The sequence below is a fragment of the Pseudomonas sp. Nvir genome, from assembly GCF_963778085.1.
Classification (GTDB): Bacteria; Pseudomonadota; Gammaproteobacteria; order Pseudomonadales; family Pseudomonadaceae; genus Aquipseudomonas; species Aquipseudomonas juntendi.
Window position 1 is genome coordinate 457,052 of the sequence record NZ_OY970405.1, and the last position, 56,815, is coordinate 513,866.

The following is a 56,815-nucleotide window of genomic DNA, read 5'->3' on the forward strand; positions in this document are numbered from 1 at the left end:
GCTCGACGAAGTCGGCTTCCAGCGCGATGCACAGCTCGATGATGCGGTCGATCTTGTCGATGTTGTGCCGGTGGGTGACGAAGTTGAGCACCATCGGGTAGCCGTGGGCCTTCACTGCGCGGGCCATTTCCAGCTTTTGCGCAAAGGCCTTCTTCGAGCCGGCCAGCAGGTTGTTGACCTGCTCGTCGCTGGCCTGGAAGCTGATCTGGATATGGTCCAGGCCGGCCTCCTTGAATTCGGCGATGCGCGCCTCGTTCAGGCCAATGCCGGAGGTGATCAGGTTGGTGTAGTAACCCAGCCGACGGGCCTCGCCAATCAGCTCGGCCAGGTCCTGGCGCACCAGCGGCTCACCACCGGAAAAGCCGATTTGCGCGGCGCCCATCTGGCGTGCCTCGGCCATGACCTTGAACCACTGTTCGGTGTTCAGCTCCTGGCCCTGGGCGGCAAAGTCCAGCGGGTTGGAGCAGTACGGGCACTGCAGCGGGCAACGGTAGGTCAGCTCGGCCAGCAGCCACAGCGGCAAGCCCACAGCGGGCGTGGGCGGCAACTCAGGCGAGGACGATCCAGTGTTCGGCACGGGCTACCTCCATGAACTGCTCGATGTCCTCGGCTACCTGGGGCACGCCGGGAAATTGCTGTTCGAGTTCGTTGATGATCGCTGCTACGTCGCGCTGGCCATCGATCAGCCCACCGATCAGGCTGGCGCTGTCATTGAGCTTGATCATGCCTTCAGGGTAGAGCAGCACATGGCCTTTCTGCGCCGGTTCGTACTGGAAGCGGTAGCCGGGGCGCCAGTTCGGCACTTGGTTACGGTCGAAACTCATAGGGTGATCCCCTTGTGCCACACCCGGTCCTGGGTGACGGAGTGATAGGGCGGGCGGTTCAGCTCGTAGGCCATGCTCATGGCGTCGAGCATGCTCCAGAGGATATCCAGCTTGAACTGCAGTATTTCCAGCATACGCTCCTGGCCTGCGCGGGTGGTGTAATGCTGCAGGGTAATGGCCAGGCCGTGCTCCACGTCACGCCGGGCCTGGCCCAGGCGGGTACGGAAGTATTCGTAGCCGGCCGGGTCGATCCACGGGTAGTGTTGCGGCCAGCTGTCCAGGCGCGACTGGTGGATTTGCGGGGCGAACAGTTCGGTCAGCGAGCTGCTGGCCGCTTCCTGCCAGCTGGCGCGGCGGGCGAAGTTGACGTAGGCGTCTACGGCAAAGCGCACGCCGGGCAGTACCAGCTCTTGCGAGCGCAACTGGTCGGGGTCCAGCCCCACCGCCTGGCCCAGGCGCAGCCAGGCCTCGATACCGCCGTCTTCGCCTGGGGCACCGTCGTGGTCGAGCAGGCGCTGTATCCACTCGCGGCGTACTTCGCGGTCAGGGCAGTTGGCCAGGATCGCGGCATCCTTCATGGGGATGTTGACCTGATAGTAGAAGCGGTTCGCGACCCAGCCCTGGATCTGCTCGCGGCTGGCCCGGCCCTGGTACATCGCCACATGATAGGGGTGATGGATATGGTAAAAGGCGCCCTTGGCGCGCAGGGCCTGCTCGAACTCGGCAGGGGACATCGGCAGTGCATCGCTCATTCGGCTGGCTCCTGTAAAACGCTTGACTGGCCTGGCAACTCACCCCTGTGGGAGCGGGCATGCCCGCGAACACCGGCCAAGCCGGTGCCATGAACTGTATTGGCTGCTTCGCGGGCATGCCCGCTCCCACAGGGTTTCAGTGTCGTCTGGCCGTCTGTATTTACAACTCGATACTCATGCCGTCGAAGGCCACTTCCACGCCCCGGCGCAGTACTTCGGCGCGTTCGGGCGATGCTTCATCAAGTATCGGGTTGGTGTTGTTGATGTGGATAAGCACTTTGCGCTGGCGCGGGAAGCCATCGAGCACTTCCAGCATGCCGCCGGGGCCGTTCTGCGCCAGGTGGCCCATCTCGCGCCCGGTGCGGGTACCAACGCCACGGCGCTGCATTTCATCGTCTTCCCACAAGGTGCCGTCGACCAGCAGGCAGTCGGCGCCGTGCATCATCGCCAGCAGCTTGTCATCGACCTGGCCCAGGCCAGGGGCGTAGAACAGCTTGCCGCCGGTACGGGTATCTTCGACCAGCAAGCCAAGGTTGTCGCCTGGGTGGGGGTCGAAGCGGTGCGGCGAGTAGGGCGGTGCGGCGCTGCGCAGCGGGAAGGGCGTGAAGCGCAGGTTGGGGCAGGCGTCGATCACAAAGCTGCCTTCGAGCTCGATGCGGTTCCACTGCAGCCCACCGTTCCAGTGGCTGAGCATGTTGAACAGCGGGAAGCCAGTGGTCAGGTCCTGGTGGACCATGTCGGTGCACCACACCTGGTGCGGGCAGCCTTCGCGCAGGCTGAGCAGCCCGGTGGTGTGGTCGATCTGGCTGTCCAGCAGCACGATGGCGTTGATGCCGGTATCGCGCAGGGCCCGGGCTGGCTGCATGGGCGCAAAGGCTTGCAGCTGCGCGCGGATGTCGGGCGAGGCATTGCACAGTACCCAGTGCACGCCGTCGTCGGACAGGGCGATGGACGACTGGGTGCGCGCCGTTGCGCGCAGGGTGCCGTCACGGTAACCCTTGCAGTTGACGCAATTGCAGTTCCACTGCGGGAACCCGCCACCGGCGGCGGAGCCGAGAACCTGGATATACATGGCCACTCTCTATGCTGTGCGAAATCCGTATCTTGAAAACGAAAACGCCCCGGCAGGCCGAGGCGTGGAACCGTAAGCCGGGCTTAGCGGTTAGCGAAGTACATGGTGACTTCGAAGCCGATACGCAGATCAGTGTAAGCAGGTTTGGTCCACATGGAGTTACTCCTTCCGGATGGGTTTTGGTTTGCTCAGCTACTACTTGGGTACCGCCATGCGCAGGAGGTTCCCAGAACTGGGATTGCGCTATCTTACAAGAAAAATTTGTACCGAAAGGTTAATTATTCGAAAAGTGCCATTGCACTTAGCGTAACAATCATGGGCTTTCGCCCTGCCAGGAAGTGTCTGGCGCGGCAGCGTTGGCCAGGCAAAGCCAGACAGCCCCCGTATCGAGCAGGTTGCTGAGCAACTGGTCCAGATCCGTCTGCCGCGTGTTCAGGATAGACCTGCGCAGGCCATCGAGCTGGCCTGGTTGTGTAGCCAGGTGTGTCTGCCATGCCCACTCGGTGACCTCCGCGTTGGCCATGGCCGGCTCGGCAAATTGCTCGGCCAAGGCCTGGCGAACCCCGGCGTCAAGGGTAACGCCCTGGCGCAGCAGGGCCGTCAGGTGGTCAAGGACCTGAACCTGACCGGTGTGCGGAGACTGCACACCGAACAACAGGCCACCCACGCCCTCGATCTGGCGAAAGGCACTGAATACCGCGTAGCCCAGCTGCAGTTCTACCCGCAGCCTTTGGTACACCGGGCCTTGCAGTAATTGGGCGAGCAGGCGGCCGCGGGCTTCGTCTGCCGCAGGCAGTGGGCAAAACAGCAACAGGGCATGTTCACTGCCTGGGGCGCTAACGTGGTACCAGCGCTTGCTGGCCCAGCTGGGTGCCGGCGTAGGCCGCGCACCTTGGCCGGGGCACTGCTGCAAGGCAACACCCAGTGCGCCCAGCGCCCTGGCGTCGAAACCCGTGGCCAAGCCTTGCCACTGCGATTGCTGCCATAGGCTTGCGAGGTGCTGCTGCCCCAGCGAGCAATCCGGCGTTGTTTCAGGCAGGCCACCGGCTACCGCATCCGGCAGTTGCTGCAGCAACAGGCGGATGGGTATCAATGCCGGGGGCTGCGCGGCGCTGGCTTGCCAGCAGCTGGCAGGCGGTTCGCGCAGCAACCCCAAGGCCTGTTGCGTTGTGCGCAGCACCGCCGCTGGCAGCCCGCCGCAGCGCAGCTGCCAGTAAGCGCCGGCACTGGTGAATTGCAGTTGCACCGAGGCGCGTTCACAACGTTCTTGCAACGGCGCCAGGGCCTGTTCGAGCACCCGTTTCAGCGGCTGGCGTAAGGGCGAAGGCACCTGCCAGCGCAGGTACAGCGCCGCGTACTGGCGCGAGGCCGGGAGCTGGCCACTGATGGTCAGCGCCGCCGGCAGCGGCTGCGGGTTGGCATTGGGCAGTTCGGCACTGAGCAACGGGTCGGCTGGCGGCAATTGCCAATGGCCGCGCTCGGCGCAGGGCAAATCATCAAGCAGCGCATCCAGCGCGTGCAGGCCTTGGGCATCCAGTTGGGCGAACGGCCGGCCTGCGCTGTCCCGGCGGGCCAGCTCCAGTGCGCTTGCGCTGTGCGCGCGGCTGCGCTGCAACGCACCGAACTGCTGGTTCAGCGAACGGCGGTCGGCTTGGCGCATGAAACTGAACCAGCCGTGCAGCAGGTCGCGGGCTTCGTCCGGGCAGGCGTTGGCACTGAGCTTGAGGTCGAGGTGCCACAGCAACTGACCGGCGAATGCATATAGTGTTTCAGCTTTGAAACTGTGCAGCCAGCCACGCTCACGCAGGGTGCCCAGCCAGGTCCCGGGGCGGCTGTCTTCAAGGCCGGTGGTCAGCAGTTCCAGCGCCTGCTCGGCGCCGTTTGGGAGTTGCTGGTGCGTGAACACCAGCGGGTCGGCCGCTGCCGACAGGCAGGGTGGCTGCGCCTGAGCCACAGGCTGCCCCACAGCGAAAAGCCCGGCATGTTGGCGGCCGATTCGCTCCAGCTCATCCAGCGGTTGTGGGCCGCACAGGCTCAAGGTGATCTGCCCGCCCTGGTAGAAGCGCCGGTGAAAACCGCCGAGCGCTTGCTGGAAGCGCGGATCCTGCAGGGCCAGGGTGTAACGGTTGCCGGCATGGAATGCGCCCAGCGGATGGCCAGGCGCGGCCGCTTGCAGCAAGGCGAACTGCTGCTGGGCCTGCGGGTTGCGGGCCCAGGCGATGAACTCGGCGTGAATCACCTCGCGTTCGCGGCGCTGGCGCTCGCTGCCCAGGTCGGGTTCGGCAAGCATCTGGCACAGGCGCTCAAGGCCGCCGGTCAAAGCACTGGGTGGCACTTCGAAGAAAAAGTCGGTAGTACGTTCGCGGGTGCTGGCGTTGACTTGGCCGCCGAGGGTTTGCACGTAGCGCATCAAGCCATCGTTCAGCGCAAAGCGGGAGGTACCGAGGAAGAACAGGTGTTCGAGAAAGTGCGCCAGGCCGGGCCATTTGGCGGGAGCATCGTGGCTGCCCGCGTGCACCCGCAGTGCGGCCGCTGAGCGCTTCAGGCGCGGGGCGTGGCGCAGGGTCAGCTGCAGGCCGTTGGCGAGGGTCAGGTGGCGGGTGGCGTCAGGCATGGGGGGCTCCGGTTGCTCGGTTTCCATGCTAACCCATTTGTTCCCAGGCCCGGCCCCTTCGCGGGCGAGCCCGCTCCCACAGGTACTGCACAGGGCTTTAGGTTCACGCGGTCGATGTGAAAGCGGCCCCCGTCAGCCTTGACGCAGGTGCAGCTCCTGGCGCAGATCGCTCAGGTAGGGGAAGGCCGCGCGCCCCTGCACCACCCGCTCATGCTCAAGTTCGGCCAGCAACAGGCATTCATCGTGCCCGGCCATTGCCAGCAGGCTGCCGTCCGGGCCGATGATGCTGCTTTGCCCGCAATACTGAATCTGCCCTTCTGCCCCGCAGTAGTTGGCATACACCAGATAACACTGGTTCTCCTGCGCCCGCGCCCGCACGGTCACCTGGCAGGTGAAATCGTAGGGCGCCATGTTCGCCGTTGGCACCAGAATCAGCTCGGCGCCGTCCAGTGCCAGGCGCCGGGCGTTCTCCGGGAACTCGATGTCGTAGCAGATCAGCAGGCCGACCTTCCAGCCCTCCAGCTGTACCACCGGGAAGTGATCGGGGCCGGGGCTGAACATCGAACGGTCCAGTTCGCCGAACAAGTGGGTCTTGCGGTAGTTGCCCAGGCTGCGCCCATGGGCGTCGATCAACTGCACGCTGTTGTAGATCGCCCCGTCCTCGCCGCGCTCCGGGTAGCCATAGACAATGGCGATGCGGTGCGCCTGGGCGATTTCCACCACCGCCATGGCCGCCGGACCATCGGCCGCCTCGGCCAGGTGCTCCACCTGAGCCAGGCCGATGTTGTAGCCGCTGAGGAACATTTCCGGGCACACCAGCAACTGCGCGCCACGTTCAACTGCCAGCTGCGCCTGCTGGCGCAGCCGTTGCAGGTTGCCGGGTACATCCAGCGGCTGGGGATGGCCCTGGAACAGAGCAATGCGCATGTTGCCTCCTGCGTGTCAGTCGGCCAGGGCGATCGGGCCGATTTCGTCGAACACGTCGCCAGGGCCTGGGTTGTCGGGGTGGGTACGGCCACCAAAGTGGTTCATGATACCCCACACCGCATTCAGTGAAGTCTGCACCGCGCCCTCGACCCAGGCAGGTGTCCACGACACGTCGTCCCCGGCGATGAACATGCCGCGCTGTTCGGCGGGCATGTCCTCCTGCATGAAGTGCGCGTACATGCGCTGGTTGTAGCGGTAGTGGCCCGGCAATGCACCCTTGAAGGCGCCGAGGAAGTACGGGTCGGCTTCCCAGGACACGGTGATCGGGTCGCCGATGATGTGCCCGGCAATGTCGGTTTTCGGGTAGATCTTCTTCAGCGCATCCAGGGCCAGTTGCACGCGCTTTTCCACCGGGTGCGGCAGCATCTTCAGCGCATCGCTCATCCACGCGTAGGACAGGCAGATGACCCCCGGTTTGTGGTCACCGTTATCGAACAGGTAAGTGCCGCGGGTGAGGCGGTCGGTGAGGGTCATGCTCATCAGGTCGCGGCCGGTTTGCGGGTCTTTGTCCTTCCAGAACGGCCGGTCGACCATGACGAAGGTCTTCGAGGACTGCATGTAGCGGGTCCGGTCCAGGGCCATCCACATTTTTTGCGAGAACAGCGATTCCTCGCAGTCGATCTGCGTGGTCAGCAGCCAGGTCTGGCAGGTGGTGAGCACGGCACTGTAGTGGCGGGTGTCACCCCAGTTGTCGGTAACCGTCAGGCGCCCGTCGGCTGCGCGGGCGATACGTTTTACACCGGTACGCGGCGCGCCGCCGTGCAGTGCGCTAAGGCTGGTGCCCTGTGGCCAGTGCACGCAGCGCTCCGGTACATGGCGCCAGATACCTTGCGGCACCTGTTCAACGCCGCCGACTACCAGGTGCTGATGGTCGTCGCAGTTGGTCATGACCACGCGGAAAATTTCCAGCATCGAGTTGGGGAAGTCCGAGTCCCACCCGCCCGTGCCGAAGCCGACCTGGCCGAAAACCTCGCGGTGCTGGAAGCTCAGCTTGGCGAACGAGCGCGAGGTGGCGACGAAGTCATAGAAGGTGCGGTCGTCCCACAGCGGTACCAGCTTGTTCCACAGCTCTTTCAGGCGGGTGACATCTCGGTCGCGGATGGCTTGCTGAATGTCGGAGAACTGGGCACCGCTTTCCAGCGCATCGGCCCAGGCGTCGGCCACTTCATGGAACAGTTGCGGCAGGTCGGCGGCCTTCTCGGCGTAGTAGGTCTGGCCCTCCAGGTCGATCACCGTACTGCCCGACGCCGGGGTCAGCGGGTTGGGGAAAGGCTTGGTTTCCAGGCCTAGCTTGTCCACATAGTGGTAGAAGGCAGTGGACGACACCGGGAAGCGCATGCCGCCGAGTTCGGCCACGATCCCGTCGGTGCCGTTGAAGGCTTGCGAGCGCAGCCGGCCGCCAAGCTTGGAGGCCTCGTAGACCACCGGCTTGAGGCCCAGCTTCATCAGTTCGTACGCCGCCACCAGGCCGGCGATGCCCGCACCTACGATGGCCACCTCTTCACCGTGGCGTTCAGCCGGGATACTGCCAAGGCCTGCCGGGTGTTCAAGCCAGTCGTCGAAAGCGAAGGGAAAGTCCGGGCCAAAGATGGTGATCGGCTTCTTGCCGTCGGCGGGGTGGCGGTTTTTCTTGTTCATGAAGTGACCTTGCCAGAGGGGCTGCGCGGGGAGCAGAGCCTGAGTATAGGAGATGCCTGGTGGTCATTTTAGGGACAGCGGGGTTCGTAATTAAGATGCAGAGTGTTGTCTTAATGTCGTTTTCTGAGTCGAAATCTATTTCAAAAAATACATTATGACGAAGACTTGCCCGTTGTAGGAGCGGCCTTGTGTCGCGAAAGGGCCGCAAAGCGGCCCCAGCAACATCTGCTGTATGCACAAATCCTGGGGGCGCTTCGCACCCCTTTCGCGACACAAGGCCGCTCCTACAACGGGCTGTGTAGCACTTGCGATCTGGGTGATCAGATACGTCCTACACCCATGCCTTGAGATAAAGAATTACCCTACACCCGCTATAGCCCCGGTCTGGCTGCGCGGAAAATGTCTCAGGGTTAACTTCACCGGGTCGCCGTTCTAAAGGCGACTGGGTGTGAGAACCCATCATTCAACTTCGCACCAAGGCTTATGTCATGGCAGCCGTGCGCGGGCAGGCTTTGGCCTGGCCGGATTTCCAAGTTGGCCGGTTCTCACCCCGTGCATGGCTGCCACCTATTTCCCGTGAGAAGGAGTTGGTAGGCAGTTTCCTCAAGGCTCAATTTGGGAATTGCATCATGAAACAGACGGATTCTGACCGACCCGAAAAACTCAAACCCACCGCCGAAAAGCCCTTCTGCAACTGCGAAGCCAGCCACCCGCCGCTCTTCGCCATCCGCCCCGGCATCGACGCCGCCGACGCCTTGGTCCACGCCTGCCTGCTAGCCCGTGGCCTCAACCAGATTGCCTCTGACTACGCGCAACACCACGCCCCCGAGCGCAGCCGTGACATTGTCTGGTCGATGCAGCATTCTGCCGAAAGCCTGTCGGCCATCCTCGATGGCCTGCTTGACGGTCAGGAAGCCTGACCGCCAGCCCGCTCACAGCGGCTGACCGCGGTCCACCTTGCTGCTGAGGATGATCGACGTGGTGGTTTTTTCCACCCCGTCGACACTGCCGATCTGGTCAAGCAACTGGTCCAGTTGCTCGGGTGAGTCCGTGCGCAGCCAAGCCACGTAGTCGAATTCGCCGCTTACCGCGCACAACTGCTGCACTTGCCCCATGGCACTCAAACGCCGCACCACGTCCTTGCCGGAGCGCGGTTGCACCTTGATCCCCACATACGCTTGCAGCCCGCCACCGATCACGCTTTGCCCAAGGCGCACACCGTAACCGGCAATGACCTTGGTCTTCTCCAGCCGCTCCAGGCGCGAGTTGACCGTGGTACGGGCGATACCCAGCTGGCGAGCGAGGTTGGCCACGCTTTCACGGGCGTTGATCTGCAGCAGGGCGATCAGCTGGCGATCGATTTCATCCAGGGTGATAAGGCGGGCATCCGACATGGCGAGTCTCTACGGTTGGCCCGCTAGCCTAGCCAGCCAATGCCGATCAGGGCAAGGCCAGCCGCTAGCGACGCGGCCCCTGTAGGAGCTGCCTTGTGTCGCGAAAGGGCCGCAAAGCGGCCCCGGCACTGGCGGGCACCGCAAGGTTCGCTGGGCTGCAAACGGCAAAGGTAAGCGTAGTGGTGTACGAGTAATTGCTTTCTATCGCTCAAGTGGATCGCAACCATTATCCTATGGCGCGACGACGCACCAGGGGGCTGACTGGGTCGGCTCACGTGCTCAGCGTGCTATCTGGTAACGGGTGCTGCGCCCGCTACCGGGCAGCCGCTCGATGCAGCCTTTTTCCAGCAGGTCGCTCAGATGGCGGGTCGCGGTGGCTTTGGATACCTTGGCCACGGCTTGGTACTGGGCTGCGCTGATACCGTTTTCAAAACCCCGTTCGCCGCCATCAAGCAGGCGGTTAAGCACTTTGACCTGCTCCGCCGATAGGGTTTGGCTGCGGTGCGCCTGCCAGAAGCGCGCCTTGACCAGCACTCGGTCGATACGAGCAAGAGCCTGCTCCAGGCTATTGAGCAACGTCGTGAGAAACCATTGCAGCCAAGCAGTGATGTCCAGTGTGCTTTTCTGGCTGGCTTCAAGCATGCGGTAATAGCCTGCTCGGTCATCAAGGATGCTTGCGGACAGGGCATAGAAGCGGATGGCTTGATGTTCGCCCTGGGCCAAGGCCAGATCGGTGATGGCGCGGGTTAGGCGACCATTGCCGTCATCGAAGGGGTGCAGGGTAACGAACCAGAAATGGGCGATGCCAGCGCGCAGAAAGGGGTCAAGGCTGGCATCGCTTCGGCTGCTTTCAAACCAGGCGAGAAAGCCCGCCAATTGCTCTTCCAGGCCCGCGCGGGGAGGGGCCTCGAAATGTACCGTAGGGCGGTCTATGCGACCGGAAACGACCTGCATCGGCTCTTCGCCGCGCAGTGTGCCGATGTGTAGCGGTCGAGCCAGCAGTTGGTCATCGGTGGGGAATAGCCAACGGTGCCAGGTGAAAAGTCGCTGCTCGTCTAGCGCTTGTTGATACAGGCAGGTGGCATCGAGCAGCAGTTCCGCCAGGCCTTCGGAACGTGAGGTGGTGCGACCCTCTTCGCTCAGCCCCAAGCGCCGCGCCAGTGATGAACGCACCGAACCGACATTCAGTTGCTCACCCTCAATGGCTGAAGAAGTGACGATGTTTTGAAGCATGGCATCCAGGCTGCTCTGCACTTCGGTGTCACTGCCCACCGCACCGAGCATTCCGAGCAAACGCCCCTGAGCGTGATTGCAAGCGCGCAGCAGCTGGGCAAGCGTTTCGCCTCGCCAGCTAAAGTGCGGCCAGTTGGGCTGCTGCCAGATCCAGCGCGGGTCATTCATGGGAGCGTTCATCTGTGAGCCGATTAGCGAGCCTATTCGGCTCATTCAGTGAGCCGATAATGCCCAGCCCGTTTTGGGGCTTCGGCTTGCCAAGTGCCGGAAGGGGTTTTGACCATTGTTGCCATATGAAAAGGACTCCAAAGGCAGACTGGCTTACCAGTACTGTACCGATTTTGTACCTTTTGGCCATGGAGCCAATAGCGAGACCACTACCTTAGAAAGCATAAAGCCGCGCAGTGCGCGGCTTTTCAGTAGCTGGTGGGCCCACACGGACTCGAACCGTGGACCAAAGGATTATGAGTCCTCTGCTCTAACCGACTGAGCTATAGGCCCTCAGTAAGTGGCCGGATTATAACGAGGGTTTCGCAGCTGTGCCATCTGAAAGATCCGATAGTGCTATGCGAAGGAACGAAGCAGCGAATTCCTCTGGCGGCAGTGGCAGGCTGACGATGTAGCCCTGGATCTGCTCACAGCCTTCCGCTGCCAGAAAACGCTGCTGCGCCTGGTTTTCCACCCCTTCGGCAATGATGGTCAATTGCATGCTGCGGCCCAGCGCGATGATCGCCCGGGCGATGGCTGCATCGTGGGGGTCGTCAGGCAGGCCGCGGATGAACGACTTGTCGATCTTGAGGATATCCAGCGGCAGGCGCTTGAGGTAACTCAGCGATGAATAGCCCGTGCCGAAGTCGTCAATGGCCAACTGCACGCCCAGTTTCTTCAGCTGGTGGAGCACGACCAAAGCTTCTTCGGCCTGGCTCATGATGAAGTTCTCGGTAATTTCCAACTGCAGGTCGCCCGCCTTCAGGCCGTAGGTCCTGAGTAATTGCTCGATGCGCTTGGCCAGGCCGTGATGGCGCAATTGGGCGCCAGCCAGGTTGATCGAAAGCGGGCCGAACGCCTCATAGTCCCGCTTCCAGCGATGCATCTGCCGGCAGGCCTGCTCCAGTACCCAGTCACCCAACTGCAGGATGGTGCCGTTCTCTTCGGCCAGGTGGATGAAGTGCTCAGGCGGCACCTCACCGAAGGTCGGGTGGCTCCAGCGGATCAGCGCTTCGGCACCGACCAGGCTCTGGGTCTTGAGGCTGAGCTTGGGCTGGAAGCACAGGCTCATTTCATTGCGCTCCACGGCGCGGCGCAGTTCATGCTCCAGGGCAATGCGTTCGCTGGCCTGGGCGGTGAGGTCGCGGGTGTAGGCTTCGACGCGGTTGCGGCCCTTGGCCTTGGAGCGGTACATGGCGGCATCGGCGTTGCGGATCAGCGTGGCGACGTCGCTGCCGTCTTGTGGGTACAGGCTGATGCCAATGCTGGCGCTGGTGAAGAACTCGTGTTCGCCAGCCTGGAACGGTGCGTTGAAGCAAGCCAGCAGCTTGTTGGCGATGGAGCTGGCGTCGCTGGGCTTGTGCAGGCCGGGCAGCAGGATGATGAACTCGTCGCCGCCCAGGCGGGCCACGGTGTCGACGTCGCGTACCTGCTCTTTCAGGCGCTGGGCGATGCCTTTGAGCAGCAGGTCGCCGACCGGGTGGCCGAGGCTGTCGTTGATGTGCTTGAAGCGGTCAAGGTCAAGGAACAGCACCGCACCCTGGCGGTTGGACACCTGCGCACAGGCCAGTGCAGCCTGCAGGCGGTTCTCGAACAAGGCGCGGTTGGGCAGGCCGGTCAGTGGGTCGTGGTGGGCCTGGTAGTCGAGTTTGGCCTGGGCATGCTTGAGGCTGGAAATATCAGCGAACACTGCGACGAAATGGGTGATTTCGCGCTCGGTGTTGCGCACCGCGCTGATGGTCAGCCAGCTGGGGTATAGCTCCCCGCTCTTGCGTTTGTTGAAGATCTCGCCTTGCCAGTGGCCTTCAGCGGTCAACTGGTGCCACATGGCGGCGTAGAAGGCACTGTCGTGCTGGCCGGAGGCGAGCAGGCGCGGGGTTTGGCCGAGGGCTTCGATTTCGCTGTAGCCGGTAATTTCGCTGAACGCACGGTTGACCGCACTGATGCGCTGGTCGATGTCGGTAATCAGTACGCCCTCGGCAGTGTTCTCGAATACCGTGGCGGCCAGTTGCAGTTTTTCCTGCATGAGGTGGCGTTCGGTAATGTCGCGGGCAATGGTCAGCATGCAGTCGATCCCGGCAATCGGCAGTGGCCTTGCCGAGAGTTCGCACAAGCGGATCTGCCCGTCGCTGCGGCGAATGTGGCAAGTGAAATCACGCACGAAGCCGTCGCGGTTCAACTGGTCGACCAGGCGTTTGCGCTCGTTGAGGTCCACCCAGATGCCAAGGTCCAGCGACGTCTGGTCGATGGTCGGGTTCAGATCGTAGCCGGTCAGGCGGCAGAAGCCTTCGTTCACCTCCAGCAGCAAGCCGTCACTCTGGCGTGACAGCAGCAGCCCGTCGGGTGAGGCATGGAAGGCTTTGGCGAATTTTTCTTCAGAGGTTTGCAGTTGCTGCTGGGTTTCCTTGAGCTGGCTGATGTCGCGTACCGCCACTACCAACGCGGGGGTGCCGTCGAGCTCGAAGGTTTCCGCCGAGGTCAGGCCGGTAAACAATTGGCCATTGCTGCGGCGGAAGGTCATTTCCAGGTTGCGGATACCGCCTTGGTGCAGGCGCTCCAGCACCCGTGGTCCGCTGCCTTCTACGCCCCACAGGTTGAGCTCGGTAGCGGTGCGGCCGATCACCTGGTCCGGCGCCAGGCCGATCTGTTCCTCGAACGCCTCGTTCACCTCCAGCAGGCAGCCATCGCTGTGGCGTGCGATAAGCAGGATGTCGGGGCATTGCTGGAACACCGAGGCGAATTTTTGCTCGGACAACCGCAGGGCGTCCTCGGTGCGCTTGGTTTCGCTGATGTCGATCATCAGGCCGCGCATCACGGGGTGGTGGCCATGTTCGATCATGCTGACGATGTTGCGTACCCAAAGCGCTTGGCCGTCGGCGCGGATGACTCGGTAGTCGAGGCTGTGGTCGCGCCCAGCGGCGGTTTCGCTGTCGCAGTATGCCTGGGCCCACAGGGCATCTTCCGGGTGGAGTATGCTGCGCCAGAAGCCCGGTTTCAGCCAGTCGGTCAGCGGGTAGCCGAGCAGGCCCTCGGCGTGGGGTGACACATAGCTGTACGTATAGTCGTTCGCGTCGGCTTCCCAGGCAATGGCTGACAGGCTTTCGACCAGCCCACGGTAGTGGTATTCGCTGCTGCGCAGCTCCTGCTCCAGGGCAATGCGGCGGGAAATTTCCGAGCTGAGCCGGCGGTTGATGCGGATGACAATGGCCAGTACGCCCATCAGGAACAGCACGGTTGGCAGGCCGTACACCAGCAAGTCGGACCAGAACATCCGCTGGTCGACGACATTGCCCACCCAGCGCTGCTGGATCTCGCTGATTTCGCCGCTGCTCATGTCGGCCATCACTTTGTCGAGAATGCCGACCAGGACTGGATTGTTGCGCGGCACGGCCATGGCCAGTTGATAGCGATAGGGTGTTTCACCGCTGACATACAGGCCATCGAGCTTCAGCTGGCGCAGGCTCCAGATACTCGATGCCAAGTCCCCGACCACAGCATCCACCTGGTCGGTGGCCAGGGCCTGCAGCGCCGAGCTGACGTTAGGCAGTGCCACCAGGTTGAGGTCTGGGTGGTGGGTGCGCAGCAACTCATGTGGCGCATAATTTTCGACCACGGCAATTTTCAGCCCATACAGGTCTTTCAGGTCGCGCGGTTGAGCGCCGCCCTTGTGGGCGAGGATCACGATGGGAAAGTCCAGGTATGGCCGGGTGAAGGACAGGTAGGCCTGGCGTTCTGGCGTCGACATGATGCCGGGCAGTAAGTCGATTCGGTTTTCGCGTGCCTGTGCCAATACCTCGGTCCAGTTACTGGGCTCGACCGGTTTCAGTGTCACGCCCAGGCGTTGCTGGATCTTGGCGATGTAATCGGCGGCCAATCCCTGGTAGCGGCCCTCCTGGTCGCGAAACTCGAACGGCGGCCAGGAGGCATCTACGCCCAGGCTCAGCTGCGGGTGGGCAGCCAGCCAGGCTTGCTCCTCGTCTGTCAGGGTAAGGGCGCCGGCCGTTGTGCTCCAGACAATCAGGATCAGCAACAGGATGGCCGGCTTCAGGGGCATGACGGCCTCGCTTTCAGGTGGTCTGAAGTCGAGTGTAGACGGGCATTGCTGCTGGTGTGCGGAAGAACAAGAGGCCTTTTGTCAGATACAACAGTGCCTTGAGAAAAACCCCGGCCTGGGCTTAATGCGAGTCAGTTAAGAAATTTGGGGTCGCTTTGCGACCCTTCGCGGGCACGCCCGCTCCCACAGCGGATCGCGCATTACTTGAGTGGGAGCGGGCGTGCCCGCGAAGGGCTGCAAAGCAGCCCCAGTAACGCTTAACTAACAGGCATTAGGCCTAGGCCGGGGTTTGTTCGTCACTCGTCGAGGAAGGAGCGCAGGTGCTCGCTGCGCGTCGGGTGGCGCAATTTGCGCAACGCCTTGGCTTCGATCTGACGGATCCGCTCACGGGTCACGTCAAACTGCTTGCCTACCTCTTCAAGGGTATGGTCGGTGTTCATGTCGATACCGAAACGCATGCGCAGCACCTTGGCTTCGCGTGCGGTCAGGCCCGAGAGCACGTCACGGGTGGCTTCTTTCAGGCTCTCGACCGTGGCTACATCGATCGGGGACTGCATGGTCGAGTCCTCGATGAAGTCGCCCAGGTGCGAGTCTTCGTCGTCACCGATCGGGGTTTCCATGGAAATCGGCTCTTTGGCGATTTTCAACACCTTGCGGATCTTGTCCTCAGGCATTTCCATGCGCTCACCCAGCTCTTCCGGGGTCGGTTCGCGGCCCATTTCCTGCAGCATCTGCCGGGAAATACGGTTGAGCTTGTTGATCGTCTCGATCATGTGCACCGGAATACGAATGGTGCGAGCCTGGTCAGCGATCGAACGGGTGATTGCCTGGCGAATCCACCAGGTGGCGTAGGTCGAGAACTTGTAACCACGACGGTATTCGAACTTGTCTACCGCCTTCATCAAGCCGATGTTGCCTTCCTGGATCAGGTCGAGGAACTGCAGGCCACGGTTGGTGTACTTCTTGGCGATGGAGATAACCAGACGCAGGTTTGCCTCGACCATTTCTTTCTTGGCACGGCGGGCCTTGGCTTCACCGATCGACATGCGACGGTTGATTTCCTTGATCTCGGCAACGGTCAGGCCGGTTTCGGTCTCAAGGTCGATCAGCTTTTGCTGGCAAGCGACGATGGCGGCGTCCTTTTCACCCAGGGCAGCAGCCCATTTGGTGTTGCGCTTGGCCAGGTCACCGCTCCAGGTCTGGTCGGTTTCGTTGCTTGGGAACATGCGCAGGAAGTCGGCACGCGGCATGCGGGCGTCACGCACGCACAGCTGCATGATGGCGCGTTCTTGCTGGCGCAGACGGCTCAAGGCGTCACGCACGCGCTCGACCAGTACCTCGAACTGCTTCGGTACCAGTTTGATCGGCATGAACAGGTCAGCCAGGGCCTGCAGGGCCTCGATGCTTTCCTTGTGGTTGCGACCGTGTTTCTTCAGAACCTTGTTGGTGACCTGAAGCTGGTCGTTGACCGCACCGAAACGCTGTGCGGCGACAACGGGGTCGGGACCGCTTTCGGTCTCTTCTTCGTCGTCACTGCCTTCGCTTTCTTCGTCTTCCTCGTCCGACTCTTCCTTGGCCGCTGGGGCCTTGGCGCCGATGACCGGCACCTCGTCGGTAGGCGCTGCGATATTGTCGTCAGGGTCGATGTAACCGCTGAGAACATCGGACAGGCGGCCACCTTCGGCGGTGACACGGTCATATTCGCCGAGAATGTAATCGACAGTGCCCGGGAAGTGGGCGATGGCGCCCATGACTTCACGAATGCCTTCCTCGATACGCTTGGCGATTTCGATCTCGCCTTCGCGGGTCAGCAGCTCGACCGTACCCATTTCGCGCATGTACATGCGCACCGGGTCGGTCGTGCGGCCGATATCGGTTTCAACTGCCGCCAACGCAGCAGCGGCTTCTTCGGCCGCGGCTTCGTCGGTGTCGGCTTCCGCCAACAGAAGGGCATCCGCATCCGGAGCACTCTCGAATACGTTGATCCCCATGTCGTTGATCATGCGGATGATGTCTTCCACCTGTTCCGGATCTGAAATATCCTCAGGCAGGTGGTCGTTGACCTCCGCGTAAGTCAGGTAGCCCTGCTCACGACCGCGGGTGATCAACTCTTTGATACGAGACTGCTGTTGCGCTTTTCCGGACATAACACCCTATCCACTGAAGGTCTTGGCGGGCAAAAAACAAGCCGAGGATTATACCCGAGCATGGGCCTCACGCGCCAGATGAGGTCGGCGTTTGTGCGGGAACATTCCGGCTCAGCAAGGCGAGGAGCTGGGTTTTTTCCTCGCTGGTCAATTCGCTTTGACGTGATTTCCTGAGCAGTTGTTCCAGGCTGCGCTCGCGTTGGCGGGCGGACAAGCTAGTAATGGTGTCGAAAAACTGTTGTTCAAGGTTGTCGGCCACGATCAGCCATTCCTTTTCTGCCAAGGCCCGCAGCAGGCGGCCCTGTTCGGTGCCATGCCAGCGTGCAATCAGCTGCATTGAGCTTAGCCCAGGATTTTTCTGTGCGGCTTCGATCAATGCCACCAGCAGCTGGCTGTACAGGTGCTCTTCGTCGGCGAAGTGGCTGGCATCTTCCACCTTGCCCGCCAGCAGCGGGTGGTGCAGCAAGGTGCGCAGGGCCGCCAGGGTAGGGGGTTCGACCGGCGCCGGCACCCGTGGCGGCGCTTCATCGCGCTGCCAGTTTTTCCCGCCCTTGCGGTTCTTGTCCCATGGTTTGTCGCCCCACGGCTTCTTGCCGCCGCCCTTGTTGGGCTTCCAGGCCTGCTCCTGCTGGAACGGCGCCGGCTCGAACTGCGGCATGTCACCATAGTCGGGGGTGTAGCTGGCCATGGCGTCGTAATCGTAGCCAGGGTCGTAGTCCGGCATGCTGCTGGGCGCGGGTGCCTGCTGGGCCAGTTGCTCGACCTGTTGAGGGTCGAGGCCGGTGATTTCTCTCAGGCGGTTGCGCATCAGCTGGCGCAGGTTGGCGCCGGGAATCTTTTCGATCAACGGTGCGGCCAGGGTCGCCATGTGGGCCTTGCCTTCCAGCGAGCGCGGGTCGGCTTCGACGCCCAGTTGCTCGAAGAAGTAGTCGGCCAGCGGCTGGGCGTGCTGGTTGATGCGGGCCATGAAGGCGTCGGTGCCTTCGGCGCGTACCAGGCTGTCTGGGTCTTCGCCTTCAGGCAGGAACAGGAAGCGCGCCCGACGGCCGTCCTGCAGGTTGGGCAGCGCCGATTCCAGCGCGCGCCATGCCGCTTTGCGCCCGGCCTGGTCGCCGTCGAAGCAGAACAGCACGCTGGGCACCACGCGGAACAGACGCTTGAGGTGTTCTTCGCTGGTGGCCGTGCCAAGGGTGGCCACGGCATTGCGCAAGCCTTGCTGGGCGAGGGCGATGACATCCATGTAGCCCTCGACAACGATGATTTCGTCGAGGTTGCGGTTGTGCTTGCGCGCCTCGTACAACCCGTACAGTTCCTGGCCCTTATGGAATACCGGAGTTTCCGGGGAGTTCAGGTACTTGGGTTTGTCGTCGCCGAGCACCCGGCCACCAAAGGCGATGATGCGCCCGCGGCTGTCACGGATGGGGAACATTACCCGGTCGCGGAAGCGATCGTAGCGCTTGCCGCTTTCGGCGTTCTCGATCAGCAGGCCGGCATCGATCATCACCTTCTGCTGCAGGGCGTCGGCGCCCAGGTGCTTGAGCAGGTTGTCCCAGCCGGGCGGGGCGAAGCCCAGGCAGAAATCGCGGGCAATTTCCCCGGACAGGCCACGGCCTTTGAGGTAGTCCACCGCCGCCTTGCGGGTCGGGTGGCTGCGCAACGCCTGGCGGTAGAACTCGGAGGCTGCATCCAGCAGCGGGTATAGTGGCGAATCGGTGGGCTGGCGTGGCTTGTTGTCACGGCGCCCTTGTTCGCGGGGCACTTCCATGCCGGCGGCGCGGGCCAGCTCCTCGACGGCCTGGGGGAAATCCAGGTTGTCGTGGTCCATGACAAAGCCCAGGGCGTTGCCACCGGCGCCGCAGCCGAAGCAGTAGTAGAACTGCTTGTCGGGGCTGACCGTAAAGGAAGGGGTTTTTTCCTTGTGGAACGGGCAGCAGGCGGAGTAGTTCTTGCCGGTTTTTTTCAGCTGGACGCGCGAACTCACCACATCGACGATGTCGAGGCGGTTGATCAGGTCGTCAATAAAGCTCTGGGGAATCAGCCCGGCCATGGCAGTCTCGTCATCTGGCAACTGGCAAGTCTAATCGCTCGCGCGCCGAATGGGGCGGGTGCCGCTTGATATGGTGCGAGGAAATGTGTGCTCGCCGCCGGCCACTAGGGGCCCGTCAGTCTGACGTGCACGTCTGGTCATGGAACAGCGAAGACCAGCTCTGACGTTTCAGGCAGGTTGCCCGTATGCAGTTCGCGTGAAGCTTGTGCGGGGCCTTGGGCTGGCTGCCCAAGTGTAAAACGACCACTGCCATCGCCCGGCGTTAGCCGGGCAGGGCAGAAGCTTTGCGTTGAACGCCTGTATTAGTACAGGCGAACGGCGCGGCGCTGTTCGCGCTGAACTTTCTTGGCGTGACGCTTAACAGCAGCAGCTGCTTTGCGCTTACGCTCTGCGGTCGGCTTCTCGTAAAACTCGCGGCTACGAACTTCAGCCAGTACACCGGCTTTTTCGCAGGAGCGCTTGAAACGACGCAGAGCTACGTCGAAGGGTTCGTTCTCTTTAACTTTGACGGCTGGCATCCAGGGCTACCTTAATTCATTACCGGGGTAGACGTGCTCCTGGCAAAACAAAGGTGTGCTGGAGAACGTCGGTTTTCAAGGGTTGCGGATGTTAACCCTTAGCAAGCCGGAATGCAAAGCCTCTGATCGAAAACCGCTGGTCGGCACTCGGCACGGGGACTATCATGCGCGGCTTCGAATTCAGCCCCCACAAGGGACGAGCCCATGCTAGTACTGGGATTGGAAACATCCTGCGACGAAACTGGCGTCGCATTATACGACAGCGAACGCGGTTTGTTGGCCGACGCGCTGTTCAGCCAGATCGACCTGCACCGCGTGTTTGGCGGTGTGGTGCCCGAGCTTGCCTCGCGTGACCACGTCAAGCGCATGCTGCCCCTCATCCGCCAGGTGCTGGACGAGGCGGGCTGTGTCGCCACCGAAATCGACGCCATCGCCTATACCGCCGGCCCCGGCCTGGTCGGGGCCTTGCTGGTGGGGGCGTCGTGCGCCCAGGCCCTGGCATTTGCCTGGGACATTCCGGCAATTGGCGTACACCACATGGAAGGCCACCTGCTGGCGCCCATGCTGGAAGAAAACCCGCCCGAGTTTCCGTTCGTCGCTTTGTTGGTGTCCGGCGGCCATACCCAGCTGGTTCGTGTGGATGGCATCGGCCGATACGAGCTGCTGGGCGAGAGCCTGGACGATGCCGCTGGCGAAGCTTTCGACAAGACCGCCAAGCTGATTGGCCTGAATTACCCGGGTGGCCCGGAAATCGCGCGCCTGGCCGAGCAGGGCGTGCCGGGGCGCTTTGTGTTCCCCAGGCCGATGACCGATCGCCCTGGCCTGGAATTCAGCTTCAGTGGCCTGAAGACGTTCGCCCTGAACACCTGGCAGCAGTGCAAGAATGCTGGCGACGACGGCGAGCAAACCCGTTGCGACGTGTCGCTGGCATTCCAGCAGGCCGTGGTAGAGACTTTGACCATCAAGTGCAAGCGGGCCCTCAAGCAGACGGGCCTCAAGCGCCTGGTCATCGCCGGTGGCGTAAGTGCCAACAAGGCCTTGCGCGCCTCGCTGGAAGAGATGCTGGCCGGCATGAAGGGCAACGTGTATTACGCGCGGCCGCAGTTCTGCACCGACAACGGCGCGATGATCGCCTATGCCGGCTGCCAGCGGCTGCTGGCCGGGCAGCAGCAGGGCCTGGGGATCAGCGTGCAGGCACGCTGGCCGATGGAGCAATTGCCACCGCTGTAACGGTGGGCGGCAAGGTTCAGAAGTGGCGTTCGCGCCCGGCAAACAGATCGCGCAGGTTGCTGCGGTGGCTCCAGACGATCAAGGCGGTGAGCACGGTGATCGGCAGCAGGGCTTCCGGCTCGCGCCAGGCCAGCAATGGCAAGGTCAGCGGGGTGGCGATCAGCGCGGCCAGCGAGCTGGTACGGGTGAGGTAGAAAATCAGCAGCCAGGCGCCAACCGCCAGCAGCGCGGCGGGGAAATACAGGCCCATGAGCATGCCGGCCGCCGTCGCCACGCCCTTGCCACCCTGGAAGCGGAAGTACACTGGAAACAGGTGGCCCAGCACTGCATACACGCCTACCCAGGCCTGTTCTTGCAGGTCCAGCCCGGCGAGGCGGGCGAGCAATACTGGCAGCAGGCCCTTGCACAGGTCGCCAAGCAGGGTCAGGATCGCCATTTTACGGCCTGCCAGGCGTAGCATGTTGGTAGCGCCGGCATTGCCTGAGCCACTGGAACGCGGGTCCGGGCTGCCTGAGAGGCGGCTGAGAACAATGGCGAAGGACAGCGAGCCGAGCAGGTAGGCGAGCAACGCCAGTAACCAAAACATGCTAACTATTCCGGGCGAGGACGCCCTGATTCTAACGGCGCCAGTCGCCCTTGTCGTGCTGTGGAGAGAAGTGCTTGGACAGAGTGTTCATCGAAGGCCTGGAAGTCGATACCGTTATCGGTGCCTATGACTGGGAGCGGGATATTCGCCAGTGCTTGCGCCTGGACTTGAGCTTTGCCTGGGACAACCGCCCCGCGGCGGCCGGCGACGACCTGAACCTGGCCCTGGATTACGCCAGCGTTTCGGCGCGTATCCAGGCATTCGCCGAGCAGGCCCGTTTCGAGCTGGTGGAAACTTTTGCCGAGCGCCTGGTGGCTGCCTTGATGGAAGAGTTCCACATCCCGTGGGTGCGGTTGAAGCTGACCAAGCCTGGCGCGGTGCCGGCGGCCCGTGGCGGTGTTGGCGTGGAGATCGAGCGCGGATGTCTCTGAGCACGGTTTACCTGGGCCTTGGCAGCAATGTCGACCGTGAGGCGCATTTGTGTGCCGGGCTTGATGCATTGGCCGCGATTCTCACCGACATGCGCTGCTCTCCGGCTTTCGAGAGCAAGGCGGTGGGGATCAAGAGCGGGCCATTCATCAATTTCGTGGTCAGCGGGCAAACCGCGCTGCCGTTGATCGAACTGGACCGCCGGCTGAAGTTCATCGAGGCCGACAATGGCCGTTATGCGCCTGACCGCAAAGGGTTGCCGCTGGATATCGACGTGCTGATGTATGACGACCTGCATGGCAACTTCGATGGGCTGGTACTGCCCCGGGCAGAGATCTTGAAGAACGCCTTCGTGTTATGGCCGCTGTCGCTGCTGGCGCCGGAACTGGTGCATCCGGGGGCGGGCAAGACCATGGCGCAGTTGTGGCAGGACGCGCAGATCGACCAGGTGCTGGCCCCGGTGGCCTTTGAGTGGCGTGGGTTGCAGTTGACGCCGGCGTAAGCCTGTTCCGGCCTTTTCGCGGGCTTGCCCGCTCCCACAGGTGAATCGCGCAGGCTTCTAATTTTGAGAAAGACAGTTGCTCCTGCAAGTACGGCGGCAACTCCAAGCCAGCGCAGGCCCACCCTGTGGGAGCGGGCATGCCCGCGAACACCGGCGGAGCCGGTGCCAGGCACAGCGTCGCCTGCTTCGCGGGCAAGCCAGCTCCCACGGGGATCGCATCAGGGCTGACAGGTGTTTGCCACAAGGTATGCAGCGCCTGTTAGAGCGAGCGCCGCCCGCGCGGCGCATCGCGAGCTGCGCTCGCTCCTACGTTTGTTTCGGGCCAATTATTCCTGTGGGATTTGCGCGCGAACGCCTTGGCGCATGCCTCAAAATCGCGTCGTACGAACAAGGCGGCCGCGCGCATCTGGCACAGGGGTTACTGGCCCGAAACAAACGTAGGAGCGAGCGCAGCTCGCGATGCGCCGCGCGGGCGGCGCTCGATCTCACAGGCGCGGAAGGTGCTGCGGCTACCCTTGCCAGAAACCATAGAATCTCCCACAGGGGCTGTGTTGCCTTCACGTTGGCGCACTACCTGTGGGAGCGGCTTTAGCCGCGAAAGGGCCGGTAGCACTAGCAGTGCCGGTAAGCCTCAAGCGCTTTCAGCCGCTGCGCTTTGAGCGCTTCGCCCAGTGCCTGGCCAGTCAGCCCTGCCTGCACAAGCGGGTTCACATCCACCGCCCGCGCCGCTGCCGCAGCGCCACGCAAGTACTCGCCCTGTGGATAACCCGCTTTGCAATTCCCCAGTGCCACCATCTCGCAGGCAGCCAGGAAATCCTCAAACCGCTGCGGGCGCCGGTACACATCGAACTTCTGCAACAGCGCCAGCAGTGACATGGCAGGCAGCTGCAGCGCCTGATCAGCCTGCACCAGGCACTCCCCCGTCAGCAGGGCCAGCTCCTGGCATTCCCGCGGCGCCTTGAGGCGTTGGTTGACGGTCTTGATCGAGGTGGGGGGCAACTGGTGCAACAGGCAGGCCCAGCGCACGTGCAGGGGCTGGTGATGCGCAGCTGCTTGTTCCAGCGCAGCCAGGGCTTGGGGAGCGCTATCAAGCTCAGGCAACAGTTCCCGGAGGGCGGCGCACGCATGCAGGACCTGGAAGAACACCTGCGGCTGCGCCTCCATCAGCGCGCGCTCGATCTCCTTCCAGCTGCGCTCTGCAGTCAATGCCTGCAATTCGCCCGAGGCACTGATCTGGCGCATCAGCTCCAAGGTTTCATCGGCCACCCGAAAGCCCAAGGGTGCATAGCGCGCAGCAAAGCGCGCCACCCGCAGCACACGCAGGGGGTCTTCAGCGAACGCTGGGGAAACGTGGCGTAACAGGCGTTGGTCCAGATCCCGCGCGCCCTGGTAAGGGTCATGAACCTGCCCGGCCTCATCCTCGGCCATGGCATTGATGGTCAGGTCGCGGCGGATCAGGTCTTCTTCCAGGGTTACGTCGGGGCTGGCATGGAAGGTGAAGCCACCGTAGCCGCGCCCGCTTTTGCGTTCGGTACGGGCCAGGGCGTATTCCTCGCCGGTTTTCGGGTGCAGGAATACCGGGAAGTCGGCGCCGACCGGGCGGTAACCCTTGGCCAGCATTTCCTCGACGCTGGCACCGACCACCAGCCAGTCGATATCGCTGACCGGTCGGCCGAGCAGGCGGTCACGTACGGCACCGCCAACCTTGTAAATGTGCATGAGCAACTCTCCATAACTGCCGACAGCATAACCCGCCGGCAGTCATGGCGTGGCTTCAGAGATGGTGAATCACCGCCAGGTCCATGCGGCCGTATTCGCCGCCGTCGCCGTGCTCGCCGCGTGGCGGCATGTGGTGGGTCTTGACCACCTGCTCGCCTTGCACGGTCTCCAGGTGGATATCGAAGCCCCACAGCCGATGCAGGTGCTTGAGGACTTCGTCGGTCGAGTCGCCGAGCGGTTTGCGGTTGTGCTGCTGGTGACGCAGGGTGAGGGAGCGGTCCCCACGGCGGTCGACACTCCAGATCTGCACGTTCGGCTCACGGTTGCCCAGGTTGTACTGGGCTGCCAGTTGCTCGCGAATGAGCCGGTAACCCGACTCGTCGTGAATGGCCGGTACCAGCAGATCGTCCCGTTGGTCATCATCGAGAATGCTGAACAGCTTGAGGTCGCGCATTACCTTGGGCGACAGGTATTGCAGGATGAAACTCTCGTCCTTGAAGCTGCTCATGGCGAACTTGATGGTAGAAAGCCAATCACTGCCGGCAATGTCGGGGAACCAGTGGCGATCCTCTTCGGTTGGGTTCTCGCACATGCGGCGGATGTCGGTGTACATCGCAAAGCCCAGCGCGTAAGGGTTGATGCCGCTGTAGTACGGGCTGTCGAAACCAGGCTGGAACACCACACTGGTATGCGACTGCAGAAACTCCATCATGAAGCCTTCGGTTATCAGCCCCTCGTCGTACAAGTCGTTCATCAGGGTGTAGTGCCAGAAGGTTGCCCAGCCTTCGTTCATCACCTGGGTCTGGCGCTGCGGGTAGAAATACTGGGCTATCTTGCGCACGATGCGCACCACTTCCCGTTGCCAGGGTTCCAGCAGCGGGGCGTTCTTTTCGATGAAATACAGGATGTTTTCCTGCGGCTCGGCGGGGAAGCGCCCTTCATCGCGGTCATTGCCCTTGTCGGCGCTTTTCGGGATGGTCCGCCACAGGTCGTTGATCTGCCGCTGCAGGTGTTCCTCTCGCTCCTGTTGCCGGCGCCGCTCCTCTTCGGCGGAAATAGGGTAGGGCCGCTTGTAGCGGTCTACGCCGTAGTTCATCAGGGCATGGCAGGAGTCGATCAGGTCTTCCACGGCGTCAATGCCGTGGCGTTCCTCGCACTGCGCGATGTACTGCTTGGCGAACACCAGGTAGTCGATGATCGAGCTGGCATCCGTCCAGGTGCGGAACAGGTAGTTGCCTTTGAAGAAGCTGTTATGCCCATAGCAGGCATGGGCGATCACCAGTGCCTGCATGCACATGGTGTTCTCTTCCATCAGGTAAGCGATGCAGGGGTCGGAGTTGATCACGATCTCGTAGGCCAGGCCCATCTGGCCACGGCTATAGGACTTTTCCGTGCTGAGGAACTGCTTGCCGTAGGACCAGTGGTGATAGCCCAGCGGCATGCCGACGGAAGCGTAGGCGTCCATCATCTGCTCGGCCGTGATCACCTCGATCTGGTTGGGGTAGGTGTCCAAGGCGTAGCGCTCGGCCAGGCGGCTGATTTCCCGGTCGTAGGTCTGGATCAGTTCGAACGTCCATTCGGACCCGGTGGAAATGGGTTGGCGTCTCTGTGCTCTGGCGGTCATGTGGCTAACCTGCGCTGGAAGAGTTCACGGAAGACCGGGTAGATGTCGCCGGCCGATACCAGCTGCTGTTGGGCAAACGTGTCGGGGAAGGCCTCGCCGATGCGTTCGTATTCGTACCACAGCGCCTGGTGCTCACGGGGGGTGATTTCGACGTAAGTGTAGTACTGCACGTGCGGCATGATCTGCTTGGCCAGGATATCGCGGCAGATTGGCGAGTCGTCGTTCCAGTTGTCGCCGTCGGACGCCTGGGCAGCATAGATGTTCCAGTCACTGGCCGGGTAGCGTTCAGCCATGATCTCCTGCATTAGCTTGAGTGCGCTGGAAACGATGGTGCCCCCGGTTTCCCGCGAGTAGAAAAATTCTTCCTCGTCCACTTCGCGGGCACTGGTGTGGTGGCGAATGAACACGACTTCGATGCGGTCGTAATTACGCTTGAGGAACAGATACAGCAGGATGAAGAAGCGCTTGGCGATGTCTTTGGTCGCCTGGGTCATCGAACCGGACACGTCCATCAGGCAGAACATCACCGCCTTTGAGCTGGGGTTGGGTTGCTTGACCAGCAGGTTGTACTTGAGGTCGAAGGTGTCGAGAAACGGCAGGCGGTTGATGCGTGCCTTGAGGCGCTCGATTTCCTGTTCGATTTCCTGGATATCGGTGAAATTGTCCGGTTCCTCTGCGCGCAGGCGCGCCAGCTCTTTCTGTGCTTCGCGCAGCAGGGCACGGCTGCTGCCGGTCAGGGCGATACGTCGGGCGTGGGCCGAGCGCAGGGTGCGCACGATGTTGATGCGCGACGGGTTGCCTTCGTTGGCGATACCGGCGCGCACAGTTTTGAAGGTGTCGGCACCGGTCAGGTGGCGTTTGACCAGGTTGGGCAATTCGAGGTCTTCGAACATGAATTCGAGGAACTCTTCCTGGGTGATCTGGAAGACGAATTCGTCCATGCCTTCGCCGGAGTTGCCGGCCTTGCCACGGCCGCCGCCACCCCCGCCGCCGCCTTGCGGCCTGGGTATGTGTTCACCGGCAGTGAACTCCTTGTTGCCGGGGTGCACGATGGTCTGTTTGCCCCCGCGGCCATGGTGCAGCACCGGTTCGTCGATATCACGCCCGGGAATGCTGATCTGCTCGCCGTGTTCCATGTCCATGATGGAGCGGCGGCTCACCGCCTCTTCGACGGCCTTCTTGATGTGTTCGCGGTACCGCCGCAGGAAGCGCTGGCGGTTGACCGTGCTCTTGTTCTTGCCGTTCAGGCGGCGGTCTATAACGTAGCTCATGGTCCCTCCGGTAGCTGGAGCAGCTGCAAGCCACAAGCCCTGGACGCCAAGCGGTAAGCTTCAAGCTGCAAGTAAAAGCAGCCATCGCTGCCGCAGATGCTGGCGCCTGGCATGCGCCGGCGCCAGCCAGCTTGTGGCTTGCAGCTTGTAGCTTGGCACTAGGCGGCTTGCCGCTTTATTGCGATTTCCTGACCCGCAGGTACCACTCCGACAGCAGGCGCACCTGCTTGTCGGTATAACCACGCTCCACCATTCGGGTGACGAAGTCGTTGTGTTTCTTCTGGTCCTCTTTGCTGGCTTTGGCATTGAAGCTGATGACCGGCAGCAGGTCTTCGGTGTTGGAGAACATTTTCTTCTCGATCACCACCCGCAGTTTTTCGTAGCTCAGCCAGCTTGGGTTCTTGCCATTGTTGTTGGCGCGTGCGCGCAGTACGAAGTTGACGATCTCGTTGCGGAAGTCTTTCGGGTTGCTGATGCCGGCCGGCTTCTCGATTTTCTCCAGCTCTTCGTTGAGCGCGATGCGGTTGAGGATCTCGCCGGTTTCCGGGTCGCGGTATTCCTGGTCCTGGATCCAGAAGTCGGCGTACAGTACATAGCGGTCGAAGATGTTCTGGCCGTATTCGCTGTAGGACTCCAGGTACGCTGTCTGGATTTCCTTGCCGATGAACTCGATGTAGCGCGGTGCCAGGTACTCCTTCAGGTAGCGCAGGTAGCGTTCGCGCACTTCTGCAGGGAACTGTTCCTGTTCGATCTGCTGCTCCAGCACATACAACAGGTGCACGGGGTTGGCGGCAATTTCGTGTGGGTCGAAGTTGAACACTTTGGACAGGATCTTGAAGGCGAAGCGGGTCGACAGGCCATTCATGCCCTCGTCGACGCCGGCCGAGTCGCGGTATTCCTGGATCGACTTGGCCTTCGGATCGGTGTCCTTGAGGTTTTCACCGTCGTACACGCGCATTTTCGAATAGATATTGGAGTTTTCAGGCTCTTTGAGCCGCGACAGCACCGTGAATTGCGCCAGCATTTTCAGCGTGTCCGGAGCGCAATGGGCCTTGGACAGCGAACTGTTGACCAGCAATTTGTCGTAGATCCTGATTTCGTCGCTGACGCGCAGGCAGTACGGCACTTTGACGATGTAGATCCGGTCGATGAACGCTTCGTTGTTCTTGTTGTTACGGAAGGTGTGCCACTCCGATTCGTTGGAGTGGGCCAGCAGGATGCCGGTGTACGGGATGGCCCCGAGGCCTTCGGTACTGTTGTAGTTACCTTCCTGGGTGGCGGTGAGCAAGGGGTGCAGGACCTTGATCGGCGCCTTGAACATTTCCACGAATTCCATCAGGCCCTGGTTGGCCCGGCACAGTGCCCCCGAGTAGCTGTAGGCGTCGGCGTCGTTCTGTGGGTATTCCTCGAGCTTGCGAATGTCGACCTTGCCGACCAGGGCAGAGATGTCCTGGTTGTTTTCATCGCCCGGTTCGGTCTTGGCGATGGCGATCTGGTTGAGGATGGAAGGGTAGAGCTTGACCACTTTGAATTTGGAAATATCGCCGCCGAACTCCTGCAGCCGCTTGGTTGCCCAGGGCGACATGATGGTGTTGAGGTAGCGCCGCGGGATGCCGAACTCTTCCTCGAGAATGGCCCCGTCTTCGGTGGCGTTGAACAGGCCCAATGGCGATTCGAACACCGGTGAGCCCTTGATGGCGTAGAACGGTACCCGCTCCATCAGCTGCTTGAGTTTTTCCGCCAGCGACGATTTACCGCCACCTACCGGGCCCAGCAGGTAGAGGATCTGTTTCTTCTCTTCCAGGCCCTGGGCGGCGTGACGGAAGTACGACACGATCTGGTCGATGCACTCTTCCATGCCATGGAAGTCGGCAAAGGCTGGATAGCGGCGGATCACCTTGTTGGAAAAAATGCGCGACAGCCTGGAGTTGGTAGAGGTGTCGATCAGCTCTGGCTCACCGATGGCCAGCAACAGCCGTTCGGCCGCCGATGCGTAGGCACTGCGATCCTCTTTGCACAGCTCGAGGTACTCCTGCAGCGAGAGTTCTTCCTGGCGCGTTGACTCGAAACGTTGTTGGAAGTGGCTAAAAATACTCATGACGTCACCTCGCTCGATACGTGGAGACGACGCCGGATCAGTCAGCTGATGCTGGCAAGCAACCGGGTTCGCCAGTTGCTGTATACCCCCCAGAACACCCTGTTACGCTACCGATGACCCGCACGCCGGTGTACCGGCTCTCCCCTTTTTTGGATGGCCTGAGCTTAAGCGTAGTTGGTTATCTGCAAGGTCAAGGGGCGAGGAGTGCAGAAGTTACGAACGACCGTTCGTCAGGTAAGCCGCAAGCCCGCGCAGGGCGCGGGCTGCAGTAAAAATGAAAATATTTATTCGGCAGCGCCTTGGGCTGTCTCGGCCGGGTAGGTGGTGCGCCACAGTTCAAAACCACCGTCGACGCTGTACACGTCCGAGAAGCCCTGGCCTACCAGGTAGGCGGCAGCGCTCTGGCTGGAGTTGCCGTGGTAGCAGACCACCAGGGTGGGGGCGTCGAGGTCGGCATTGCGGATGAACTCGGCAACCGAATGGTTATCCAGATGCCGGGCGCCGGTAATGTGGCCGGCAGCAAAGGCTTGCGAGTCACGGATATCGACCACGACCGCACCTTCTTGCTTGCGAAGCTCCAAGGCCTGCTCGGGAGGGATGCGCTTGAATTCGCTCATGGGTACTACTTCCTTCAGGTGTGGTCATTGAGTGTAGTGGGTTGTGCCGGCTGGCGCAGGGTGCCGTCGGCGGCGCAGTCGCAGCGGTGGTATTGGCCGCTGTCGAGGTTGTACAGGGTCATGGCGCCGCCCCACACGCAGCCGGTGTCCAGGGCGATGACGTCAGGCTGGTCGACGCGCCCTTCAAGGGCGGCCCAGTGGCCGAAGATGATCTTCACGTGCCGCGAGCGGCGGTCCTTGTGGGCAAACCAGGGTTTGTAGCCTTTGGGCGCGGTGCCCAGGCCTTCCTTGCTTTTGAGGTCGAGTTTGCCTTCTGCGGTGCAGAAGCGCATGCGCGTGAAGTAGTTGGTGATGACCCGCAGGCGCTCGATACCGGTGAGGTTCTTGCTCCACTTGTTCGGCTCGTTGCCGTACATGCCATCTAAGTACAACTTCAGGCGAGTGTCATCGCGCAGCACCTGTTCCACCTCGTCTGCCAGCTTCAGGGCTTGCCCGAGCGTCCACTGCGGCGGGATGCCGGCATGAACCATGGCAACGCCCCGCGCCTCATCGTAGTGCAGCAGCTTTTGCTGGCGCAGCCAGTCGAACAACTGATCCGCATCTGGCGCTTCGATGATCTCGCGCAAGGTGTCGCTTTTCTTCAGGCGCTCGACGTTGTGCCAGGCGGCCAGCAGGTGCAGGTCGTGGTTGCCCAGCACGCAGACCAGGGACTGGCGCATGGAGTACAGAAAGCGCAGCGTTTGCAGTGACTCGGGGCCGCGGTTGACCAGATCGCCCACCAGCCACAGGCGGTCCACGGCGGGATCGAAGCGTACGCGTTCGAGCAGGCATTTGAGTGGCTGCAGGCAGCCCTGCAGGTCGCCGACGGCGTAAGTGGCCATCAGTGCAGGGCCCCGGGCACCGCCAGGCGAAACGGGGCGATCTCGGCATCGAAACGTTTACCGTCTTCGGCAAACATCTGGTAGCTGCCCTGCATGGTGCCTACGCGGGTGCTGATGACAGCCCCACTGCTGTAGGTGTGGCTTTGGCCCGGCTCGATATTGGGCTGCTGGCCGACCACCCCGGCGCCGCGCACTTCTTCGACCTTGCCGTCACCGTTGGTGATCAGCCAGTGGCGCGACAGCAGTTTGGCTTTCAGCGAGCCGTTGTTCTGCACAGTAATGGTGTAGGCGAAAGCGAAACGACTGTTTTCTGGGTCGGATTGCTCTTTGAGGTAGCGGGTCACGACGCTGACGTCGATTTGATAGCGGGGGTCGGACATGCAAGGGCCTTGGGCGAACTGACGCAATAATGCAGTCTAGGCCATTGGCGGGGGGGAGGGCCAGCGGTGGAAGGGCTGGGGGTTTTGTGTTGCCTGGGCTGGCCTCTTCGCGGGCACGCCCGCTCCCACAGGATCCCACCGCATTTGAGGGGTGATTTACCTGTGGGAGCGGGCGTGCCCGCGAAGAGGCCGGATCAGGTCGAATCAGGCTTTGGGCTGATCGGCCAACTGATCGGCCAGGCGCACGAAGGCGGCCAGGTCCAGCTGCTCCGGGCGCAGGCTGCCATCCACGCCGGCAGCTTCGATGGCCGCGCTGTCGAGCAGGCCCTTCATGGTGTTGCGCAGTGTTTTGCGGCGCTGGTTGAACGCGTCACGCACCACCCGCTCCAGCAGTTGTGCATCTTTGGCCGGGTGAGGCAGCACTTCGTGCGGCACCAGCCGCACGATGGCCGAATCCACTTTCGGTGGCGGGTTGAACGCCCCAGGGCCAACGTTGAACAGGTGTTCCACGCGGCAGTGGTACTGCACCATGATCGACAACCGCCCCCAATCACCACCGCCAGGGCCGGCGGCCATGCGCTCGACCACTTCCTTCTGCAGCATGAAGTGCATGTCGCGGATCAGCCCGGCATGGCTGAGCAGGTGGAAGATCAGCGGCGTGGAGATGTTATAGGGCAGGTTACCCACCACCTTGAGGCTGCGCGGCGGGACGCCCAGCTGGTTGAAGTCGAACTTCAGGGCGTCGCCCTGGTGCAGGCGGAAATTGCTGCGGTCAGCGAACTTGTGCTGCAGGATCGGCACCAGGTCCTTGTCCAGCTCGACCACGTCCAGTTGCGCGCCGCTGCCCAGCAGGCCCTCGGTCAGGGCGCCCTGGCCCGGGCCGATTTCCAGCAAGCGTTCGCCAGGCTTGGCGTGGATAGCGCGCAGGATACGGTCGATGATGCCGGCGTCGTGCAGGAAGTTCTGGCCGAAGCGCTTGCGCGCCCGGTGTTGGTATTGCTCGTTCATGGTCGGTTCTCGGCCATCTGGTAGGCGGTTTCCAGCGCGACGCGCAGGCTGCCGGTGTCGACCTTGCCGCTGCCGGCCAGGTCCAGGGCGGTGCCGTGGTCAACCGAGGTACGGATGATCGGCAGGCCCAAGGTCACGTTCACGGCCGCACCAAAACCCTTGTACTTGAGTACGGGCAGGCCTTGGTCGTGGTACATCGCCAGCACCGCGTCGCAGTGCTCCAGATATTTGGGGGTAAACAGGGTATCGGCCGGCAGCGGCCCGCGCAGGTCCATGCCTTCGGCGCGCAGGCGGGCCAGGGTCGGCTCGATGATGTCGATTTCTTCGCGGCCCAGGTGGCCGCCTTCGCCGGCATGCGGGTTGAGGCCGCACACCAGGATGCGTGGGGCGGTGATGCCGAACTTGTCGCGCATGTCTGCATGCAGGATGCGGGTAACCCGCTCGACGCGCTCGGCAGTGATGGCGTCGGCGATGTCCCGCAGCGGCAGGTGGGTGGTAACCAGGGCCACGCGCAGGCCGCGGGTCGCCAGCATCATCACCACTTGTGCGGTTTGGGTCAGTTCGGCGAGGAATTCGGTGTGCCCGGAAAAGGCGATGCCGCTCTCGTTGATCACACCCTTGTGCACGGGGGCGGTGATCATCCCGGCGAAGTGCCCGTCCAGGCAGCCCTGGCCTGCACGGGTCAGGGTTTGCAGCACGAACGCGGCGTTGGCCGTGTCGAGCTGGCCCGGTGTTACCGGGGCCGCCAGCGGTGTATCCCAAACATACAGGCTGCCCGCTGGCGCTGGCTGCTCGGGCCATTGGCCCGGGGCAACCGGCAACAGGTCGACAGCCAGCCCCAGCTGGGTGGCCCGCTCGGCGAGCAGGTCACGGCTGGTGATGGCAATCAGGGGGTGGGGCTGGGCGTCTGCGGCGAGCAGCAAGCACAGGTCAGGACCTATGCCGGCCGGCTCGCCGGGGGTGACGGCGAAGCGCAGGGGCTTCACTGGGCGGCCTGGTCGGCGCCAGGCAGCTTGATTTCAACGTAGGCTTCGTCGCGGATCTGGCGCAGCCAGGTTTGCAGCTCTTCGTCGTATTTGCGGTTACGCAGCACGTTCAGGGCCTGTTGCTCACGCGCCTGCTCGGTGCTGTCGGTGGCCCGACGGCCCAGTACTTCCAGCACGTGCCAGCCATACTGGGTTTTGAACGGCTTGGTCACAACGCCTTGCTGGGCGTTGGCCATCTGCTCGCGGAACTCGGGCACCAGGCTGTTCGGGTCGACCCAGTTGAGGTCACCGCCGTTGAGCGCTGAGCCCGGGTCTTCCGAGTAGCTTTTCGCCAGTTCGGCGAAGTCTTCGCCGTTCTTGATGCGTTCGTACAGGCGCTCGGCCAGTTGCTCGGTGGCCGCGTCGCTGCGGATCTCGCTTGGCTTGATCAGGATGTGGCGCACGTGCACTTCGTCGCGCAGCACGTTCTCGCTGCCACCACGCTTCTCTTCCAGCTTGAGGATGATGAAGCCGTTGGGGATGCGGATCGGCTGGGTGATTTCACCCACGGGCATGCTGCTGAGCATCTTGGCGAAGTCTGGTGGCAGCTGGGCCGCTTTACGCCAACCCATCTCGCCGCCTTCCAGGGCGTTTTCGCTGGCGGAGCGGGCGATGGCCAGTTGGCCGAAGTCCGCGCCTTGCTTGAGTTGCTGGTACACCTCGCCCACCTGGCGTGCAGCCTTCTGGATGTCTGCCGAGTTGGCGGCTTCCGGGGTGGGGATCAGGATGTTGGCCAGGCGGTACTCTTCCGACATCTGCATCTTGCCCATGTCGGAGTTGAGGAAGTTCTTCACTTCCTGCTCCGACACCTGGATGCGCTCGGCCACGCGGCGTTGGCGCACGCGGCTGATGATCATCTCGCGCTTGACCTGGTCGCGGGCGTCGTCGAACGACAGGCCGTCATGGGCCAACGCTGCGCGGAACTGGTCCAGCGACATGCCGTTGCGCTGGGCAATGGTGCCGATGGCCTGGTTCAGTTCTTCGTCGGTGATGCGAATGCCGGAGCGTTCGCCAATCTGCAGTTGCAGGTTTTCGACGATCAGGCGTTCCAGTACCTGCTGTTCCAGGGCGCCGGCGGGCGGCACGCTGCCGCCGCGCTTGGCGATGGTTTGCTGAACCTCATGCACGCGCTGGTCCAGCTGGCTTTGCATGACCACGTCGTTGTCGACGATGGCCACCACGCGATCAAGCGGCTGTACCGCGGCATGCACCGCGCCACTCAGCAAAGCGACGCCCAGCAGCACTGGGCGCAGTCGATCAATAAGCTTGGTCTTCACGTTCACGGTAACCTTGAATGCCTTGGTCGAGGAAAGATTCGACCTTGTTGCCAACTACACCACCGAGGCCTTTCAGGACGATCTGAAGGAAGACACCGTGGTCGCCTTTTTCGTTCTGCGGAAGGGCCTGGCTGAAATCGTCGTAGTCGATCCAGTACCGGTTGACCAGACGCAGCTTCCAGCAGCAGTTGTCGTATTCGAAACCACCCATGGCTTCCAGGGTGCGGTTGCGGTTGTAGTCATGCTGCCAGCGGGCAATCACGCTCCATTGTGGCACGATCGGCCAGATGACCGAGAAATCGTGCTGCTGGATCTTGTAGTAATCCTTGATGTAGTTCGGATCGCCTGGGGTGCCATAGTCACCGCCGCCCACCTTCCAGGTACCCGTTGTCGAGTCGTAGGCGATGGTGTCGTTACGGTAGCGGTAGCCGAGGTTGACGATCTTGTTCGGGTTGTCTTCAGGCTGGTAGTGGAACATCGCGCTGCCCGAGCGGGTGCTGTGGCTGTCCGGGTCCCAGTTGAAGTCCGAATTGAAGCGCCAGTCGCGGTTGAAGTAGTAGTTGTACACCAGGGCGTATGGCGACACGTCGGACTGCGAGCCTTTGCGGTTACGGTAGTCGATACCCGGCAACTGTACCTTGCGGTCTTTGAAGTAGTAGGCCTGGCCGATGCTGAAGTTCTGGCGCTCGAAGCCGTTGTCTTCGATCCAACGGGTAGTGACACCCAGCGACAGCTTGTTCTCGTCGCCGATGCGGTCGGTGCCGCTGAAGCGGTTGTCGCGGAACAGCGAGTCGTAGCTGAACAGGGTTTCGCCAGTATCGAACAGCGGGATGTCCTTCTGGTCCTTGTACGGGACGTAGAGGTAGAACATGCGCGGTTCGAGGGTTTGACGGTAGTTGTTGCCAAACAGCGAGGTGTTGCGATCGAAGTACAGGCCGCTGTCGACGCTGAAGATTGGGACATCGCGGTCTTGGTTGCTCTTGAAGTCGCCTTCGAGGGCAGCCCTTGCCGGGTCTGCAACTAGGTCCCGTTTGCCCTCGCTGTCTAAGTCAAGGTCGTAGTGGGTATACATGTACTTCAGCTTCGGCGTGATATAGCCGTAGCTGGCTGTCATCGGCAGGCTTATGGAAGGTGCGACGTTTAGGCGAGTACCGTTGGCGCGAGCAACACCAAAAATATTTTCGTCGAGACGTTGGCCTGGTACACCCGTGCTGGTATCCGGGTTGCCATCTTTGTCGAAAACAAAATCATCCTTCAAGTCACGCTCGAAGCGTACCGCTTCGGTCTCGTAACCCAGGTTCAGGCCGCCTGGCTGGAATGGCAGGGTACCGTTCAGGGTCAGCTGCGGCAGGCGGTCATACGGCGTGATCTGCGAAATGGTCGCCATTTCGTAGGCATGCACGTTCAGGCGCGCGGTGTAGCTGTCGCCACGGTAGGTCAGCGCGCCCTGCTGGTTCAGCACGTCGCGGCTTTCCACGCCGATCTGATCGGACTCCAGGTCCTGGAAGTAGAACGGGTCGCTGATGTCGGTGTAGTCCACCTCGGTCATCAGGCGTTCGTCCAGGCCACCCTTGTGCTGCCAGTTGACCATCCAGCGCTGGTCTTTGTAGTCCGTCTGGTCTTTGCGGTCGTCGTTCTTGTCGTTCAGGTACGCGCCGCCGAACTGGCCTTCGCTGGACTTGGTCAGGTAGCGGAATTCGCCTTCCATCAGCAAGCCGCGCTTGGTCATGTAGCGCGGGTACAACGTGGCGTCGTAGTTCGGCGCCAGGTTGAAGTAGTACGGCGTGACCAGCATGAAGCCGGTGTCGCTGCTGCTGCTGAACGAAGGTGGCAGGAAGCCGGACTGGCGACGATCGTCGATCGGGAAGTAGATGTACGGTGTGTAGAACACCGGGAAATCCTTGACCCGCAGGGTGACGTTGGTCGCGGTGCCGAAGCCGGTGGCCGGGTTCAGGGTGATGTTGTTGCCCTTCAGCTGCCAGGCGTTGCTGCCCGGTTCGCAGGTGGTGTACGTACCGTCCTTGAGGCGGATGATGGCGTTTTCGCCACGCTTGGCGTACAGGGCGCTGCCGCGGATATGCGACTTGTGCATCACGTATTCGGCGTTGTCGACCTGGGCTTCGCCCGTGTCGAGCTGAATCTGTGCCTGGTCACCGACTACCAGCGAGCCGTTGTCACGGATCTTGACGTTGCCTTTGAGCTCGCCACGGTTTTCGGCCTGGTACAGGTTGGCCTCGTCCGCTTCGGCCTGCATGCTGCCCTGGCGCATGACCACGTCACCGGCGAGGGTAGCGATCTGCTGCTCCTGCTGGTACTTGGACACCTTGGCATTGATGTAGGTCGGCGACTCGTCCTTGGGCGTGGTGTCGGCCATGCCTGGGCGAGTCGGCTCGATGTAGGCGCCACCGCAGTACGGGCCGGTTTCGGCCAGCTGTGCGGCAGTGAGCTTTTCACGCGGCACCCAGTCGAGGTGGCTGTAGTCTTCGCTGCGCGACTTCAGGCCGCGGCCTTTGGCCTCGGTGACCAGCATCGGCCGGTCCGCAGTTTCGCCTTCGCTCGCGGCTTCGGTGCCGCCGCTGACGGCGGCACCTTCGTGCACCGGGCGTGGCGGCAGGTTGCTGGCTGGGGTCTTGGGCTTGCAGTCCCAGCCGCCGGCGGCGGACACTTGGCAGTCAAACTGCTCGGCTGCCACCACGTACGATGTGGCCAGAGGTTGCAGGGCCAGCAGACCGCCGGTGACCAGCAACGGAAACTTTCTACGAAACGCGGGGGATTTCAATGCCATCTTATTAGTCCGGGCTTCCTGCGTGCCATCTGCCCGCGTGTGGGGCCGCACGCCTCTCGATGGTCTGAAAAAGATGCTGGATAATAAAGCATGACCCGCTTGACGGCTAGGGCCGTCGGAGACCCTTGTAATGCCTGAACACGATGTACGCCTGCAACAGCTGACGGTCTGGCTCGCCGAGCAGCTCGATGAACTTTTCCGCAGCAAGGCTTGGGGCGAGGTGCCCGAAGGCCGCCTGACCGCGGCCAGCAGCGATGCCAGCTTCCGCCGTTACTTCCGCTGGCAGGGGGCTGGGCACAGCTTCGTGGTCATGGACGCGCCCCCGCCGCAGGAGAACTGCCGACCGTTCGTCGCCATCGACCACCTGCTGGCCAGCGCCGGTGTGAATGTGCCGCAGATCCACGCCCAGGACCTGGAGCGTGGGTTCCTGCTGCTGGGTGACCTGGGTCACCAGACATACCTGGACATCATTGATGAAGACAATGCCGACAGCCTGTTCGCCGACGCCATCGAGGCGTTGCTGAAGTTCCAGCGCCTGCCAATGGACGCCCAGTTGCCCAGCTACGACGACGCCCTGCTGCGCCGCGAGGTTGAACTGTTCCCCGAATGGTACGTAGGGCGCGAGCTTGGCCTGGCCCTCAACGATAGCCAGAAAGCTGCCTGGCAGCGCGTCAGCCAACTGTTGATCGACAGCGCCCTGGCCCAGCCGAAAGTGCTGGTGCACCGCGACTACATGCCGCGCAACCTGATGCAGAGCACCCCGAACCCTGGCGTGCTGGACTTCCAGGATGCGGTGTACGGCCCGGTCACCTACGACATTACCTGCCTGTTCAAGGATGCCTTCCTCAGCTGGCCACAGGCGCGCGTCGAAGGCTGGTTGCGTGCCTATTGGGAGCGGGCAGTGGCGGCCGGAATCCCGGTTCATGCTGAGTTCGAGGCGTTCCAGCGTGCCAGCGACCTGATGGGCGTGCAGCGCCATTTGAAGGTGATCGGCATTTTTGCCCGTATCTGCCACCGCGACGGCAAGCCGCGCTACCTGGGCGACGTGCCGCGTTTCTTCGCCTATATAGAAGAAGTGATCGGTCGCCGGCCCGAATTGGCGGAGCTGGGTGAGCTGATTGCCGAGCTGCAAGCCGGAGCGCGTGCATGAAGGCAATGATCCTGGCGGCGGGGAAGGGTGAACGCATGCGCCCGCTGACGCTGCATACCCCCAAACCGTTGGTTCCGGTCGCCGGCCAGGCGCTGATCGAGTACCACCTGCGTGCGCTGGCGGCTGCGGGTGTCCGCGAAGTGGTGATCAACCATGCCTGGCTCGGCCAGCAGATCGAAGAGCACCTAGGCGATGGCGGCCGCTTCGGCCTGCGCATTTGCTACTCGCCGGAGGGTGAGCCGCTGGAAACCGGCGGCGGCATCTTCAAAGCACTGCCTTTGCTGGGCGACGATCCGTTCCTGCTGGTGAACGGCGATGTCTGGACCGACTACGACTTCACCCGCCTGCAGGCCCCCCTGCAAGGCCTGGCGCACCTGGTGCTGGTCGATAACCCTGGCCACCATGGCCGTGGCGACTTCCGCCTGGCGGACGGGCAGGTGGTCGATGGCGACGACGCGCCGGGTACGCTGACGTTCAGTGGTATCTCGGTCTTGCACCCGGCGCTGTTCGCGGGTTGCCAGGCTGGTGCCTTCAAATTGGCGCCGTTGTTGCGCCAGGCCATGGCGGCTGGCCGGGTCACGGGCGAGCACTACCGCGGGCACTGGGTGGACGTCGGCACGCTCGAGCGGCTGGCCGAGGCCGAGCGGCTGATCGGCGAGCGCGCCTGACATGTGGTGGCCAGGCACACTGATTGGCGCTGGCGCGGGCTTTGCCGTGGCCAATATCCCCGGGGCGCTGTTGGGGCTGCTGCTCGGCCAGGCCCTCGACCGCCGCTTGCGCCTGCAGGGCTGGGATGACATGCGCGACCGCCTGAGCGGGCGTCCGGCGCTGGCTGACGATGAGTTGCTGTTCGTGATGCTGGGGCGCCTGGCCAAGAGCGATGGCCGGGTGGCCGAGCAGCATATCCAGCAGGCGCGTCAGGAAATGTCGCGGCTGGACCTGGCGGAGCCGGCCCGCTTGCGCGCCATCAAGGCGTTCAACCGTGGCAAGGCCGGCAAGGACCGGCTAGGCGGCCACTTGCGGCGGATTCGCGAACAGCCGCATGCGGCCGAAGGCACCTTGCGCGCCTGTTGGCGCATGGTCTGGGCCGACGGCAAGATGGGCAACAAGGAGCGTGAGCTGCTGCTGGACTGGGGGCAGAAGCTGGGCCTGAGCCGGCGCCAGGTGCAGGCCATGTCGGTGGAATACGAGCCGCGCAGGGCTGCCCGGCCGGAAGGGTTGGCCATGACCTATGCGGCGGCGTTGCGCTTGCTGGCGGTAGAGGCGGACACCGAAGCTGACAAGGTCAAACAGGCGTATCGCCGGCTGGTCAGCCGGCATCACCCGGACAAGCTGGCAGGCACCGGCGCCAGCGAGGCACAGGTGCGTGAAGCAACCGAGCGCACGCGGGAGTTGCACCAGGCCTATGCCATGATCCGCAAGCGGCGGGGCCTTTGAGGGCCTCATCGCCGGCAAGCCAGCCCCAGGGATCGCAGCAGGGCTGGCAGGTGTTTGTCAGAAGATATGCAGCGCCTGAGACATCGAGCGCCGCCCGCGCGGCGCATAGCGAGCTGCGCTCGCTCCTACGTTTGTTTCGGGCCTGTGAGGCCTGTGAGGGGCGCGCGCGACCGCCTGATTCATACGACGCGATATTGAGGCATGCGCCAAGGCGTTCGCGCGCAAATCCCCCAGGCATAATTGGCCCGAAACAAACGTAGGAGCGAGCGCAGCTCGCGATGCGCCGCGCGGGCGGCGCTCAATCTGACAGGCGCTGAAGATGCTGCGGCAAGCACCCGGCAACCCTGATGCCATTGCCAGAAACCATAGAGTCTCCCACAGGTAATACACAACGCCTGAATATTGTGGCCTACCTGTGGGGGCAATCTTACCCTTGCGGGTTCATCCAGCCTCGCACGCGGCGGAACAACTGCTCTTGCTCGGCGGCCTGGTTGCCTGGCATGGCGATCAGCGACAACTGCCGGTACTGGCTGTCTTTCTGCCGCTTGCTGGCCTGCAAGCGCAGCGCGGCGGCGCTGCGGTCAGCACTGCGGGTGGCGTAGTAGATGTCGGCGGTGGGCACCTTCAACGTCGGCGCCAGGCTTTCCAGGTCATGCTCCACGCGCGCCGGCGTCTGCGCCGCCACCATGACCAGCTTGTGTACCTGCGGCGGCTGTTTTTCGCTCAGGTAGCGGGCAGCCCAGTACGCACCGCTGCCATGGCCGATCAGCACGATGCTGCGGGCATTGCGCTGCTGGGCAAACGCCACGGCAGCATCCAGGCGGGCGAAAATCCGCTCGGCATCGGCCGGGTCGCTCTGTTCGCTGGCCAGTTCGGCATCGGTGCTTTCTGCGGTGTCGGCATCGGCGGCGGTGGCCTGGGCGACATTGGCATTGGCGTCGGCTGGCACATCCTTGACCGGTGCACGCTCACCCTGGGCTTGGTCCGTTGCGGCCTTGGGCTTGGCTTCTACCCGGGCTTGCGGGCTGTCGGCGAGCAGGTCAGGCAGGCTGATGCTCAGGCTGTGCCAGCCGACATCCGGGAATTTTTGCCGCAGCGGGCCAACGGCATTTGGCCAGTCGGCGTTTTCGCCGGCACCCGGCACGATGATCACGGCACCTTGCGGATCACTGTCGTTGGCCGGCTTCCACAACGCCAGGAAACTGTCGGCACCTGCCTGTAGCGTCTGTTGCTCGGCCTTGGGTACCAGCCGCTCGAGTGCCAGGGCATCCTCTTGGCTGCGCTCGAGCAGCGGCGGGCGCGGTGTTTCGGCTGCCGGTGCCGCATTGGCCGCCGGCGGTGTTTCGGCATCGGCGGCCAAGGCGCCGAGTGGCAGGAGCGAAGCCAGGCAGCACATTGCCAGCGTCGTGCGATAAAGTGTGGACATGCGTCAACCCAAGGCCAGAATGATACCGGCAGCCTAATAGTATTTGCCCGTGACGGCCATGCTGCATGGCCGCCTTGCCAGAACGAGCGTATAGATGAAGCGAGTGCGTCGCCTGTTGGTTATCGGCTGCTTGTGGCTGCCCTTGATTGCCTTTGCCCGGCCCGAGGCGCCGGCCACTGTTGCGCTCGAGCCGGCCCAGCAGCAGTGGTTGGACGCGCACCGCAGCCTGCGTGTGGGCCTGGTGCTGCAAGCACCCTATGCTCAGTTCGACCGGCGCCTGCAGCAGTTGTACGGCGCCAACGTCGAATTGGTCAGCAACCTGGCACACGTGCTGCGCCTGGACCTGACCTGGCGCCATTTCAGTGACCAGGCCAGCCTGGAGCATGCCCTGCAGAACGGCGAAATCGACTTCGCCCCCGGCCTTACCCAAACCCCGGCCAGCCTGCGCCTGTGGTTGTTCAGCGACCCGTACATGCGCGTGCCGCAATTGGTGGTAGGGCCACGCACCGGCGCCATGGCGGTGGAGCTGGAAAAGCTCGACCGCGAGCAGCGCGTGGCCGTGCGCATGCCCAGCCAACTGGCAGAGTACTTGCGCGGTAACTACAGCAACCTGAACCTGCAGGGGGTGCCCAGCGAGCGCGAGGCCTTGCAGCTGGTGGTGGGCGGCCAGGCCAGTTTCGCCGTGCTGGACGAGGCGCAACTCAGCCGCCTGTCACGCGAGAGCGAGTTCGGTGAGCTGGCCGTGGTGGGCGATATTGGCCTGCCGCAGTTGCTGCGGCTGGGCTCGCGGCGTGACTGGCCGGTGTTGGCCGATGTGCTCGAACAAGGCTTGCAGGCCCTGCCTGCCAAGGAGCTGGAGCAACTGCACCAGCGCTGGTTGCAGCCCAAGTACCCGCGCCTGAGCGAGTCGCCCGGTTTCTGGCAGAACCTGGCGTTGCTGTTCGGCCTGCTGCTGCTGTGCGCCCTGGCTACCCTGGTGTGGCAACGCCGGCAACAGCGCCAGCTGGAGCGCAGCCTGCTGGCTGCGCGGGAAAGCCTGGTGGAGCGCCAGGTGCGTGAAGAGGCCCTGCGCCTGAGCCAGTTCGCGATTGACCAGAGTACGGTGGGTATTCTGTGGGTCAACTGGGACAGCCATGTCCGGTACGCCAACCACGCCGCTGAACGCATGCTCGGTTATGCCGAAGGCGAGCTTCTGGAGCGGCCGCTGAGCGACTTCGAGCCGAGCCTGAGCATGGACCGCTGGCTGGAGCTGTGGAAAGGCGCCCGCGCCGGGGCTGGCGGTGTCGGCCAGTTCGAGGCGCAGTGCAAGCGCGCGGACCACAGCTTGCTGCCGGTCGAGCTGTCGTTGAGCTTCTTGCGCTTTCGCGACTCGGAGTACCTGGTGGTGTACCTGGCCGACGTTACCGAACGGCACCGGGCCTTGGCGGCTTTACGCGAAAGCGAGGCGCGGCTGAAGGGCATTGCCGGCAACGTGCCGGGGCTGGTGTTCCGCCTGGAGCGGGACCCGGCCGAGGGCGAGCTGGAGTTCCCCTATATCAGTGAAGGCAGCGAGGCCTTGGTCGGGTATGCGCCCAGCGAGATCCAGCACCCGCAAATGGGCCTGCGCAACCTGGTACACCCCGATGACCGCGCCGATTACCACCGGGTCCAGGACCTGGCCCTGGCCAGCGACCAGGACTGGTCCTGGCAGGGGCGTATTCTCACCCGCCAGGGTGAACAGCGCTGGGCCGACATCAAGGCCAGTACCCGACACCTGGGCAACGGTCAGGTGGTATGGGACGGCGTGGTGTGGGATATCACCCAGGGCAAGCGCGCCGAACTGGCGCTGGCCAAGTCACAGGAGCAGCTGCGCGAGCTGTCGGCCCACCTGGAAAGCGTGCGCGAGGAAGAGAAGGCCCGCATCGCCCGCGAAGTGCATGATGAGCTGGGGCAGATGCTGACCGTGCTCAAGCTGGAAGTGTCGATGTGCGAGCTGGCGTTTGCCGAGCTCGACCCGGGGCTCAACGAGCGCCTGGCCAGCATGAAGCGCTTGATCGCCCAGTTGTTCCAGTTGGTGCGTGATGTGGCCACTGCCCTGCGCCCGCCGATTCTCGACGCGGGCATCGCCTCGGCCATCGAGTGGCAGGCCAGGCGCTTCGAAGCCCGTACGCAAATACCCTGCCTGGTGCAGGTACCGGATAATCTGCCAGCATTGAGTGACGCCAAGGCCACCGGGCTGTTCCGCATTCTGCAGGAGGCGTTGACCAATGTGATGCGCCATGCGCAGGCGCACAGCGTGGAAATCGAGCTGGTTCATCAGGGCGGGCAGTTACGCCTGACAGTCAGTGATGATGGCCAGGGCTTTTGCCGTGAGCAGCCCCGGCCCACCTCGTTTGGCCTGGTCGGCGTACGCGAGCGGGTACTGATGTTGGGCGGCAGCATGATGCTGGACAGTCAGCCGGGCGAGGGCACCAGCCTGAGCGTGGCCATACCGTTGGAGTAGGAGAGCAAACGTGATTCGAGTGCTGGTAGCCGAAGACCACACCATTGTCCGTGAAGGCATCAAGCAGTTGATTGGCCTGGCCAAGGACATGCAGGTGGTGGGGGAGGCCGGGAATGGCGAGCAGTTGCTCGAGACCCTGCGGCATACGCCGTGCGAAGTGGTGCTGCTGGATATCTCGATGCCGGGCGTGAGCGGGCTGGAGGCGATCCCGCGGATTCGCGCGCTGCTCGACGCGCCGGCGATCCTGATGCTGTCGATGCATGACGAGGCGCAAATGGCCGCGCGGGCGCTGAAGGCCGGTGCGGCGGGGTATGCCACCAAGGACAGTGACCCGGCGCTACTGCTGACGGCGATTCGCCGGGTGGCTGCTGGCGGGCGCTATATCGACCCGGCGTTGGCTGACCGCATGGTGTTCGAAGTGGGCCTGACCGAGTCGCGGCCGTTGCACACCCTGCTCTCGGAGCGGGAGTTTTCCGTGTTCGAGCGCCTGGCCCAGGGCGCCAACGTCAATGACATTGCCCAGCAACTGGCGCTGTCGAGCAAGACCATCAGTACACACAAGGCGCGGCTGATGCAGAAGCTGAAGGTGAACTCGCTGGCGGAGCTTGTGAAGTACGCCATGGAGCACAAGCTGGTCTGATTGCGACCCCGGCGGTATCTGCGGTGCAGCGGGAATTCTGGGGCCGCTGCGCGCACCATCGAGACACAAGGCAGCCCCCCAGGGGCAAGGCTGTTCTGAACGCGCCATCCTTGTAGGGCAATCCCTACATCAAATCTTCCATCCGGATGATGGCATTCTCTCAGCACCCCCGATTTTCCGGCGCTTGCGCCTCTTTTACGCTTTGCCCACGCAGTCATCCAACAAGAAGGTGCAGGCATGAGCGAGGCGAAGTCGAACGCTGCAACCAGCGAAACGCTGGTCAGCTTCCGTGGTGTGCAGAAGAGCTACGACGGCGAGTCGCTGATCGTCAAAGACCTTAACCTGGATATCCGCAAGGGCGAATTCCTCACCCTGCTTGGCCCTTCTGGTTCGGGCAAGACCACCAGCCTGATGATGCTGGCAGGGTTCGAAACCCCCACCGCCGGGGAAATCCACCTGGCCGGGCGCTCGATCAACAATGTCCCGCCGCACAAGCGTGATATCGGCATGGTGTTCCAGAACTATGCGCTGTTCCCGCACATGACGGTTGCGGAAAACCTGGCCTTCCCGCTGACCGTGCGCAATTTGAGCAAGACCGATATCAGCGAACGGGTCAAGCGCGTGCTGAACATGGTGCAACTGGATGCCTTTGCCAAGCGCTACCCCGGCCAGCTTTCTGGCGGCCAGCAACAGCGCGTGGCGTTGGCCCGGGCGCTGGTGTTCGAGCCCCAGTTGGTGCTGATGGACGAGCCGCTCGGGGCACTGGACAAACAGCTGCGTGAGCACATGCAGATGGAGATCAAGCACATTCACCAGCGCCTGGGGGTGACCGTGGTGTACGTGACCCACGACCAGGGTGAAGCGCTGACCATGTCTGACCGGGTGGCGGTATTCCACCAGGGTGAGATCCAGCAGATCGCCGACCCGCGCACGCTGTACGAGGAACCCTGCAACACCTTCGTCGCCAATTTCATCGGCGAGAACAACCGCCTCAACGGCACGCTGCTGGCCAGCGACGGCAAGCGCTGCCAGGTGCAGCTGCCGCGCGGCGAGCGGATCGAGGCACTGGCAGTGAATGTCGGCCAGGCCGGCGAACCGGTCACCCTGTCCATCCGCCCCGAGCGGGTACGCCTGAACGGCCACAGTGAACGCTGCGCGAACCGCTTCTCGGGCCGGGTGGCGGAATTCATCTACCTGGGCGACCACGTGCGGGTGCGCCTGGAAGTTTGCGGCAAGGGCGATTTCTTCGTGAAACAGCCCATTGCCGAGCTCGACCCGGCCCTGGCCGTGGGCGATGTGGTACCGCTGGGCTGGGAGGTGGAGCACGCCCGCGCGCTCGATCCGATTGCCGAAGCCCATTGATGGATTGCTTCACCAACCCTGTACTGTGGAGAGAACAAGAATGCGCAAGCAGTTGAAACTGACCGCCCTGGCCCTGGGGCTGTTCACCGCCGGCCAGGCCATGGCCGCAGACCTCACCGTGGTCTCGTTCGGCGGTGCCAACAAGGCCGCCCAGGTCAAGGCGTTCTACGAGCCGTGGGAAAAGGCCGGGCATGGCAAGATCGTCGCAGGCGAGTACAACGGCGAAATGGCCAAGGTCAAAGCCATGGTCGATACCAAGAGCGTGTCGTGGAACCTGGTGGAGGTAGAGTCGCCAGAGCTGGCCCGCGGCTGTGACGAGGGCATGTTCGAAGAGCTCGACCCCGCCCTGTTCGGCAACGAAGCCGATTACGTGCCGGGCGCCATCCAGCCTTGTGGCGTGGGCTTCTTCGTCTGGTCCACGGTATTGGCCTACAACGCGGACAAGCTCAAGACCGCACCGACCAGCTGGGCCGACTTCTGGGACACCAAGAAATTCCCTGGCAAGCGCGGCTTGCGCAAGGGCGCCAAGTACACCCTGGAATTCGCCCTGATGGCCGACGGCGTGGCGCCCAAGGACGTTTACCAGGTGCTGGGTACCAAAGAGGGCGTGGACCGCGCCTTCAAGAAGCTCGACGAACTCAAGCCAAGCATCCAGTGGTGGGAAGCGGGTGCCCAGCCACCTCAGTACCTGGCCTCGGGTGACGTGGTCATGAGCTCGGCCTATAACGGCCGCATCGCGGCGGTGCAGAAGGAGAGCAACCTCAAGGTAGTGTGGAATGGCGGCATCTATGACTTCGATGCCTGGGCCATCCCGAAAGGTGCCAAGGATGCCGACCAGGCGAAGAAATTCATCGCCTTCAGCGTGCAGCCTGAGCAGCAGAAGATCTACTCCGAGAACATCGCCTACGGCCCGGCCAATTCCAAGGCAGTGAGCCTGCTGTCGGACGACGTGAAGAAAGACATGCCGACCACGCCTGAGAACATTGCCAACCAGGTGCAGATCGACGTGGCCTTCTGGGCCGACAACAGCGAGCAGCTGGAGCAACGCTTCAACGCCTGGGCGGCGAAGAAGTAACCGACCAGCGCAAGGGGCCGCCATGCGGCCCCAATTTCAGTTCGTATCGCGGAGTTTGCCATGGCCATTGCAGTGCCACTCAAAGAAGGCGCAGGTCAAAGTCTGAAGCAGCGCCTCAAGCATGCCGAGCGGGTCAACCGCTGGAAGGCGCAAGCGCTGATCGCGCCGCTGGCGCTGTTCCTTCTGCTGGTATTCCTGGTGCCGATCGCGGCGCTGCTGTACAAGAGCGTCGGCAACCCGGAGGTGGTCGGTGGCCTGCCGCGCACGGTCGACGTCATCAGCCAGTGGGACGGCAAGAGCCTGCCTGGCGAGGACGTGTACAAGGCGCTGAGCCAGGACCTGGCCGAGTCACGCAAGAACCAGACCCTGGGCGACCTGTCCAAACGCCTGAACATGGAACTGGCCGGCTACCGCAGCCTGCTGGCCAAGACGGCGCGCGCATTGCCGTTCAAGACCGAGCCCGCCTCTTACAAGGATGCCCTGCAGGCCCTGGACGAACGTTGGGGCGACCCGGCCTACTGGCAGGCGATCCGCCGCAACACCAGCACGCTGACCCCGTTCTACCTGCTGGCTTCGCTGGACCACCGTATCGATGACCTTGGCGAACTGGCCAAGGCTACCCCGGACCAGGCCATTTACCTGGATATCTTTGCCCGCACCCTGTGGATGGGCGTGGTGATCACCGCCATCTGCCTGGTGCTGGCCTACCCGCTGGCGTACCTGCTGGCCAACCTGCCGACCCGGCAGAGCAACCTGTTGATGATTCTGGTGTTGCTGCCGTTCTGGACCTCGATCCTGGTGCGGGTGGCAGCGTGGATCGTACTGCTGCAGTCGGGCGGGCTGATCAACAGTGCGCTGATGGCCATGGGCATCATCGACCAGCCGCTGGAACTGGTGTTCAACCGCACCGGCGTGTACATCTCGATGGTGCACATTCTGCTGCCGTTCATGATCCTGCCGCTGTACAGCGTGATGAAAGGCATTTCGCCAAGCTACATGCGTGCGGCGATTTCGCTGGGTTGCCACCCGTTCGCCAGTTTCTGGCGGGTGTACTTCCCACAGACCTATGCCGGTGTCGGCGCCGGCTGCCTGCTGGTATTCATCCTGGCCATTGGTTACTACATCACCCCGGCACTGCTGGGTAGCCCGAACGACCAGATGGTCAGCTACTTCGTGGCCTTCTATACCAACACCAGCATCAACTGGGGCATGGCCACCGCACTGGGCGGGCTGTTGCTGCTGGCGACCGTGCTGCTGTACCTGATCTATAGCTGGCTGGTCGGCGCCAGCCGCCTGCGCCTGAGCTGAGGAGCCTTGTCATGCTGAGCCCTTACATGTCGCCCGTGGAGCGGGTGTGGTTCTACAGCCTGCGCATTCTTTGCGGCCTGATCCTGCTGTTCCTGATCTTGCCGGTGCTGGTGATCGTGCCCTTGTCGTTCAACAGTGGCAGCTTCCTGGTGTACCCGCTGCAGGGCTTCTCGCTGCAGTGGTACCAGGACTTCTTCAACTCGGCCGAATGGATGCGGGCGCTGAAGAACAGCATCATCGTTGCCCCTGCGGCCACGGTGCTGGCCATGGTGTTCGGCACGTTGGCAGCCATCGGCCTGACCCGCGGCGACTTTCCCGGCAAGTCGCTGGTGATGGCACTGGTGATTTCGCCGATGGTGGTGCCGGTGGTGATCATTGGGGTGGCCAGCTACCTGTTCTTTGCCCCGCTGGGCATGGGCAACAGCTTCACCTCGCTGATTCTGGTGCATGCGGTGCTGGGCGTGCCGTTCGTCATCATCACGGTGTCGGCAACCTTGCAGGGCTTCAACTACAACCTGGTGCGCGCGGCAGCCAGCCTGGGCGCTTCGCCCCTGCTGACCTTCCGCCGGGTGACCCTGCCGCTGATCGCCCCCGGGGTGATTTCGGGGGCGCTGTTCGCCTTTGCCACGTCGTTCGATGAGGTCGTTGTGACCCTGTTCCTCGCCGGCCCGGAGCAGGCGACCCTGCCGCGGCAGATGTTCAGCGGTATTCGCGAGAACCTGAGCCCGACCATCGCTGCCGCGGCGACATTGCTGATTGCGTTTTCGGTGATCTTGCTGCTGACCCTGGAGTGGCTGCGCGGGCGTAGCGAGAAGCTGAGAACCCAGCAGCCTGCCTGATTTTCCAGTAGCTGTACGGGCCCTATCGCCGGCAAGCCGGCTCCCACAGCGTTCTGCACAAGAGTCATGCGATGCAGAAACCTGTGGAGATCCCATGTGGGAGCCGGCTTGCCGGCAATAGGGCCCGTACAGGCACTACAAGGCTTTTGGTCACTGGTCGACACCCATTGATACCAATCAGCCTTCACCCCTTTCCCTGAGTTACAATGCGCGCCACCGTGATTCTGCCAACAGGTGCGCCATGCAGCCCTACGCTATTGCCCCCTCCATTCTTTCTGCCGATTTCGCCCGCTTGGGCGAAGATGTCGACAAGGTACTGGCGGCGGGTGCCGACATCGTCCACTTCGATGTCATGGACAACCACTACGTTCCCAACCTGACCATCGGCCCGATGGTGTGCGATGCCCTGCGCAAGTATGGCGTCACCGCCCCGATCGATGTGCACCTGATGGTCAGCCCGGTCGATCGCATCATCGGCGACTTCATCGAAGCCGGCGCCACCTACATCACCTTCCACCCGGAAGCTTCGCAGCACATCGACCGTTCGTTGCAACTGATCAAGGACGGCGGCTGCAAGGCCGGGCTGGTGTTCAACCCGGCCACCAGCCTGGACGCCCTGAAGTACGTCATGGACAAGATCGACATGGTGCTGCTGATGAGCGTCAACCCGGGTTTCGGCGGGCAGAAGTTCATCCCTGGCACACTCGACAAGCTGCGTGAAGCGCGTGCGTTGATCGACGCCAGTGGCCGTGATATCCGCCTGGAAATCGACGGTGGCGTCAACGTCAACAACATCCGCGAGATCGCTGCCGCTGGCGCCGACACGTTCGTGGCCGGCTCGGCGATCTTCAATGCCCCGGACTACCAGGAAGTCATCGCCAAAATGCGCGCCGAACTGGCCCAGGCTCGCCCATGAGTGGCTTCGAGCAGCTGTTTCCGGGGACGCTCCCCAGGCTGGTGATGTTCGATCTGGACGGTACCCTGATCGATTCCGTGCCAGACCTGGCCGCCGCCGTGGACCGCATGCTGCTCGAACTGGGGCGCCCGCCTGCTGGCCTTGAGGCGGTACGCCAATGGGTCGGCAATGGCGCCCAGGTGCTCGTGCGCCGCGCCCTGGCCGGTGGCATCGAGCATGAAACCGTGGACGATGCGCTGGCTGAACAGGGCTTGGCGCTGTTCATGGAAGCCTATGCCGAAAGCCATGAGCTCACCGTGGTTTACCCCGGGGTCAAGGACACCCTGCGCTGGCTGCACAAGCAGGGCGTGGAAATGGCCTTGATCACCAACAAACCGGAGCGCTTCGTCGCGCCCTTGCTGGACCAGATGAAGATCGGCCGGTATTTCCGCTGGATCATCGGCGGTGACACCCTGCCACAGAAAAAGCCCGACCCGGCGGCGCTGCTGTTCGTCATGCAAATGGCGGGCGTGAGCCCCCAACAGTCGCTGTTTGTCGGCGACTCGCGCAGCGACGTGCAGGCGGCCAAGGCGGCCGGGGTGCAGTGCGTGGGGCTGACCTACGGCTACAACCATGGCCGGCCCATCAAGGACGAGTCGCCAAGCCTGGTGATCGACGATTTGCGTGCATTGCTGCCCGGTTGCGCAGACCCGGCCACTGGGATAACGTTGGCGGACCTTCAAGCCTCAGCAGACAGAGAGTCCACCGTGGCGGTTACTGGCAAATTCTGGATGAAAGTCATCAAGGCCTTGGCCCGTTGGCGTTGGCGCGCCTGACTTCAGCCTGCCGGCGCGTGCCGGCCCGTCCGTTTGCCTGACCCATTGCTGCTTGCCACGAGGCTACTCATGAACCACGAAGAATTCCTGCGCCTGGCTGCTGCCGGCTATAACCGCATTCCCCTGGCCTGCGAAACCCTGGCCGACTTCGATACGCCGCTGTCGATCTACCTGAAGCTGGCCGACCAGGCCAACTCGTACCTGCTCGAATCGGTGCAGGGCGGCGAGAAATGGGGCCGTTACTCGATGATCGGCCTGCCCTCGCGGACGGTGATGCGGGTGCACGGCTATCACGTCAGCATCCTGCAGGACGGTGTCGAGGTTGAACGCCACGATGTCGAAGACCCGCTGGCCTTTGTCGAGACGTTCAAGGAGCGCTACAAGGTCGCCGACATTCCCGGCCTGCCACGTTTCAATGGTGGCCTGGTCGGTTACTTTGGCTACGACTGCGTGCGCTATGTGGAAAAGCGCCTGGGGGCCAGCCCGAACCCAGACCCGCTGGGTGTGCCCGACATTCTGCTGATGGTCTCGGACGCGGTCGTGGTATTCGACAACCTGGCCGGCAAGATGCACGCCATCGTGCTGGTAGACCCTGCGCAAGATCAGGCTTTCGAGCAAGGCCAGGCGCGCCTGCAAGGCTTGCTGGAAACCCTGCGCCAGCCTATTACCCCCCGCCGAGGCCTGGACCTGAGCGGCCCGCAGGCTGCCGAGCCGGCATTCCGCTCCAGCTACACCCGTGAGGACTACGAAAGCGCCGTTGGCCGCATCAAGGAATACATTCTGGCTGGCGACTGCATGCAGGTGGTGCCGTCACAACGTATGTCGATCGACTTCAAGGCTGCGCCAATCGACCTCTACCGCGCGTTGCGCTGCTTCAACCCGACGCCTTACATGTACTTCTTCAATTTTGGCGACTTCCACGTGGTTGGCAGCTCGCCAGAGGTGCTGGTGCGGGTCGAGGACAACCTGGTCACCGTGCGCCCGATTGCCGGTACCCGCCCGCGTGGCGCAACCGAAGAGGCCGACCGTGCGCTGGAAGACGACCTGCTGTCGGACGACAAAGAGATCGCCGAGCACCTGATGCTGATCGACCTGGGCCGCAACGATGTCGGCCGGGTGTCCTCCACGGGCAGCGTACGCCTGACCGAGAAGATGGTGATCGAGCGCTACTCCAACGTCATGCACATTGTCTCCAACGTCACCGGCCACTTGCGCGAAGGGCTGACGGCGATGGATGCACTGCGCGCGATCCTGCCGGCCGGTACCCTTTCGGGGGCGCCGAAGATCCGTGCAATGGAGATCATCGACGAACTGGAGCCGGTCAAGCGTGGTGTATATGGCGGTGCCGTGGGGTACTTCGCCTGGAATGGCAACATGGATACCGCCATTGCCATTCGTACGGCGGTGATCAAGGACGGCGAGCTGCATGTGCAGGCAGGTGGCGGTATCGTTGCCGACTCGGTGCCGGCGCTGGAGTGGGAAGAAACCATCAACAAGCGCCGGGCGATGTTCCGTGCGGTGGCCTTGGCTGAGCAGACTTGCGCCAAGTGAATTGATCAGGGCTGCTGCGCAGCCCATCGCTGGCAAGCCAGCTCCCACAGAGTATCCTCGGTTCCCGACCTTGTGGCATTCCTGTGGGAGATTCTATGGTTTCTGGCAAGGGTGGCCGCAGCATCTTCAGCGCCTGTGAGATCGAGCGCCGCCCGCGCGGCGCATCGCGAGCTGCGCTCGCTCCTACGTTTGTTTCGGGCCAGTAACCCCTGTGCCAGGTGCGCGCGACCGCCTTGTTTGTACCGCCCGATAATGAGGCATGCGCCAAGGCGTTCGCGCACAAATCCCACAGGAATAATTGGCCCGAAACAAACGTAGGAGCGAGCGTAGCTCGCGATGCGCCGCGCGGGCGGCGCTCGCTCTAACAGGCGCTGCATACCTTGTGGCAAACACCTGTCAGCCCTGATGCGATCCCCGTGGGAGGCTTGCCGGCGATGGGACCGGTACAGGCTGGCTTAGAAATCGACGCTAACCCCCAGACTCACCCCCTGCTGCGTCAGCTCATCACTCTTGCGCCAATTGTAGTTGCCGCGCAAATGCACCCCCGCCACCACTTCATGGCTTACCCCCAGGCTGGCCCGGGTCAGGTCGCTGTGCGGCGTATACCCGGTCAGGGTAAAGTCATTCGCCGGCAAGCTGGTCAGGTGCATGGTCACGTCCTGCTGGTCATCCTCGAACTCATGCTCTTGCGCCACCTCGGCGAACAGCCGGGTAGAGGGCAGCACCTGCACGCTTCCCAGCAGCCCCACGCCCAGGCGGCGTGACGTGCGCTCCTGGTCATCGAAGCCCAGGGCTGTGGAGCGCCCGCTCTTCTCGTCGTAGCCGTCCACCTTGACCCGCGCGTAATCGGCGCTGATGAACGGCGCCAGCTGCCAGTTGCTGCTGTCCGCCATCAGGTTGTAGCCCAACCGTGCGGACATCGCCCAGGCTTCACCGTCGGTATCGCCCTTTTCGCTACGGTCGTTCACGCCCAGGGCAAAGGTGCGCTTGAGGTCGCTATAGTCCAGGTGCCCGGCTGTCAGCGCAGCATCGGCCCACCAGCGGTCCTGCCGGTACTGGGCGAAGGCGCTGGCCAGGTAGCTGTCGAGCTTGTAGTCCGAATCTTGCGCGCCTGCTTCCAGTTTCTGCCGGTAGACGCCGCCCGCGAGCCCCAGGCGCCAGGCATCGTTCAGGCGGTAGCTGCCACCCACGGTCAGGTTGTACCCCCGGCCATCGCCGCTGGCCGCGCTGCCCTGGCTGTCGAAGTCCAGGTCCTGGGCGCCGCTGCTGACAAACGCTTGCCACTGGCCGATCGCTTGCCATGGCGTTTGCCATTGGCTACGCAATTCATCCTGGTGGGCACGCAGGCTGGCGTGCGCCATTTCCGGCAGCAGGGACAGTTCCCATGGCGCGGACAGGATCGAGTAGGCGTAATCGGCAATCAGTTGCTGGCCGGCGATGGTCGGGTGCACCGAATCGTTGAACAGTAGCCGGGTCGGGTCTGGCGTGGTGCCGTCGATGCCATGGACCGGGTTGCCCACGCAGCCTTGCCCGCTGTAGCAAGTCCCGACCAGGTTCTGGTCAGGTGCCAGGCCGAACTGGCTGGGGCTGGCCAAGGCCTCGCTCAGCAACACAGGGATGTTCAGGGGGATGACCTGGGCATCGATCTGCCTCAGCTGGCCCAGCAGCGATTGATTGAACGCCCCGGACAGCAACGACAGCGGGTTCTGTTGCGGCGTGCCGCTGAAGTTCGGTGTTTGACCAAGGTCGGGTAGCAGCCAGACCATGATGTAGCGTGCGCCGCCCTGTTGCAGGGCCTGAGCGCTGGCGGCCAGCCGAGCGCCGGCCGCCACTGCGTCGGCCGGGCTGTTGACCAGGCCTTGCAGAAAGTCGTTGCCGCCGCCGGTCAGGTAGTACAGGGCATTGGGGTCGGCGCGCAGCCCGTTGGCCAGGTAGCCAGGCTTCTCTCGCAACACCGTCCCGGCGCCTGGGTTGCCGGGTGGAATGACGGTTCTGGAGGTTTCGGTGATCGAATCAAGAATCTGTTGCGTGGTGTAGCCCCCTACCGCCCAGTTATTGCCGTCGGGGCGTACACCGAGGGAGGTGGAGGGGTTCAGCGCATTGGGGTCTATGCCCAAACGGCCACCGAGGATCATCGGCGACACCGGGGCAAAATTGCCATCGGCCTCACGGTTGGTGAAGCGGGCGCCGGAGGTGCCACCTGTCAGGTCGGGGAACTGCCCGGCATCTGCCAGGCTGTCGCCGAATACGATCAGCGTGGAATAGGTCGAGGGGGCGGCAAAGGCCTGGCTGCAGGCCAAGGCTAATGAAGCGAAGGCAAAGCGCAAAAGTGGAGCTTTTCTCATCGCGGAACATCCTTTTCTTTGTTTTTATGAGAACAACCTGATCGACATTAGCAAATCGTGGGGCTTCGCTCCCAAGTCCATTCGTTTCCCCGTGTTTACAGGCATATTGCGCCCGCCGCGCCGGTAGGCTACTGTGCCGTGACGTATGAGCGAGACCTACCCTGTGTTGATCGTCAGCAAACTCTTGATGCGCGTAATCAAGGCCCACGCCCGTTGGCGTTGGCGCGCCTGACTTTATCCCCTGCCGGCCAGTCCGGCCCGCCCCTGTTTGCCTTCCTGTTCCTCGCCCTCAAGTGGCACAGCCACCGCTATGGCGGGCAGAGGGAGGTTCGAATTTGAAGTCAGTAAGTTCAAGAGGTTTAACACCATGTTACTGATGATCGACAACTACGACTCATTTACTTACAACGTTGTGCAGTACCTTGGCGAGCTGGGTGCCGAGGTCAAGGTCGTTCGCAATGACGAACTGACCATTGCCCAGATCGAAGCCCTGAACCCCGAGCGGATCGTCGTCTCCCCTGGCCCGTGCACGCCGAGCGAGGCGGGCGTGTCCATCGAGGCCATCCTGCATTTCGCCGGCAAGCTGCCGATCCTCGGCGTATGCCTGGGCCACCAGTCCATCGGCCAGGCCTTTGGCGGTGACGTGGTCCGGGCTCGCCAGGTGATGCATGGCAAGACCAGCCCGGTACTCCACCGCGACCTCGGCGTGTTTGCCGGCCTCAACAACCCGCTGACGGTGACCCGCTACCACTCGCTGGTGGTCAAGCGCGACACCCTGCCTGACTGCCTGGAAGTGACCGCCTGGACGGCCCATGCAGATGGTTCGGTCGACGAGATCATGGGCCTGCGCCACAAAACGCTGAACATCGAAGGGGTGCAGTTCCACCCTGAGTCGATCCTCACCGAGCAGGGCCACGAGCTGTTCGCCAACTTCCTCAAGCAGACCGGCGGCCGCCGCTAAGGATTGAATATGGACATCAAAAGCGCGCTGAGCCGTATCGTTGGCCAGCTGGACCTTTCGACCGAAGAAATGCGCGATGTGATGCGCCAGATCATGACAGGCCAGTGCAGCGAGGCGCAGATCGGCGCCTTCCTGATGGGCATGCGCATGAAAAGCGAGAGCATCGACGAGATCGTGGGCGCGGTATCGGTGATGCGCGAGCTGGCCGACAAGGTCGAGCTGCAGAGCCTGGAGGGTGTGGTGGATATCGTCGGTACCGGCGGTGACGGTGCCAACATCTTCAACGTTTCCACCGCTTCGTCGTTCGTGCTGGCGGCGGCGGGCTGCCCAGTGGCCAAGCATGGCAACCGCGCGGTGTCGGGCAAGAGCGGCAGTGCCGACTTGCTGGAAGCTGCCGGCATCTACCTGAACCTGACGCCAACGCAAGTGGGCCGCTGCATAGACAGCCTGGGGATCGGCTTCATGTTCGCGCAAAGCCATCACTCGGCAATGAAGCACGCCGCTGGCCCGCGCCGCGAGCTGGGTATGCGTACCCTGTTCAACATGCTCGGCCCGCTTACGAATCCGGCCGGTGTGAAACACCAGGTTGTCGGCGTGTTCGCTCAGGCCCTGTGCCGGCCGTTGGCCGAGGTGCTGCAGCGCCTGGGCAGCAAGCATGTGCTGGTGGTGCACTCAAAGGATGGCCTGGATGAGTTCAGCCTGGCTGCCCCCACCTTTGTGGCCGAGCTGAAGAACGACCAGATCACCGAGTACTGGGTCGAGCCGGAAGACCTCGGCCTGAAAAGCCAGAGCCTGCATGGCCTGGCCGTTGAGAGCCCGCAGGCGTCACTGGAACTGATCCGTGATGCACTGGGCCGGCGCAAGACTGAAAACGGCCAGAAAGCTGCCGAGATGATCGTGCTCAATGCCGGTGCGGCGCTGTATGCCGCTGACCATGCCATGAGCCTGAAAGCCGGTGTGGAACTGGCCCATGACGTACTGCACACCGGCCTGGCCTGGGAAAAGCTGCAGGAATTGGGTGCATTTACTGCAGTATTCAAGGTGGAGAACGAAGCATGAGCGTGCCGACGGTGCTGGAAAAGATCATTGCCCGCAAGTTCCAGGAAGTGGCCGAGCGCAGCGCGCGGGTCAGCCTTCGCGAACTGGAGGGCCTGGCCAAGGCCGCTGACGCTCCCCGGGGCTTTGCCAATGCCTTGATCGAGCAGGCCAAGCGCAAGCAGCCTGCGGTGATTGCCGAAATCAAGAAGGCCTCGCCCAGCAAGGGCGTGATCCGTGAAGACTTCAGGCCGGCGGAAATCGCTGTCAGCTATGAGAAGGGCGGTGCTACCTGCCTGTCGGTGCTGACCGATGTGGACTACTTCCTGGGTGCCGATGAGTACTTGCAGCAGGCACGTGCGGCGGTTTCCCTGCCCGTGATCCGCAAGGATTTCATGATCGACCCGTACCAGATCGTCGAGGCGCGGGCCTTGGGTGCGGACTGCGTGCTGCTGATCGTGTCGGCGCTGGATGACGTGAAGATGGCCGAACTGGCCGCCACCGCCAATGACGTCGGCCTCGATGTACTGGTAGAAGTGCACGATGGCGATGAG

At 62.8% G+C, this 56,815-nt stretch carries 47 protein-coding genes and 1 tRNA gene (2 of these 48 cut by a window edge); 19 read left to right on the forward strand and 29 right to left on the reverse strand.

From position 1 onward, the window contains the following. From pqqE to AACG97_RS02365, 8 genes are all read right to left on the reverse strand, one after another. Window positions 1–577, reverse strand: partial view of a pyrroloquinoline quinone biosynthesis protein PqqE gene (gene pqqE / locus AACG97_RS02330; protein WP_029888064.1) — the start only. It extends 584 nt beyond the left edge of the window; the window shows 577 of its 1,161 coding nt (coding positions 1–577); the start codon lies at window positions 575–577; its stop codon lies off the left edge, out of view. Next, window positions 549–824: a pyrroloquinoline quinone biosynthesis peptide chaperone PqqD gene (pqqD, locus tag AACG97_RS02335; protein ID WP_009682813.1), complete on the reverse strand. Its 276-nt coding sequence runs from the start codon at window positions 822–824 to the stop codon at window positions 549–551. Before pqqD ends, pqqE begins: the two co-directional genes overlap by 29 nt. Then, on the reverse strand, window positions 821–1,576 hold the full coding sequence (gene pqqC, locus AACG97_RS02340; protein WP_009682812.1) for a pyrroloquinoline-quinone synthase PqqC: 756 nt from the start codon (window positions 1,574–1,576) through the stop codon (window positions 821–823). The genes pqqD and pqqC overlap by 4 nt, the downstream gene beginning before the upstream one ends. Before the next feature lie 160 nt (window positions 1,577–1,736). After that, window positions 1,737–2,648, reverse strand: a complete 912-nt coding sequence (pqqB, locus tag AACG97_RS02345) for a pyrroloquinoline quinone biosynthesis protein PqqB (RefSeq protein ID WP_009682811.1) — start codon at window positions 2,646–2,648, stop codon at window positions 1,737–1,739. A gap of 83 nt (window positions 2,649–2,731) precedes the next feature. Next, window positions 2,732–2,803 carry a pyrroloquinoline quinone precursor peptide PqqA gene (gene pqqA, locus AACG97_RS02350; RefSeq protein WP_003243383.1) on the reverse strand — a complete coding sequence of 24 codons (72 nt, stop codon included), beginning with the start codon at window positions 2,801–2,803 and terminating at the stop codon, window positions 2,732–2,734. Between the two features lie 158 nt (window positions 2,804–2,961). Beyond that, window positions 2,962–5,262 carry a pyrroloquinoline quinone biosynthesis protein PqqF gene (pqqF, locus tag AACG97_RS02355; protein WP_197885475.1) on the reverse strand — a complete coding sequence of 767 codons (2,301 nt, stop codon included), beginning with the start codon at window positions 5,260–5,262 and terminating at the stop codon, window positions 2,962–2,964. Between the two features lie 132 nt (window positions 5,263–5,394). Then, a complete protein-coding gene (locus tag AACG97_RS02360; protein WP_115293295.1) occupies window positions 5,395–6,189 on the reverse strand; it encodes a carbon-nitrogen hydrolase family protein in 795 nt (264 codons plus the stop codon). 15 nt (window positions 6,190–6,204) lie between these two features. Beyond that, window positions 6,205–7,887: a flavin monoamine oxidase family protein gene (locus tag AACG97_RS02365; protein WP_232554995.1), complete on the reverse strand. Its 1,683-nt coding sequence runs from the start codon at window positions 7,885–7,887 to the stop codon at window positions 6,205–6,207. Window positions 7,888–8,516: 629 nt separating this feature from the next. On the opposite strand from AACG97_RS02365, the gene AACG97_RS02370 reads away from it, so the two are divergent. Next, on the forward strand, window positions 8,517–8,807 hold the full coding sequence (locus AACG97_RS02370; RefSeq protein ID WP_033690402.1) for a hypothetical protein: 291 nt from the start codon (window positions 8,517–8,519) through the stop codon (window positions 8,805–8,807). A 12-nt stretch (window positions 8,808–8,819) separates the two neighbouring features. Here the strand turns inward: AACG97_RS02370 and AACG97_RS02375 are convergent, their stop codons facing one another. From AACG97_RS02375 to rpsU, 7 genes are all read right to left on the reverse strand, one after another. Continuing rightward, a complete protein-coding gene (locus tag AACG97_RS02375) occupies window positions 8,820–9,281 on the reverse strand; it encodes an Lrp/AsnC family transcriptional regulator (RefSeq protein ID WP_029887892.1) in 462 nt (153 codons plus the stop codon). Between the two features lie 279 nt (window positions 9,282–9,560). After that, the gene (locus tag AACG97_RS02380; protein ID WP_009682805.1) at window positions 9,561–10,682 is read right to left on the reverse strand and encodes a Fic family protein; all 1,122 of its coding nucleotides are present in this window, start codon (window positions 10,680–10,682) and stop codon (window positions 9,561–9,563) included. Between the two features lie 256 nt (window positions 10,683–10,938). After that, window positions 10,939–11,015, reverse strand: a tRNA-Ile gene (locus tag AACG97_RS02385). A 16-nt stretch (window positions 11,016–11,031) separates the two neighbouring features. Next, window positions 11,032–14,775, reverse strand: a complete 3,744-nt coding sequence (locus AACG97_RS02390) for a bifunctional diguanylate cyclase/phosphodiesterase (RefSeq protein WP_009682804.1) — start codon at window positions 14,773–14,775, stop codon at window positions 11,032–11,034. Window positions 14,776–15,071: 296 nt separating this feature from the next. After that, complete coding sequence (gene rpoD / locus AACG97_RS02395; protein WP_009682803.1) at window positions 15,072–16,922, reverse strand: RNA polymerase sigma factor RpoD; 1,851 nt, start codon at window positions 16,920–16,922, stop codon at window positions 15,072–15,074. 67 nt (window positions 16,923–16,989) lie between these two features. Continuing rightward, window positions 16,990–18,969, reverse strand: coding sequence for a DNA primase (dnaG, locus tag AACG97_RS02400; RefSeq protein ID WP_115293297.1), 1,980 nt, complete (start codon window positions 18,967–18,969; stop codon window positions 16,990–16,992). A gap of 302 nt (window positions 18,970–19,271) precedes the next feature. Next, a complete protein-coding gene (gene rpsU / locus AACG97_RS02405; RefSeq protein WP_003255575.1) occupies window positions 19,272–19,487 on the reverse strand; it encodes a 30S ribosomal protein S21 in 216 nt (71 codons plus the stop codon). Between the two features lie 204 nt (window positions 19,488–19,691). On the opposite strand from rpsU, the gene tsaD reads away from it, so the two are divergent. After that, on the forward strand, window positions 19,692–20,717 hold the full coding sequence (gene tsaD / locus AACG97_RS02410) for a tRNA (adenosine(37)-N6)-threonylcarbamoyltransferase complex transferase subunit TsaD (RefSeq protein ID WP_054904252.1): 1,026 nt from the start codon (window positions 19,692–19,694) through the stop codon (window positions 20,715–20,717). A 16-nt stretch (window positions 20,718–20,733) separates the two neighbouring features. On the opposite strand, the gene plsY is transcribed toward tsaD, so the two are convergent. Then, on the reverse strand, window positions 20,734–21,303 hold the full coding sequence (gene plsY / locus AACG97_RS02415; protein WP_009682800.1) for a glycerol-3-phosphate 1-O-acyltransferase PlsY: 570 nt from the start codon (window positions 21,301–21,303) through the stop codon (window positions 20,734–20,736). Window positions 21,304–21,377: 74 nt separating this feature from the next. Here plsY and folB point away from each other — a divergent pair, with 74 nt between their 5' ends. Continuing rightward, a complete protein-coding gene (gene folB / locus AACG97_RS02420; protein WP_009682799.1) occupies window positions 21,378–21,734 on the forward strand; it encodes a dihydroneopterin aldolase in 357 nt (118 codons plus the stop codon). Further along, window positions 21,725–22,234, forward strand: coding sequence for a 2-amino-4-hydroxy-6-hydroxymethyldihydropteridine diphosphokinase (gene folK, locus AACG97_RS02425; protein ID WP_009682798.1), 510 nt, complete (start codon window positions 21,725–21,727; stop codon window positions 22,232–22,234). Before folB ends, folK begins: the two co-directional genes overlap by 10 nt. Window positions 22,235–22,846: 612 nt before the next feature. Here the strand turns inward: folK and AACG97_RS02430 are convergent. The 11 genes from AACG97_RS02430 to AACG97_RS02480 all read right to left on the reverse strand — a co-directional run bounded on the left by AACG97_RS02430 (window position 22,847) and on the right by AACG97_RS02480 (window position 36,919). Then, window positions 22,847–23,953: a multifunctional CCA tRNA nucleotidyl transferase/2'3'-cyclic phosphodiesterase/2'nucleotidase/phosphatase gene (locus tag AACG97_RS02430; RefSeq protein ID WP_125855473.1), complete on the reverse strand. Its 1,107-nt coding sequence runs from the start codon at window positions 23,951–23,953 to the stop codon at window positions 22,847–22,849. A gap of 55 nt (window positions 23,954–24,008) precedes the next feature. Continuing rightward, window positions 24,009–25,577, reverse strand: a complete 1,569-nt coding sequence (locus AACG97_RS02435) for a SpoVR family protein (protein ID WP_009685231.1) — start codon at window positions 25,575–25,577, stop codon at window positions 24,009–24,011. Further along, window positions 25,574–26,848 carry a YeaH/YhbH family protein gene (locus tag AACG97_RS02440; protein WP_009685232.1) on the reverse strand — a complete coding sequence of 425 codons (1,275 nt, stop codon included), beginning with the start codon at window positions 26,846–26,848 and terminating at the stop codon, window positions 25,574–25,576. The genes AACG97_RS02435 and AACG97_RS02440 overlap by 4 nt, the downstream gene beginning before the upstream one ends. A gap of 175 nt (window positions 26,849–27,023) precedes the next feature. Beyond that, entirely contained in the window at window positions 27,024–28,946 is a 1,923-nt protein-coding gene (locus AACG97_RS02445; RefSeq protein ID WP_009685233.1) for a PrkA family serine protein kinase, read from the reverse strand. A 284-nt stretch (window positions 28,947–29,230) separates the two neighbouring features. After that, entirely contained in the window at window positions 29,231–29,563 is a 333-nt protein-coding gene (gene glpE, locus AACG97_RS02450; protein ID WP_009685234.1) for a thiosulfate sulfurtransferase GlpE, read from the reverse strand. 14 nt (window positions 29,564–29,577) lie between these two features. Then, entirely contained in the window at window positions 29,578–30,444 is an 867-nt protein-coding gene (locus AACG97_RS02455) for a symmetrical bis(5'-nucleosyl)-tetraphosphatase (protein WP_009685235.1), read from the reverse strand. Further along, a complete protein-coding gene (apaG, locus tag AACG97_RS02460; protein WP_029885942.1) occupies window positions 30,444–30,824 on the reverse strand; it encodes a Co2+/Mg2+ efflux protein ApaG in 381 nt (126 codons plus the stop codon). The genes AACG97_RS02455 and apaG overlap by 1 nt, the downstream gene beginning before the upstream one ends. 204 nt (window positions 30,825–31,028) lie before the next feature. Further along, complete coding sequence (rsmA, locus tag AACG97_RS02465; RefSeq protein ID WP_197886539.1) at window positions 31,029–31,832, reverse strand: 16S rRNA (adenine(1518)-N(6)/adenine(1519)-N(6))-dimethyltransferase RsmA; 804 nt, start codon at window positions 31,830–31,832, stop codon at window positions 31,029–31,031. Further along, a complete protein-coding gene (gene pdxA / locus AACG97_RS02470) occupies window positions 31,829–32,818 on the reverse strand; it encodes a 4-hydroxythreonine-4-phosphate dehydrogenase PdxA (RefSeq protein WP_009685238.1) in 990 nt (329 codons plus the stop codon). Before pdxA ends, rsmA begins: the two co-directional genes overlap by 4 nt. After that, the gene (gene surA, locus AACG97_RS02475) at window positions 32,815–34,134 is read right to left on the reverse strand and encodes a peptidylprolyl isomerase SurA (RefSeq protein ID WP_033690895.1); all 1,320 of its coding nucleotides are present in this window, start codon (window positions 34,132–34,134) and stop codon (window positions 32,815–32,817) included. Before surA ends, pdxA begins: the two co-directional genes overlap by 4 nt. Further along, complete coding sequence (locus AACG97_RS02480; RefSeq protein ID WP_197886537.1) at window positions 34,115–36,919, reverse strand: LPS-assembly protein LptD; 2,805 nt, start codon at window positions 36,917–36,919, stop codon at window positions 34,115–34,117. The genes surA and AACG97_RS02480 overlap by 20 nt, the downstream gene beginning before the upstream one ends. A 130-nt stretch (window positions 36,920–37,049) precedes the next feature. On the opposite strand from AACG97_RS02480, the gene AACG97_RS02485 reads away from it, so the two are divergent. From AACG97_RS02485 to AACG97_RS02495, 3 genes are read left to right on the forward strand one after another with little or no spacing between them, the layout of a single operon-like run. Beyond that, window positions 37,050–38,069: an aminoglycoside phosphotransferase family protein gene (locus AACG97_RS02485; protein ID WP_115293301.1), complete on the forward strand. Its 1,020-nt coding sequence runs from the start codon at window positions 37,050–37,052 to the stop codon at window positions 38,067–38,069. Next, a complete protein-coding gene (murU, locus tag AACG97_RS02490; RefSeq protein WP_009685243.1) occupies window positions 38,066–38,737 on the forward strand; it encodes an N-acetylmuramate alpha-1-phosphate uridylyltransferase MurU in 672 nt (223 codons plus the stop codon). The genes AACG97_RS02485 and murU overlap by 4 nt, the downstream gene beginning before the upstream one ends. A gap of 1 nt (window position 38,738) precedes the next feature. Next, window positions 38,739–39,506: a TerB family tellurite resistance protein gene (locus tag AACG97_RS02495; RefSeq protein WP_009685244.1), complete on the forward strand. Its 768-nt coding sequence runs from the start codon at window positions 38,739–38,741 to the stop codon at window positions 39,504–39,506. 427 nt (window positions 39,507–39,933) lie between these two features. Here AACG97_RS02495 and AACG97_RS02500 read toward each other — a convergent pair whose 3' ends face one another. Next, window positions 39,934–40,932 carry an alpha/beta hydrolase family protein gene (locus AACG97_RS02500; RefSeq protein WP_054882158.1) on the reverse strand — a complete coding sequence of 333 codons (999 nt, stop codon included), beginning with the start codon at window positions 40,930–40,932 and terminating at the stop codon, window positions 39,934–39,936. A gap of 94 nt (window positions 40,933–41,026) precedes the next feature. On the opposite strand from AACG97_RS02500, the gene AACG97_RS02505 reads away from it, so the two are divergent. From AACG97_RS02505 to trpE, 9 genes are all read left to right on the forward strand, one after another. Continuing rightward, the gene (locus tag AACG97_RS02505; RefSeq protein ID WP_225786151.1) at window positions 41,027–43,414 is read left to right on the forward strand and encodes a PAS domain-containing sensor histidine kinase; all 2,388 of its coding nucleotides are present in this window, start codon (window positions 41,027–41,029) and stop codon (window positions 43,412–43,414) included. A 10-nt stretch (window positions 43,415–43,424) separates the two neighbouring features. Beyond that, the gene (locus tag AACG97_RS02510) at window positions 43,425–44,054 is read left to right on the forward strand and encodes a response regulator (protein ID WP_009685247.1); all 630 of its coding nucleotides are present in this window, start codon (window positions 43,425–43,427) and stop codon (window positions 44,052–44,054) included. Between the two features lie 237 nt (window positions 44,055–44,291). Further along, a complete protein-coding gene (locus tag AACG97_RS02515) occupies window positions 44,292–45,416 on the forward strand; it encodes an ABC transporter ATP-binding protein (RefSeq protein WP_115293303.1) in 1,125 nt (374 codons plus the stop codon). Between the two features lie 40 nt (window positions 45,417–45,456). Then, complete coding sequence (locus AACG97_RS02520) at window positions 45,457–46,491, forward strand: ABC transporter substrate-binding protein (RefSeq protein ID WP_225786150.1); 1,035 nt, start codon at window positions 45,457–45,459, stop codon at window positions 46,489–46,491. Between the two features lie 60 nt (window positions 46,492–46,551). Then, window positions 46,552–47,799: an ABC transporter permease gene (locus AACG97_RS02525; RefSeq protein WP_029885952.1), complete on the forward strand. Its 1,248-nt coding sequence runs from the start codon at window positions 46,552–46,554 to the stop codon at window positions 47,797–47,799. 11 nt (window positions 47,800–47,810) lie between these two features. Next, entirely contained in the window at window positions 47,811–48,638 is an 828-nt protein-coding gene (locus tag AACG97_RS02530; RefSeq protein WP_009685251.1) for an ABC transporter permease, read from the forward strand. 241 nt (window positions 48,639–48,879) lie between these two features. Next, window positions 48,880–49,554, forward strand: coding sequence for a ribulose-phosphate 3-epimerase (gene rpe, locus AACG97_RS02535; protein ID WP_225786149.1), 675 nt, complete (start codon window positions 48,880–48,882; stop codon window positions 49,552–49,554). After that, complete coding sequence (locus AACG97_RS02540) at window positions 49,551–50,369, forward strand: phosphoglycolate phosphatase (protein WP_029885955.1); 819 nt, start codon at window positions 49,551–49,553, stop codon at window positions 50,367–50,369. The genes rpe and AACG97_RS02540 overlap by 4 nt, the downstream gene beginning before the upstream one ends. Before the next feature lie 69 nt (window positions 50,370–50,438). Continuing rightward, complete coding sequence (gene trpE, locus AACG97_RS02545) at window positions 50,439–51,920, forward strand: anthranilate synthase component I (RefSeq protein WP_009685254.1); 1,482 nt, start codon at window positions 50,439–50,441, stop codon at window positions 51,918–51,920. Window positions 51,921–52,375: 455 nt separating this feature from the next. Here trpE and estP read toward each other — a convergent pair whose 3' ends face one another. Then, window positions 52,376–54,265 carry an esterase EstP gene (gene estP / locus AACG97_RS02550; protein ID WP_197886306.1) on the reverse strand — a complete coding sequence of 630 codons (1,890 nt, stop codon included), beginning with the start codon at window positions 54,263–54,265 and terminating at the stop codon, window positions 52,376–52,378. 367 nt (window positions 54,266–54,632) lie between these two features. Here estP and AACG97_RS02555 point away from each other — a divergent pair, with 367 nt between their 5' ends. The 3 genes in view from AACG97_RS02555 to trpC are tightly spaced (at most 9 nt apart) and all read left to right on the forward strand, a layout consistent with a single transcriptional unit that may run on beyond the window. Next, window positions 54,633–55,226 (forward strand): aminodeoxychorismate/anthranilate synthase component II, encoded by a 594-nt coding sequence (locus AACG97_RS02555; protein WP_009681254.1) that lies wholly within the window; start codon window positions 54,633–54,635, stop codon window positions 55,224–55,226. A gap of 9 nt (window positions 55,227–55,235) precedes the next feature. After that, complete coding sequence (trpD, locus tag AACG97_RS02560; RefSeq protein WP_009681255.1) at window positions 55,236–56,285, forward strand: anthranilate phosphoribosyltransferase; 1,050 nt, start codon at window positions 55,236–55,238, stop codon at window positions 56,283–56,285. Next, on the forward strand, window positions 56,282–56,815 hold the 5' portion of the coding sequence (gene trpC / locus AACG97_RS02565; protein ID WP_009681256.1) for an indole-3-glycerol phosphate synthase TrpC. The gene runs 300 nt beyond the window's last position; only the first 534 of its 834 coding nucleotides appear in the window; its start codon is at window positions 56,282–56,284; its stop codon lies beyond the right edge, outside the window. Before trpD ends, trpC begins: the two co-directional genes overlap by 4 nt.

What these genes read in the sequence shown, in the direction of transcription:
- pqqD (WP_009682813.1), bottom strand. Translation starts at nt 824, where the DNA reads ATGAGTTTCGACCGTAACCAAGTGCCGAACTGGCGCCCCGGCTACCGC.
- pqqC (WP_009682812.1), bottom strand. Translation starts at nt 1,576, where the DNA reads ATGAGCGATGCACTGCCGATGTCCCCTGCCGAGTTCGAGCAGGCCCTG.
- pqqB (WP_009682811.1), bottom strand. Translation starts at nt 2,648, where the DNA reads ATGTATATCCAGGTTCTCGGCTCCGCCGCCGGTGGCGGGTTCCCGCAG.
- pqqF (WP_197885475.1), bottom strand. Translation starts at nt 5,262, where the DNA reads ATGCCTGACGCCACCCGCCACCTGACCCTCGCCAACGGCCTGCAGCTG.
- AACG97_RS02360 (WP_115293295.1), bottom strand. Translation starts at nt 6,189, where the DNA reads ATGCGCATTGCTCTGTTCCAGGGCCATCCCCAGCCGCTGGATGTACCC.
- AACG97_RS02365 (WP_232554995.1), bottom strand. Translation starts at nt 7,887, where the DNA reads ATGAACAAGAAAAACCGCCACCCCGCCGACGGCAAGAAGCCGATCACC.
- AACG97_RS02370 (WP_033690402.1), top strand. Translation starts at nt 8,517, where the DNA reads ATGAAACAGACGGATTCTGACCGACCCGAAAAACTCAAACCCACCGCC.
- AACG97_RS02375 (WP_029887892.1), bottom strand. Translation starts at nt 9,281, where the DNA reads ATGTCGGATGCCCGCCTTATCACCCTGGATGAAATCGATCGCCAGCTG.
- AACG97_RS02380 (WP_009682805.1), bottom strand. Translation starts at nt 10,682, where the DNA reads ATGAATGACCCGCGCTGGATCTGGCAGCAGCCCAACTGGCCGCACTTT.
- AACG97_RS02390 (WP_009682804.1), bottom strand. Translation starts at nt 14,775, where the DNA reads ATGCCCCTGAAGCCGGCCATCCTGTTGCTGATCCTGATTGTCTGGAGC.
- rpoD (WP_009682803.1), bottom strand. Translation starts at nt 16,922, where the DNA reads ATGTCCGGAAAAGCGCAACAGCAGTCTCGTATCAAAGAGTTGATCACC.
- dnaG (WP_115293297.1), bottom strand. Translation starts at nt 18,969, where the DNA reads ATGGCCGGGCTGATTCCCCAGAGCTTTATTGACGACCTGATCAACCGC.
- rpsU (WP_003255575.1), bottom strand. Translation starts at nt 19,487, where the DNA reads ATGCCAGCCGTCAAAGTTAAAGAGAACGAACCCTTCGACGTAGCTCTG.
- tsaD (WP_054904252.1), top strand. Translation starts at nt 19,692, where the DNA reads ATGCTAGTACTGGGATTGGAAACATCCTGCGACGAAACTGGCGTCGCA.
- plsY (WP_009682800.1), bottom strand. Translation starts at nt 21,303, where the DNA reads ATGTTTTGGTTACTGGCGTTGCTCGCCTACCTGCTCGGCTCGCTGTCC.
- folK (WP_009682798.1), top strand. Translation starts at nt 21,725, where the DNA reads ATGTCTCTGAGCACGGTTTACCTGGGCCTTGGCAGCAATGTCGACCGT.
- AACG97_RS02430 (WP_125855473.1), bottom strand. Translation starts at nt 23,953, where the DNA reads ATGCACATTTACAAGGTTGGCGGTGCCGTACGTGACCGCCTGCTCGGC.
- AACG97_RS02435 (WP_009685231.1), bottom strand. Translation starts at nt 25,577, where the DNA reads ATGACCGCCAGAGCACAGAGACGCCAACCCATTTCCACCGGGTCCGAA.
- AACG97_RS02440 (WP_009685232.1), bottom strand. Translation starts at nt 26,848, where the DNA reads ATGAGCTACGTTATAGACCGCCGCCTGAACGGCAAGAACAAGAGCACG.
- AACG97_RS02445 (WP_009685233.1), bottom strand. Translation starts at nt 28,946, where the DNA reads ATGAGTATTTTTAGCCACTTCCAACAACGTTTCGAGTCAACGCGCCAG.
- glpE (WP_009685234.1), bottom strand. Translation starts at nt 29,563, where the DNA reads ATGAGCGAATTCAAGCGCATCCCTCCCGAGCAGGCCTTGGAGCTTCGC.
- AACG97_RS02455 (WP_009685235.1), bottom strand. Translation starts at nt 30,444, where the DNA reads ATGGCCACTTACGCCGTCGGCGACCTGCAGGGCTGCCTGCAGCCACTC.
- apaG (WP_029885942.1), bottom strand. Translation starts at nt 30,824, where the DNA reads ATGTCCGACCCCCGCTATCAAATCGACGTCAGCGTCGTGACCCGCTAC.
- rsmA (WP_197886539.1), bottom strand. Translation starts at nt 31,832, where the DNA reads ATGAACGAGCAATACCAACACCGGGCGCGCAAGCGCTTCGGCCAGAAC.
- AACG97_RS02480 (WP_197886537.1), bottom strand. Translation starts at nt 36,919, where the DNA reads ATGGCATTGAAATCCCCCGCGTTTCGTAGAAAGTTTCCGTTGCTGGTC.
- AACG97_RS02485 (WP_115293301.1), top strand. Translation starts at nt 37,050, where the DNA reads ATGCCTGAACACGATGTACGCCTGCAACAGCTGACGGTCTGGCTCGCC.
- murU (WP_009685243.1), top strand. Translation starts at nt 38,066, where the DNA reads ATGAAGGCAATGATCCTGGCGGCGGGGAAGGGTGAACGCATGCGCCCG.
- AACG97_RS02495 (WP_009685244.1), top strand. Translation starts at nt 38,739, where the DNA reads ATGTGGTGGCCAGGCACACTGATTGGCGCTGGCGCGGGCTTTGCCGTG.
- AACG97_RS02500 (WP_054882158.1), bottom strand. Translation starts at nt 40,932, where the DNA reads ATGTCCACACTTTATCGCACGACGCTGGCAATGTGCTGCCTGGCTTCG.
- AACG97_RS02505 (WP_225786151.1), top strand. Translation starts at nt 41,027, where the DNA reads ATGAAGCGAGTGCGTCGCCTGTTGGTTATCGGCTGCTTGTGGCTGCCC.
- AACG97_RS02515 (WP_115293303.1), top strand. Translation starts at nt 44,292, where the DNA reads ATGAGCGAGGCGAAGTCGAACGCTGCAACCAGCGAAACGCTGGTCAGC.
- AACG97_RS02520 (WP_225786150.1), top strand. Translation starts at nt 45,457, where the DNA reads ATGCGCAAGCAGTTGAAACTGACCGCCCTGGCCCTGGGGCTGTTCACC.
- AACG97_RS02525 (WP_029885952.1), top strand. Translation starts at nt 46,552, where the DNA reads ATGGCCATTGCAGTGCCACTCAAAGAAGGCGCAGGTCAAAGTCTGAAG.
- AACG97_RS02530 (WP_009685251.1), top strand. Translation starts at nt 47,811, where the DNA reads ATGCTGAGCCCTTACATGTCGCCCGTGGAGCGGGTGTGGTTCTACAGC.
- rpe (WP_225786149.1), top strand. Translation starts at nt 48,880, where the DNA reads ATGCAGCCCTACGCTATTGCCCCCTCCATTCTTTCTGCCGATTTCGCC.
- AACG97_RS02540 (WP_029885955.1), top strand. Translation starts at nt 49,551, where the DNA reads ATGAGTGGCTTCGAGCAGCTGTTTCCGGGGACGCTCCCCAGGCTGGTG.
- trpE (WP_009685254.1), top strand. Translation starts at nt 50,439, where the DNA reads ATGAACCACGAAGAATTCCTGCGCCTGGCTGCTGCCGGCTATAACCGC.
- estP (WP_197886306.1), bottom strand. Translation starts at nt 54,265, where the DNA reads ATGAGAAAAGCTCCACTTTTGCGCTTTGCCTTCGCTTCATTAGCCTTG.
- AACG97_RS02555 (WP_009681254.1), top strand. Translation starts at nt 54,633, where the DNA reads ATGTTACTGATGATCGACAACTACGACTCATTTACTTACAACGTTGTG.
- trpD (WP_009681255.1), top strand. Translation starts at nt 55,236, where the DNA reads ATGGACATCAAAAGCGCGCTGAGCCGTATCGTTGGCCAGCTGGACCTT.